The following is a 57,671-nucleotide window of genomic DNA, read 5'->3' as shown; positions in this document are numbered from 1 at the left end:
ACCTATGAGTACAGGCTTAACAAAATGATCAGCGACAAACATTACAAAAGTGCCCCATGCGATGACAATAATGGCGGCAATCATACTACCGCTCGCCAATAAAATGAGCGCCACGATTGCAAACACAATCGGCACCAAGAAAGGAATCATGGCGGCAAATGCGGTAATAAAACCTGTTAGGGTTGGTGCGGGAAACCCTACTAAAACATAACACGCACCCATTAAAATACCTACGCCAATACCAACCACAATGGTACCGTTTACCGTGGCGCGTAAGGCATTGGGCAATCTATCCGCATAGCGAAACCACCGCCCGCCTAAACAAGTTTCACCAATATGATTGATTTGTTGGAATATTTTGTCGCCGTCACGATAAAAGAAAAATAAAGTCAACAGCGTAAAACCTAGTTGAAACCCGCGATGCGCCAACCCTACTCCGATTTGCTTAATATAATAACTGGCTGGTGTTAACGACAGATGAAGATTGGATAAAAAATTACGTACATAGCCTGGACGACCAATATTTTCATTCCAATAAATTACCAAATCTTGGCCTATAAACGGAAAATCGCGTATAAATGCTGGAGCTTGCCCCCCTTCACGATTTATTAATTGCAAATAATTAATAAATAACTGCAATTCCTTAACCAATACGGTAACAAGCCAGCTTAAGGGAATGATTAACAACAAAGATAAAACCGATGTAAATAAAAAAGCGGCCAGATTATGCTTTAAGCCAAACAACCGGCGCCAGCGCTGATATAAAGGATAAGTAGCAATGGCAATGATGGCTGCCCATAAAATGGATGGTATGAAACGGTGAATAATAAACAAAGCCAGTAAAACAATACTGATGGTCAAACCAATGCTTATCAATTCTTTATGATTGTCGTTCACGCAAAACCCCAAGCCAATAATTGTAAAACGATAAAGGCAGGAATAGCCGCCAAAACATCATCGAGCATAATTCCCAAACCGCCACGTACGTGTTTATCAACAAACCGTATGGGCTCAGGTTTCCAAATATCGAAAATACGAAACAGGACAAAACCAATAATCGTCCAGGCGATGCCGGGTGGAGCAAGGAACATGGTCAACAAATACCCTACCACTTCATCCCAAACAATGCCGGCATAATCATGCACGCCTAAATCCCTGGAAACTTTATCGGCTACAAACACTCCTAATAAAAAAGCCGCAAGAGTCCAACATGCATAGATGCTCCAAGAATTTCCCGCGAGCAATAAATAGACAGGGATAGCGGCTATTGTGCCCCATGTCCCGGGCGCCACCGGCATCAAACCACTGCCAAACCCAAAGGCAATAAAATACACTGGATCCTGCCATACCCGCTGTCCGATTTTTAGCATATGCATTTCAACCCCTTCTAAGGTAAAAATAATACCTGCCTCGCCACGGGAGCCATCAAAAATGACTATAACCCTTTACCGGCAACCTCTCAATGCATGCACCCCGTCGCCCCCTTAATCCGCGCGCCTCTTCAATCATGCCAATCTTAACGCATCGCTTGCCGTGCTGCTTGAGTTGTTTTTTAAATTCTTGTTCATGCTCGCGGGGAATGGTAAAGCACAATTCGTAATCATCCCCACCCTGTAATGCCATCGCAAGCGCTTTATGCGGGCGGTGTTTCTTAAGCACAGGGTGAACAGGGATTTGCTCAAGATCCAGGCATGCGCCAACGCCACTGGCATCGCAAATATGATTTAAATCCGCATTTAAGCCATCTGAAATATCAATTGCAGCCGTTGCGTATTGTTGTAGATAAGGGATGAGATCGACACGGGGAATGGGATGCAATAATTTTTCCATGAGTAATTCCTTATCCTCTATATGTCCAGAAGATAAATAGTCAACTGCCAAAGCGGCAGCCCCTAATTCACCGCTGACAAAAATTGCATCGCCAGCCTTGGCGCCACTGCGCGTCACGGCTTTTCCAGCAGCAACAAGCCCATGAATTGTCACGGTAATTGTTAATGGACCTCGAGTCGTATCACCACCGATTAAAGCTATATTATAAGGAAGTAAAGCTGCAGTTAAGCCTTCGCTAAAACGCTTTAACCAAACTTCATTGCATTCCGGCAATGTCAACGCCAGAGATACCCAGGCAGGTTCCCCCCCCATGGCAGCTATGTCGCTAATATTGACCATGATTGCTTTATAAGCGATATCAAAGGCATCAAAATCAGCTAAAAAATGAATTCCAGAAACCAAAGTATCGGAACTAACCAGTAAGTGTTTCCCTAAAGGAATGCTAAGACAGGCCGCATCATCGCCAATTCCCAGCACAACGTCATCACGCGTATGCACAATGGATTTAAAAAAAACCTCAATCAATGCAAATTCATTCATGATTGCTGCTGATTTCCACCATTCTCACTTGCTGGGCAAGGTTGTTTAATACCCCATTCACATAGCGATAGCCATCTTGCGAACCGAACGTTTTGGTCAATAACACAGCCTCATCCAAAACTACACGATAAGGCAATTCCGGACAGTGCATCAATTCAAAAGCACTCAAACGCAACACGGTAAGTTCAATCGGGTTTAAACTTTGAATGGGCCGATCCAGAAAAGGGGTAAATGCAGCTTCAAGCTCTTTCACATGCTCAGGAACCCCATACAATACACGCCGGAAATAATTGCCATCCACTTTTGACATATCATTGCCAGCACGAAACTGTGCTTCAATTTCAGTCGGCTCACTGCCGGACATTAACCACTGGTACAAAGCTTGTAAGGCAAGCTTTCTTGCGCGCCGTTTACCTTTAATATCTTGATTATCCACGGTTACCTCATGAGGATTTATCGAATTTACTTATTTGTTAACTACGTCCTTGCCTTGCTTATAAAAATCCTTTTACTTTTTATCGCCATCCATCTGATCAATCGTTTGCCTGAATTCACTCACATCCTTGAAGCGTTTGTACACGGAGGCAAAACGCACGTAAGCAACATGATCAAGGCGATACAATTGCTCCATAACCCATTCCCCAATTTGACGGGAATCAATTTCCCGCTCACCTTTTTGTCTGATCTTTTGCATGATGGCGACAATTGCTTCTTCTAAAGCATCCACACTGACAGGTCTTTTTTCCAAGGCACGCAACATACCCGCCCGCAAATTTTCAATGTTGAATGCTTCTCTGCGCCCGTCGCGTTTAATTACTACTGGCATGATGAGTTCCGCAATTTCAAACGTAGTAAAACGCTCATGGCAGACAAGGCATTGCCTGCGGCGGCGGACTTGGGTGCCATCGGCGACCAAACGTGAATCCACTACCTTGGTTTCTTCAGCACGGCAAAAAGGACAAAACATAATTAATCACGATAAACGGGAAATTCAGCACACAAAGCTAAAACCTGCTCTCTTATTCTGGCGATTCCTTGTGTATTGTGAATATTTTCCAGGATATCAGCAATCCAGTCAGTGATAAGCTGAATCTCTTTTTCTTTAAAACCCCGAGTGGTTACAGCAGGTGTACCTAAGCGCAATCCACTGGTAACAAACGGGGAGCGCGGATCGTTGGGGACAGAGTTTTTATTCACGGTAATATTAGCCTGCTCCAAAGCAGCATCCGCTTCTTTACCAGTGATATCCTTGTCAATTAAATCCAGCAGTAGCAGATGGTTTTCCGTGCCTCCGGAAACAATGCGATGCCCGCGCGCGAGCAAGGCTTGCGCCATGGTTTTGGCATTACGAATTACCTGTTGTTGATAAGATTTAAATTCCGGTAATAAAGCTTCAGCAAACGCTACGGCTTTGGCTGCAATGACATGCATCAACGGCCCGCCCTGGATGCCAGGGAATACAGCTGAATTTAATTTTTTTTCAATTTCTTCATTTGCTCTGGCAAGAATAAGGCCGCCACGCGGACCTCTTAATGTTTTATGCGTTGTTGAAGTCACAACGTCTGCATAAGGAATTGGTGAAGGATACAAGCCTGCAGCAACCAACCCGGCAACATGTGCCATATCCACCAGCAAATAAGCACCAATTTCATCGGCAATGGCACGGAATCTAACCCAATCCACGACTTGTGAATAAGCAGAAAAACCCGCAATAATCATTTTGGGTTTATGCTGCAAAGCGAGTTTTTCCAAAGCCTCATAATCGATTAAACCAGTTTCAGTGTTTAGCCCATACTGCACGGCACGGTAAATTTTTCCAGAGAAATTGACTTGAGAACCATGTGTTAAATGTCCCCCGTGCGGTAATGCCATGCCTAAAACCAAATCACCAGGGTTCAATAATGCCATCATGGCAGCGGCATTTGCTTGCGATCCAGAGTGAGGCTGTACGTTTGCATACGCTGCAGCGAACAATTGCTTGGCGCGGGAAATGGCTAAAGTTTCCGCTACATCCACATATTCACAACCGCCATAATAACGCTTGCCGGGATAGCCTTCTGCATACTTGTTGGTGAGCAATGAACCTTGCGCCTGCAAAACGCGCGGACTGGCATAATTTTCTGAAGCGATGAGTTCGATGTGTTCTTCCTGCCGCTTCTTTTCAGCTTGCATGGCTTCCCAAAGCTCATCATCAAATCCTGCAATCGTATATTGTTTGTCAAACATAATTTTCCTTATTCACGTATTGCCATTATTTGACAATTAAATCATTACGAACGCTTTTAACGCCATCCACATCCGCAGCAATAGCCCCAGCTTGTTGCTTTAGCGTATCATTATCGACGAAACCGCTTAATTGTACCTCATCTTTATAAGTTTTAACTTTAATTTCAAAGCCTTTGGCACCTAACTTGTCTAACAATTCAGTTTTTACTTTGGCTGTAACTGCAGAACTATCCAAATATTCTCCTGTACTCTCCTGGGTGGGGGTGGCGGCACAAGCAATGATGATCAAAGCGAAAACGGGCAGCATTAAAAATTTAAACGTCCTTAGCATTATATCTCCTTTGCTGTTTTCGAGATTAATAATCCATTGTTTAGCAATTTAAGATTGTCTGGTAGCATCGCAAGCCACCAGACTTTATGGGATGTGAAATCAGGCTAAACCTAACAAGGGTAGCACACTGTTTTATCCTAGTCATGCCCATGCACGTTGGAATCAGCAATGTTGGCATGCTGATGAAGATTGTCCGCATGGCCGTGTACATTTTGCCGGCTTTGGTGCTCATGTTTGTGAACACTTTTATTTCTGGCAGCAACCGTAATTTCACCCTGCTCGCCATGACCATGATGGTTATGAGCCCGATGATGATGCTTGTGCACGGAATGACGGGCATGCTCATGGATATTGCCAGGCATAAGATTTACACCGTCTGTACGCTCAAGAGTGACTTCAGGCTTTGCGGGCGGAGCAACAATCGTTATCTCCGCTTTGTTTTGCGCTTGCTTCACAGCGGATTTCTTTACTTCTTTTTTGCCGGCGACAGCTTGAGATTTCTGTACACTCGCTTGCGGTTTAGGTGGAGCAGCAGGCTTATTGTCTCCGCTGCAAGCAGCCAGAAAAGCCATTAAAGTTAAAGCGATATATTTCATAATATTACCTATTGGTTAAAACCGGCGCGAGAAATCTCGCACCTTTTTCTTACTTGGCGCTTACTTCTGCTTTCAGCTGGTTATTGAGATAGGGCACAATGCGTATGGTCATGTTAGTTGGAGTATAAGCATTGTAAATCATATGACCATTGAAAGTACGTATCGTCAAATACATGCCGCTATGACAGTAATTATAATAGTAAAGGCTGATATAATGCGGTGCTTCAAAGCTATACACGCTGAAAGGAATTAACGGGGAGCCGTCATCGAATGTGCCAGTAACCTGTACATTATCGAAGCTATTGTTAATGATTGTAATATCACAATTCGAATATGCTGCAGAAACTTGTTGCCCTTTTTGATCATTAGCCTTGGGATGAATGTGCTGGTTTGTTCCTGCAAAAACGTTACTCAACAAACCGAAACAACAAAGAAAAATGAGCGACTTTATTTTCATAATTGAACCTCGCTTTAAACGGAGGTTAGATGGTAACAAAGTATTTAATTTAGTCAACAGGCTTTTATTATAAACACACAATCTATTTTTAGGGATTCTATTTTTACCAATTATTTATGTTAATATTACTGCTGCTTAATTCCTCCAATTCCATACACCTCTCTGGCTGACTATCATCACTGAGTAGGGAACGAATTTATAGCATAAAAAAATAACTGCATTACGTTGCGCGACAGATAAGGATACATTGGGTAGATGAAAACAATAATGAAGAAACGCATGACCATCATGCTCATCGGTTTGCTCGTAGTTTTTGGCGGAATCATTGGCTTTAACCTGTTCAAAGGTTTTATGATCAAGCGCTTTTTTGCCAGTTATGAGCCGCCTGCAGTTACCGTATCTTCTGTGAAAGCACAAAAAAGAGACTGGCAACCGCACATTGCCGCCGTGGGAAATTTTGTCGCCATTAATGGGGTTGAAGTAAACTCACAAGCATCAGGGAATGTAGTCGCCATTCACTTTGATTCAGGGCAATTTATTGAAAAAGATAAACCCTTGATTGATATTGATGACAGTGTGGATCAAGCGACCTTGAAGTTTAACCAATCTGAATTAGCCTTACAGGATATTAATTATAAAAGGCAAGCGGATTTATTTAAGCGTGGTGCTACCTCAACTTCAAGTCTTGATGAAGCCAAAGCCAAGATGCTGCAGGCACAGGCAAATGTTGAAAAAACAGAAGCGACGATTCGACAAAAGCACATCCGCGCTCCTTTTTCCGGGCAGCTGGGTATCCGCCAAGTCAATTTGGGCCAGTTTATTAGCCCGGGGCAAACTTCCATTGTGACCCTGCAATCCCTTGACCCCTTGTTTTTGGAATTCTATCTTCCCGAACAATTGCTTAAAAAATTGCATTTGAATCAGGCAGTAACTTTTTCAGTCGAACAAAACCCAGGCATCTTGTTTACAGGAAAAATTACCGCAATTAACGCAAAAGTTGATATCAATACGCATAATATTTTAGTGCAAGCGACCATTCCTAACTGCCCAGCCAAGGCTTTAAAGGATCCTTTGCATTCCACACTGATTAAAGCTAAAAAAGAAAAACAGGGAAACCGCATCATCGTGGCTTGCGACAGCGAATTAAATACCAAAAACAAAATCCATGAATTTAATTTTATCCCCGGCATGTTTGCCGACATCGAGGTGGAACAACCTTCCATTCCCAATGTGGTTGTCCTGCCAACAACCGCCATTTCCTTCAGCCTATATGGCAATTCCGTTTTCCTGATTGAAAAGGATGGGAAAAAAGATAAGGAGGGTAAGGATATTTTGGTGGTCAAACGCGCCTTTGTGAGTACAGGAGAACAGGAAGGAAACTTTACCATGATCAAAAAAGGGGTCAGTGCCGGACAAGAAGTCGTCAGCGTCGGTGAGATTAAACTCCAGGATGGCACTCGCGTAGTGATTAATAATGATATTCAGCTTAATGAAACGGTGGATCCCGATGATTTAGGGCAATAGTCTGCTAAACCACAGGAATTTAAATTGAACATCATTGCACCTTTTAAGGTGCACAGCGGAATTAATGCATGAAATTTACAGATTTATTTATCAGACGTCCAGTGTTGGCTACTGTGGTGAGCTTGCTTATCTTATTGTTTGGCTTGAATTCAATTACCAGCATGCAAGTCCGTCAGTATCCACGCATGGATAATACCGTCATTACCGTAACTACTGCTTATCCAGGTGCCGATGCCAATTTGATTGCAGGCTTCATTACCACACCTCTGGAAGCCGCGATCGCCAGTGCTGAAGGCATCGATTACATGACGTCGAGCAGTACCCAGGGCGTCAGCACCATTACCTTGAATATCAAACTTAATTTTGACCCGCAAGTTGCCTTCACTGACGTAATGAGTAAGGTGCAACAAACCTTAAACCAATTACCTCCTGAGTCACAGCAACCGGTCATCGTAAAAAGCTCGGATACTTCCACTGCTTTGTTGTATATGAGCTTTGACAGCACGGAGATGACACCGCAACAAATTACCGATTACGTAACACGGGTGATTCAACCGCAGTTGCAAACCGTCGATGGAGTCGCCAAAGCTGAAATTTTGGGCGGGCAAACTTATTCGATGCGTATCTTTTTAAATCCCAATAAAATGGCGGCACTGGGGATTGCTCCGGCGGACGTATTTACCGTACTTGCGAATAACAACTTTTTAACCGCGGCAGGAAATACAAAAGGCGAATACGTTGCCATCAGCATTCGCGCTAAAACCAATTTAAATAACGTTGATGAATTCAGCCAGCTCATTGTCCGCAGCGACGGCAATTCCATTATTCGCTTGCGTGATATTGCTAAAATCACTTTAGGCTCGCAATCCTACGACACATCCGTAATCTTTGATGATAAAAAAGCGGTATTTATCGGGATCACACCAACGCCTACAGCCAACCCCTTGACGGTCATCACCGATGTAAGAAAAATTTTCCCGGATATCCAAAAACAGTTACCCCCCTCCTTGACCGCAACCATTGTATACGATGCGACCGAATTCATCCGTGCCTCGATTCATGAAGTGATTGCAACAATCGTCGAAGCTGCCTTGATAGTCATCGTGGTGATTTTTTTATTTTTGGGATCATTCCGCTCTGTACTCATCCCCATTGTCACTATCCCACTTTCTTTGGTGGGGGTATGTACCTTAATGCTGTTTTTAGGATATTCCATTAATCTGCTTACCCTGCTTGCTTTCGTATTGGCAATTGGTCTTGTGGTGGATGACGCGATCGTGGTGGTTGAAAATATTCATCGCCATATTGAAGAAGGGAAAACTCCATTTGATGCAGCGCTTGTCGGTGCACGTGAAATCGCAACACCCGTCATAGCCATGACCATTACCTTGGCAGCCGTGTATGCTCCAATTGGATTTATGGAAGGTTTAACCGGCGCATTGTTCAAAGAATTTGCTTTTACCCTCGCCTGTGCGGTAATTATTTCCGGCGTCATCGCACTCACTTTATCTCCGATGATGTGCTCGAAAATTCTATCCAAGGAATTGAGTAGCGGCCGGTTCACCCGTTTTCTGGATAATTTGTTTGAACGCTTGCACGTCCGCTACAAACGCATGCTGCACAGTTTGCTGGAAACGCGAAGCATCATGCTGGTTTTTGCTGCTGTCGTACTGCTCGTTTTGCCTTATCTTTATATAACCACGGCAAAGGAAACCGCTCCTGAGGAAGATCAGGGATTCTTCTTTATTATTGGTACAGCACCGCAATATGCAACATTGAATTACGTTGAAACCTATACCAAAATGTTTGGAAAAATTTACCAGAGTTTTCCTGAAACTGAACATTATTTTGCCATTAATATGAAGCAACCCATGTCAGGAATGGTGCTTAAGCCCTGGGATCAACGTAAAAGCCAGTTTTCACTCAAAGAACCATTACAAAATAAATTAAATGAAGTCCCCGGTTTAATGTCTTTTGCTGTTATCCCGCCTCCTTTGCCAGGAGGCGGCAGAGGTACGCCTATCCAGTTTGTCATAAAAACCACTAATGATTTCCAAAGCTTGTTTGAGGTATCAAATAACTTGCTCAGCAAGGCTAAGCAAAGCGGTCTTTTTATCTTTTTGGATAATAGCTTAAAATTTAATCAGCCCGAAATTGAGCTTGATATCAACCGCTCGAAAGCCTCGGATTTAGGGCTTGATATGCGCACCATCGGCAGCAGCCTGGCCAGTGCATTATCCGGCGGGTATGTTAATTTTTTTGATTTAAAAGGACGCAGTTATCAAGTCATCCCGCAGTTGGACCGAAAGTTTCGCCTCAATCCAGCGCAATTAGGGGAAATTTATGTCCCTACTGCCGGCAAAATCATGGTGCCGCTGTCAACGGTAGTCACCCCGGTTGCCAAAACTCAGCCGAATGAATTGTCGCATTTCCAACAATTGAATTCTGCAATTATTCAGGGGGTCATGATGCCAGGAGTTACCTTGGGTCAAGGGATTGCCTATCTGCAGGAACAAGCTAAAGAAATATTACCAAAAGGATTCATGGAAGATTATAGCGGTCAATCCAGACAATTCATTCAAGAAGGCAGTGCCCTTATTTTTGCATTTTTCATGGCCATCATTGTGATTTTTCTCGTACTTTCTGCACAGTATGAAAGTTTCCGGGATCCTTTGATTATTTTAATCAGTGTACCGATGTCCATATGCGGTGCATTAATCCCCTTAAATCTTGGTGCGGCGAGTATTAACATTTACACGCAAGTCGGATTAATTACCTTGATCGGTTTGATTAGCAAACATGGAATTCTCATTGTAGATTTTGCCAACCATTTGCAACGTGAGAAAAACCTGGATCGCCGTGCCGCAGTAGAAGAAGCGGCTGCCATCCGCTTGCGACCCATATTGATGACTACCGCTGCCATGGTCTTTGGCGTCATTCCATTGTTAATTGCTTCAGGCGCAGGCGCGGTCAGCCGTTTTGACATTGGCTTGGTTATTTCCTCAGGCTTGTTAATCGGGACTTGCTTCACCTTGTTTGTGGTTCCTACCATGTATACCTTCCTGGCAGCCGATCACCGGCATGATCGCAAACCGGCAACTGCTGGCGAAAATGAAATAAAGCAAGCGGAATAAGAGTTAGCGCATGTAAATGGCGACAGATTACATGCGCTATATTCAGACTTTCTCGCATTTTACTGTCTGGAATGAACAAGCCTATTTTGCCATTTGCAAGCGAAGCATCATTTTATGTGCACGCGCAATGATAAGTGGGCTAAATTCGCTTGCGGGTATTTCATCCAGGATTTTATTGGTGATTTCAAGAGCCATTTTCCCCGTTAATGCGACCGAGATATCAGCTTCCCTAGCCATCTGCTCTATGTGGCGGAGAGATAAGGCGTTAAAATCGTATTTACTGCCAATTTTCATCGCCATTTTAGTTGTAAGTTCTGGGTAATATACGGTTGAAATCATATCGTAGAACGGAGCTAAACGCGTTTGTTGTTCCTGATAAATAAGAGAAAAATTTTTACCGTGCGCATCATTGTTGCCAATAATTAAATTAAACAAAATCCCTTTTAATAATTCTTTTATATCAAGAACTGGAAAACTGGATGCCTGTCTGACTAATTGAAAACAATCCCGAATGGCAGGGCCTCCCTCGCGCTGATATTTCCTTTCCGGGATAATGCCCATGGCCTGACAAAAATCCTCCTGGTGTAAACGTTGAATTCCTTCTTTTGTTTCAATCCGATCATAGCGCTTAACCAATAAATAAGGCGTAGCACCAGCATAATGTATCGATGCCTCCACTGCATTTAAACCAATTTTACGTGCCAGATACAAACAAAAACACTCATTTTTAATCAACGAAGGAAAATCGCGATTGATTGGTTTTAAAATATGGGTGCTTGGGGCGCCGTTCAGTGGTATGGCAATGTCCCCAGCAATGATAGCTACTGGAAGTTTATCCTGTGCCCCAGCCAAAGATAAACGTATTCCTTCCTCACCCGCTATCATCGGTCTTTGCCACATGGTTTGCAGAATTTCCCCTACAGCTTGTTTCTTGATGAGTTTATATTCCGGGTTTAGCTGGGTTAAAGGAACTGTTTCTGGTAACATGCTTACTGCCCCTGCACATTCGCCGCCAATGGCGTGCAAGAGCGCAAAATCATTGTTTTCACTAATGCCCAATTGGCGAGCAATTGATGCGCGTAAATGTGCCTCTGGTAAAAGTCCACTAAAAAATGGGCGGCATTGTTTTTCCGCAAAAGGTGTAGTTTGTAAAGGAAGTGAGCGAGATAAAGGAGAATTTTTCTTATTCTCCAAATAATGTTTATCGTAACTAAAGGCCATATTGCCATGCGCGTCGATATTTAATTTTCCTGCGAGCGTTTGCTTTAAATAAACATTCAATTTAGGCATCTTCTACCTCGGAATGGGAGAGATGGAGCTGGATGCCAAGCACTTGCAGTACTTGTAATACCTTTCCAATCTGGCAAGTGGGTTTACCATTTTCCAATTCAATGATAAAACGCAAGCCTGTGCCAGCAGCTAAAGCTAAGTCTTTTTGCGTCACGCCAAGTTTTTTACGGACTCTGCGAATAAAATGCCCTATGTTGTCAGTCGATAACATCATGGTGGTTTCTATGTTCCCGTACGGGAATTTTAACTCTCTTTTTTGAAAAAATCCAGCTAAAATTCCCGATCGGGAATAAAATAAGTTTTTTGTCTGTTGAATGGAAAAATATTACCGATCGGCAATATTTTCCTGTTACCTAACCTGCTTCCCAAGTATTTCTGTCCTCACCTCATCTGAATATGTTAAAATTTGCGATTTTAATTCGTACGTACAGGTTTAAATTATGGATAAGACGTATTCCCCGCAAGCAATCGAACAAAAATGGTATAAAAAGTGGGAAAGCCATCATTATTTTGAGCCACGTGGAGACGGTAAAAATTTCTGTATCATGCTGCCCCCCCCCAATGTAACAGGCAGTTTACACATGGGACATGGTTTCCAGAATACTTTAATCGATGCGCTTATCCGTTATCAACGTATGATGGGATCTCGTACGCTGTGGCAGCCGGGTACTGACCATGCGGGAATTTCCACGCAGTTAATTGTAGAAGGACAGCTCGAGAAAGAAGGCTTATACCGTAAAGATATGACACGCGAGGAGTTCCTGGCGCGCGTTTGGCAATGGAAAGAAGAGTCAGGTGATACCATTACACGTCAAATGCGCCGAATTGGTTCTTCTGTGGATTGGACGCGTGAGCGCTTCACCATGGACGAAGGTTTATCCGCAGCGGTGCAAAAAGTTTTCGTACAATTATACGATGAAGGTTTGATCTATCGCGGTACGCGTCTTGTTAACTGGGATCCTAAACTGGGTACGGCTATTTCCGACTTGGAAGTAATTTCTGAGGAAGAAGACGGCTTTCTTTGGCATATTCGTTACCATCTCGTAGGTTGCGATGAATCCCTGGTAATTGCCACCACCCGCCCGGAAACCTTGCTCGGTGACACGGCAATCGCGGTTCATCCAGAAGATGAGCGCTATCAACATTTGATTGGTAAATATGCTCATTTACCCTTGTGTGACCGCACGATTCCAATTATTGCTGATGAATATGTAGAAAAAGACTTTGGCAGCGGTTGCGTCAAAATTACCCCAGCCCATGATTTCAACGATCATGAAATCGGCAAACGGCATGATTTACCTTCAATCAATATCTTGACCAAAAAAGCTACGATTAATAGCCACGCGCCCGCCAAATACCAGGGATTAGACCGGTTTGTCGCCCGTGAGCAAATCATCAAGGATCTTGAGGAAGCGGGATTATTAGTTAAGGTGGAACCGCATAAATTAAAAGTACCCCGCGGTGAAAAATCGAATGTCATCATCGAGCCATTACTCACTGAACAATGGTATGTAAAAACCAAACCTCTGGCAGAGCCGGCAATCGAAGCCGTAAAAAAAGGGGAAATTCGCTTCATTCCCGATAATTGGAGTAAAACTTATTTCCAATGGATGGAAAATATCGAAGACTGGTGCATCAGCCGCCAGCTGTGGTGGGGGCATCGAATTCCTGCCTGGTATGATGAGCAAAATAATGTATATGTTGGCTACAGTGAAAATGATGTTCGCTTTAAATATAAGCTGGATGAAGCGGTTTTCCTAAGACAAGATGACGATGTACTGGATACTTGGTTTTCATCCGCACTATGGCCTTTTTCAACTTTAGGCTGGCCGGAACGCACCCAGGATTTAGAACAATTTTATCCAACCTCCGTGTTATTTACCGGATTTGACATCATCTTTTTCTGGGTAGCCCGCATGATTATGCTGGGTCTTAAATTTACCGGAAAAATACCTTTTCGCGACATCGTGATTACCGGATTGGTTTGCGACAGTGAAGGCAAAAAGATGTCCAAATCCAAAGGAAACGTGCTCGATCCCATCGACATCATCGATGGCATTGATTTAAACCACCTCATTGAAAAACGCACGGCCAATTTAATGCTGAATTCAGTGCGCGATAAAGTAACCAAGCAAACCCGTAAGCAATTCCCGGACGGTATTCCCGCATTTGGTACAGATGCTTTGCGTTTTACTTTCTGTTCCATCGCTTCTACTTCAAGGATTGTACGCTTTGATTTGGCACGGGTGGAGGGTTATCGTAATTTTTGCAATAAATTGTGGAATGCTTCGCGCTATGTGCTGCTTAATACGGATGAAGAGCAAGTTGATTTTGGTGATGGAGCGTTTCAATACAGTCCGGCTGATCAATGGATTTTATCCCGTTTACAGCGCGTCAAAGACCTTTGCCATCATTATTTTGCCACGTATCGATTTGACTTGCTGGCAAATACCCTGTATGAATTTGTCTGGCATGAATATTGCGACTGGTACTTAGAATTATCAAAACCCGTGCTTTATGATGAAGAAGCTCTGGCTCCCATGAAACGCGGTACCAGGCGGACTTTAATCCATGTTTTGGATCAAATCCTCAAGCTTTTGCACCCCATTATGCCGTTCATAACAGAACAAGTTTGGCAGCAAATCACTAAATTAACCAGCGAAAATGGCGAAACCATCATGTTGGCGCGCTACCCGCAGGTTGAACAGGATTTAATCAATCAAACCATTGAAGAAGAAATTGAATGGCTACAAAAAGTTATTCAATCCATCCGCACAATTCGCAGCGAAATGGCGATTAGTCCGGCAAAACTGATTCCCCTGTATGTGCGCAATGCATCAACGCAAATTAGAGAAAGAATACAAAAATATTCTTCCATGTTGCATTCATTAAGCAAGTTAAGTGAAATCCATTGCCTGCACGCAGAAGAAAAAATGCCTGCGTCTGCAACTGCTGTGGCAGGTGAAATCGAATTGCTCATCCCGATGGCAGGCCTTATTGATAAACAAGCGGAGTTACAGCGGCTTGAAAAAGAAATCGCTAAATTAGACAAGGATATTTCATTAGCGGAAGGCAAATTAAATAATCCTAACTTTGCTGATAAAGCACCAGCGGATATCATTGCAAAAGAACAGGAAAAATTGGCACAAGCTAAACAAGCCAAAGAAAAATTGTTACAAAACAAGGAAAAAGTCGAAAACCTGTAATTTATTTGCCGGGAAGATTTTTGGGGGTTTGGGGTGTTCAGCTATCAGCCGCTGAACCCCTTTAAATCAAGTTAATCAAGATAGCCTAATGTACGTTTTTTAATCCATGCCGCCAGCAAAATAATAGAAATAACGCTTAATAAAACGCCATAATTATCCCACCATAAAGGAGCAAGGCGCAGTGCATCAGGGCTATGCCCAATAGAAAAAGGAACAGCCAGCAGTACATCCATCAATGCCGCACCAGCCACCAGGCCACACGCAATCAAAGTGCCCACTTGCTTACGCTCATTCATCCTGCCCGGATTTAAATTTTTCTGGCGCAGCCGCCAGTTAATAAACATGCTTATCAATCCGCCCAAAAATAGAGGAAACGAAGAAGCAATGGGTAAATACATCCCAATTGCAATGCCTAAAATTGATAATTGCACAAATCGCATCAGCTTGAAAAAACGGTTACAAAAAATAATTAATAAAATGATGCCAGCTCCAACCAGCATCATGGCCCAGGGCAATGTGTTGCGGAATACCGCCTCGGTTACAGCAGAAAGAAGTGCGGCAGTTGGTGCTGGCAGAGATTGGCTCACATCCATGCCTGGGTGCGGCATGACCCCAGCAATCCCGTATACGTTAAATAAAATCTGCATGACGGGAGGAATAACCAGTGCGGAAATAATAACCCCCAATAACAGCATTAATTGCTGCTTCCACGGCGTTGCACCCACTAACTGCCCTACTTTTAAATCCTGGGTATTATCATTGGCAATAGCCGCAATACCTGTGACGACGGAACCAATTATGATGGTAATTGCCTCAGCTGCCATGATTTGCTCATTGCTGAGCGGCAAAGGCATGGCAATTTGAATTACGCCTAATAACAACCAAGCCGCAAACAATATGCCAGCAATCACTACGGAACTGCCCGGGCTGGCAGTAACTCCAACCATGCCGGAGAAATAAGCAGTAATAACCGAAAACAAAAAACCTACTATTAACACATATAAAACCATGAAAAAAATCAAACTGGGAGAAAAATCCCCCTCAAGTCCCGCTTGAGCCAGTGGAAAATTAAATTGAAAAAACAGGAACAGCAATGCCGCAAGAATCAATATCCCGCTTAAGATAAAAGGCATTGGAATGTCTTTATCGGTACGCGGCAATTCTATTTTTTCATTGCTGCGGGCCATAAAAGCACGCAATGAAATACGGATGCTTTTTATCAGCGGTTTTATTAACTTGATAAACGTCCATATCCCCGCAAACAGCATCGCACCGATGCCAAGATAGCGCATTTCACTGTTCCACAAAAAATGAGCTGCTTGCTCGGTAGGGTATTTACTTAAAAACTCCGGATAAAATTGGCTGGCAATAGGTAATGCGATGAGCCAAGAGATCACTGCGCCTAAAAAAATACTCAAAGCCATATCTTGCCCAACCAGGTAACCAGCACCAATCATGGTGGCGGAAAACCCTGCGCCAAAACCAAATATGGAGCGCTGTGCTACAAACCAATAACTCCAGCTATTGGCAAGAACTTTAAACCCCACTTGTAATAATTCCAATGCAGCACCGACTAACCCGCCTAGTGCGATATTGCGTATGCCAATTTTTTCAGCCGATGTTTTAAGCACTTCCGCAATAGCCCTGCCTTCTGGAAATTTTAATGACTCTTCATTAACCAAAACTCTTCTTAGCGGAATAGAAAAAAGCACACCCAGGATCCCGCCGGCAGCTGCAATAAAAAAATTGGTGAAATAATCAAAATGTGACCAAAATCCAATGATCACCAAAGCCGGAATAGTGTACACAATTCCGCCTGCTACAGCTTCACCAGCCGAAGCCGCTGTTTGTACAGCATTATTTTCTAAAATGGTTGAGTTTTTAAACAAGCGCAATATTCCCATGGAAATGATGGCGGCTGGAATGGATGCAGAAGTTAAAATCCCTAATTTTAACGCCAGATAAGCGTTGGACATGGCCAGTATGACGGTTAATAAAACGGCCAGAATGATGCTGCGCAATGTTAATTCAGGGATTTTTTTTTCTGCAGAAATGAAAGGCTGCGTACTGCTCATTAACTACCCCATATGCTTACCGAGATTTCGGGTTTTAGTATGTTTTTAAAATTTTGCCGTGGAATTTCAATTGTTTGCGGCCCCAATGCATAGGGGGCAACTTGATAGGTATCAAATACAATCGCTATGCCATTCGCGGTAAAATACCAAATTTTATAAAGTTTTTTTACAGGTTTTGTTCCTGCCAAGACCCAATTTTTTTCTAAGTCCTTATTGTTTAATAATTGCGAACGGCAATATTGGGATAGTATCTTTAGATAGTCATGACCCGGAATAAATAAATTCTCTAAAGAAACGGGTTTTCCATTGATAAAGTTAAATGCTTCTTTATTGTTAGCAGGATGCGCAGCCCCACGCATAAAAGTGGACAAGTCAAACAGGATGCTCAAGGCTTTCGCTTGTTGATACATAATTTGGTAATTGATGGATAAGCCATTATTACCCGGTACAGAAGCCGGCAAGTCATTATTTTTTGCCACTTCAGAAAGGAATTGGCGTTGTTTTTTTTGCACCCATTGTTCCAGCATTTCATTAATCGAATGTTCGGGAAAACCATGAGGATATTTAAGATCCAAAATATAGGAGGGTTTTTCTTGTTGGATCTGTACCGTTTCAAGTGTTTTTGCGCATGCGCCATGGAGCAAAAATCCAAAGACAGCTGCATAAACTAACTTTTTAATCATAGTGCGTCCTAATTAGAATGATTTCCACTTTCCAGCCAACATGGTTTCATGAGCAAAGGTAAAACCAAATTGATAACAAAGTTCTGCTGCATCAGAAATAGACCAACGGATTAAATCCGCAGTTTTACCAGCTTCCAAACTCCCTACATTGCGCTCAATGCCCAAAGCCCTGGCCGCCTGATAGGTTACGGCACTCAATGTTTCCGGCACAGTAAGCGAAAACAGTTGGCAAGCCATATTCAGCATCAATAAAAGGGAAGTCGTTGGCGATGAACCGGGATTGCAATCCGTAGCGATTGCGATGCCCACCCCAGCTGCACGTAATACCTCCACAGGCGGCTTGTTTTTTTCCCGTAGGAAATAATAAGCCCCTGGCAATAAAACGGCTACAGTTTTCGCTTCCGCCAGTGCCATAGCCCCTTTTTCATCCAAATACTCAAGATGATCGCAGGATAAAGCGGCATACTTTGCAGCAAGAAAGCTGGCGCCGATATTAGATAATTGCTCCGCATGACATTTAACCGGCAAGCCAAGTTCCTGAGCGCGACTGAAAATTTGCTCGGTTTGCGTGAGTGTAAACCCTATCGATTCACAAAAAACATCCACTGCATCAACCAACCCTGACTCAACAATCTGGGGCAGCATTTCACTGCATAAATAATCGACATAAGCTTGATTCCGGCCAGCATATTCAGGGGGGATGGCATGCGCCCCCAGAAAAGTAGTTTTTACGCGGACCTCAGCTTTTTTGCCAAGCTCGCGTGCCACTCGCAACATTTTAAATTCAGTTTGCAAATCAAGGCCATAACCGGATTTTATTTCAACCGTCAACACGCCTTGAGCACGTAAAGCGAGTAGTCTTGGCAAGGATTGCAGGAATAATTCCTCCTCCGACACGGCCCGCGTTTGCCGCACTGTCGATAAGATGCCGCCGCCATTCCTTGCTATTTCCGCATAAGACATACCTTCCAGGCGTTTTTTAAATTCATCCGCCCTGTTGCCTGCATAAACAAGATGCGTATGACAATCAATAAACGCAGGCGTAATTAATTTATTATGGCAATCTTCCACAACATCGGCTTGCAGGTATTCAGGCGGCAGGTCGCCGCTATCCCCAACCCACATGATCGTGCCGCCTTGGATAGCAATGCTATGATTTGCATGCTGTAAGCCATATTTATCAAGTAGGGTTGCATTCAGCAATAATTGATCGCAAGGCATGTTGATCACCATACAGGTACCTGGTGAGGCGGCACCAGCCAATGAGTATGGTGATCCGTAGTGTAAATATCCCATTCTTTAGAAACGACTTCTTCTTTCGTTACATCGAGTAATAGCCAAGATAAAAAAAGGGCGACAGTATGGGGTGTTAGCAATTGTTCGTTTTGCTTTAAACTTTTGAAGAATTGTATTTTTTCAGGCTGCATATATTGGGCGTGGCGAATGAGGGCTTGCATGTCCGTATCAATGATTCCCGGCATTACGCTGCTGCAAGCAATTTCCTGCGATTCCAGTTGCCAGCAACGCGTCAGCATCGATAATGCCGCCTTGGAAGTGCAATAAGCCGCCCAACCGGCCACTGGGAAATAGGCAGCCCCGGAGCCAATATTCAGCACGCGGCCGCCGCTTAATTTATTTTGTAAGGCTTGCGTTAAAAACAAGGGAGCCTCTACATTCGTAGCCATAACGTGCCGCCAGGAAGCTTCATCAATTGCATTGATGGGCATAATCGGCTCAACAACACCTGCATTATTAACCAATCCTTCCAACTTATCCGTACTTTCTAAATGGCTTAAAACCTTTTCCCGACCCGCTTTGGTAGAAACATCAGCCGTGCAATAATGGATCAGTGAAGAAGCAGAACTCATTTCCAGTAAAGGCTCTGTACGCCGGCCTATAATTAGCACCGATTTGCCGCGTGCAGTCAAAGCCTGCGCCAAAGCTTTTCCTATCCCGGTTCCTCCCCCAGTGATTACGAACACGCCAAGCTCCTGTATTAAAATCAGAAATAATAGCAGACCTGTTTTTACATAGCATCTGCTTCAACACAGGTATTTGCAAATGCTGCCTTTCAATTCAGTTTGAACTTGAATTTAAGATTACGCAAACCCTCATTTTTGTTATAATAAAAACATTATGTTTTTTACATTTATATTTTGTTTAAAATAAACCCATGTCATTCATCAGCTGGCTTAAAAAAATAGTCTCAAAGCAGACATCCGATGCTGCAAAACATCAACCGGACCATCAATCTTTACAAGAAATTGAACATCCTTCTGTTAAATTGATTTATGAACAACTTAATCCGTCGAATAAAAAAGAATTTCCATTATTGAAACCGAGCCATTTAAATCGGTATGAACCTCAACGGATTAATTTAGGTTATACCAATCTGCATCATTCTTCCCAAAAAATAAATTTAATAAAAGATGTGAACTATCTATGGGTATATAATGCTAAAAAAGAATTGATCCTAGGGATTGAAGAACCATGGAAATACCCACAGGCGTTTATAGACAGGCAAAATACCGAGCAGCTTAACTTCTTTAATTCCAAAATCTTACCGCAATTAAAAAAGGCTGGAATATTAGGCCACCCCACCTTGGCTTGCCATTTTTCTGCACAGGGTAGCGCACTGCCGAAAGAGGGCCAGGCTTTTATTGCCGGCGAATTGGGATATCGAGAGGGTAAATGGGTGCTTAACAATAATTCAGGACGCTATAGTCAATACAGCAAAGAAGATCCAAAACAGATTAAATTCTACATGGATGAAGTGGCAAAACAATTCATTAGGCACAGCACAGAAAAAGAAATCAAAATTGAGCTTACCTATTCCGGAAGTTACGCTGCCTATGCCAAGCAATGGCATGCAGATAGAAGCCCTGTTGAAAATGCGCTTGTTCTCTTGAAAGATTACGCAAAATCAAATTGGCTTGAATTATTTTTTACAGCTCACTGGAATAGACACCATGTCCATCTCGTGCGCGATGCTTTAACTTATTTTTCTAAGAACCCACCACAAAATATCGATGAAATAATTCATCACCTGGTTAACCAACTTGCATCAATAGGCCATGATAAAATCAATTTGCACGGTTCATTAATGCGCCGTCTCAAGTTTCTCTCAACTCAAGTGGAGAATGATTTAATTAGGGAAGAGCCCAATGCAAGCTTGCTTATTTGAACTGCATTCACCTCATCTATAGCTCATCTGCTTTCACGTTGAATATCAGGTGGAATACACTTAAACGCTAGTGCTTCCTATTCCTGATTTTAGATTGAGATTAGTAACACCTGGTTTAAGTTACCCGGAAGAAAATTTCATCATGATTAATCCAATGGTTATGAACACTGCAGCCATAATTCGCAAAAAACTGACTGGTTCTCCAAGAAATATAATCCCTGCTAAAAATGCTCCAACTGCACCGATACCTGTCCAAACCGTATACGCTGTTCCAAGAGGAAGCGTTTTCATCGAGATGGATAAGAGGATAAAACTGGCCACCATGGTTGTAACAGTCAATAAAGAAGGTATAAGCCTTGTAAAACCATGAGATTGTTTCATCAGCAATGACCAAACTATTTCCAAAAGACCCGCCAGAAAAAGATAAATCCAAGCCATATTGCATCTCACTTAATATATCGGGTCGTCCCGTATTACATAACCCACAATGGGCGAGGTCGTCCTCGAATTCAGGAATGACGAGCGCATTTTGCTGATGTATCATAAAAATTCCGTTTGATAAAGCACTCATCATTGCCCCTGCAATGACTTGTCCTTTCACCCCTGTGGCAACGATCTGGATATGCTTCTTGCTGCAATCATCAATTTCCAATAGCAATTTTTCAGTTTAGTATATGCTCTTGCTAAAAGGAGATGATGATGCTGCATGACTTAGACTATTACCAACCGCCTGATAGTTCTCTTTGGCAAGGGCGTAAGGACAGCTTGCCGGGCGAGCGTTTTTTTCAGCGCGTTCAATGCCTTGATCTACGCAGCGAGCCTTTGGCCAATACCAAAAAACAAAATGTCATCGTCGGCTTTTGCTCGGACGAAGGCATACGGCGTAACGAAGGGCGTACAGGCGCGCGTTCTGGCCCGGAAAAACTGCGTACCCAACTTGCGAGGCTTGCATGTCACACCAAAAAGCATTTTTTCGACCTAGGCGATGTAATGTGTGCGGATGAAAAATTGGAAGCAGCTCAAGCCAATTTTGCAAAATTAATTGATTACAGCCACACGCAAGGATGCAAAACCATTGCTTTTGGCGGAGGCCATGAAATCGCCTGGGGGCACTTCCGCGGGTTGGCAGCCCACTATCCCAAACTTGGCATTATTAACATAGATGCGCATTTTGATATACGCCCTGTATCGAATGCTCAAGGCACATCCGGCACTCCTTTCTGGCAAATCAATGAATACTGCCAGCAAAACGGCCTCCCATTTAACTATTGCTGTCTTGGCATCCAGCCAACTGCCAATACGAAAAGCTTGTTCGAACGCGCCCATGATTGGGATATTGCTTATTTGACGGCAGAGGAAATTAATGAAGAGCGTTTTTCAGCACAAACTGCTTTTTTGGATGAGTTCATGTCACAACATAAACATCTTTACTTATCCATTTGTCTTGACGCATTCGCAGAATGCTTCGCACCAGGTGTAAGTGCGCCACAGCCGTTAGGATTAACTCCCTGGAAGGCATTACCCCTGTTGAAATACATCGTACAAACTGGCAAAGTGGTAAGTCTTGACATAGCGGAGCTTTCCCCCCCTTTGGATCTTGGAGATAGAACAGCACGGTTAGCAGCGATTATGCTTGCTGAATTATTGTGAGTTTATTAATCTGCCCTGCTGTAGCTTGCAAGTATGTGCAAGGATGCAGCAGGCAAAGCGTAATGAAGGAACGAGCATCATGAAGAAATCTATTATTTGTACCGCATTGTTAGCAATCATCAATGCAGGCGTCTGTGCAGCCGCTGATACAGTAAATCCAGTGCCTGCGCAAGCTCCAGCAACTTCTGCCCAAAGCCCGCAACCGATAACGCCTCCCCCGGCAAACACCGTGCCGCCTGAAAATACCATTAATTGCCAATACCGTATTCCGGCTGAAAATACTAACATTAATGAAGCACTGCTCACTACCTGGGCGGAAAAAGCCGTAGTTCAGTCATTTGACTTGGATGCAGCTACCCTGGAGAGTCAGCTTAATGAACTGCAACCCTGCTTCACCGAGCAAGGATGGCAGAGTTTTAACGAGGCCTTAAAAGAATCCGGCAATATCAATGCAATTAAATCACAGAATTTAACGGTAAGCAGTCATATTAACGGCACCACCACGATTAGCGCTGTTAAGGAAAATCAATGGAAAGCTACAGTCCCAGTGCAAGTAGTTTATCAAAATACGAAGGAAAAATTGACGCAACAACTTTCTGTAGAATTATTAATTGGCCGTAAAACTTCCGGTGATTTAGGCATCATGCAAATGATTGCAACACCACGCGTTACTGGAGCTTCTCCAGCACCTACTGTCACTTCAGAGCAACCCGTAACGGTACAAACACCGCCACAGACGGTGACACCAACGCCTGAACCTTAAGCAAGCAGGCATAAAAGTTAATTCAAATAAAAATTTTGGATTGCCCCAAGGCTTTATTCAATCAGGATGAACATGCGCTACTTCATTATTCCAGCCTTAGGTTTAATTTCCCTGAACACATATGCCAATGTGATTCAGTATTTTACCGGGATTAGTTATGCTAATCCCGCGGAATTATTTAAAATCAAGCAAACGGAATTAATCATTGGCGGCACAGGTTTTCATACTGTAGGTAAATTTGAAGGCAGCGTCCTTAACTTTAACACCGGTCAATATGGAGAAGGTAGCGCATACACTCGCACCACAAGCCTCCTTCCTTATGGCCGTATTGCCAAACGCTTTAATGAGAAGACTGTGTTTGCCGTTGATGTGACACAACCTTTCCATTCCAACTTGAACTGGGACGAACAAGCATTTACGCGTTATGCGGCCACGCAAACGTATCTAACAGACATTGATATCAGTCCGCGCTTATCTTATAGCCTGTCAAAACAATGGTATGTGGGCGCCGGAATAAATTTAAATTTCCTGCAAAATAATGAAACAAATTGGGCTTTGCCAATCAGTCCCACTGCTTCAGCCAATATGGTTAACCGCACCACAGGATTTGGAACGGGTTACGATTTAGGGATATACCATGTGTTTAACCAAAGCAATTTTTTAGGGCTCGTTTATTATTCAGCGATCCGGCAAAATACAAGTGGCACCAGCATGCTCGCCAACCGGATAAACCCAAATTTGCAATTTAATTTCAGCCTGCCGGCAACAACTGTGCTGAGTTATGTGCATTTATTCAATGAGAAATGGTTAACCAATTTGCAGGTATTTGTCAGCGAATGGGATGTTAACCAATACGTGAGATTCATAAATACCAGCGCCCCCCACCTCTAAACCCTGACTTCACGTTCACTATGCGCTTTCGTAAATCAGCCGCCTTTGTAGCTGCTATCCGTCATCAATACACGCAAAAAACCGGACTCACGCTCATCGGGGTTATCGATCATGGGCCGGAAAAAGATGAATTTCGCCCGTTAAATTTTCCATCAGATACCCAATATTTCCTTGCTTTAGCCGGCGACTATCGCGTTAATGAGAATACCACCATTGAGTTATTGTATGGTTATGGATACGAAAAAACTTTTATGAACAACCACGTGCAAGTCAATGGCCAGAATCTGCCCTTCACGACGGGAAAAGTACATTTATCAGCCAATGTGGTGGATTTAAGGCTTAAAATACAAGCATAATGTTTTAACTCTATACATGAAGGCGTGAAATTATTTGCAAACATGAATGCCTAATCTTTCATAAGTCCGCATCAGACATATGAAAGATGCCATCCCATTCCCCAGGTGAGGTCTTTAATAAAGCTTCACAGCGGCTGATGTAGACTTCGCTCAGCTTATCTCCAGGATATGCAGGAGTCAGTTGCCTGAAAAGTTGCAGGCTCTTTTTCCAATTGCCTTTTTGATAATTTGCAAAAGCTTCTGCAAATTCCTGCTTATGCTTGTCAAGGTTGGTGGTATCTTCTGCTGTAACCAATTCGTAAATGATGGTGCTTTCTTCTTTGCCGCGCACAGCGACTTCATCAAGGATCCGAAATGGAAAATATTCTTCTATTTGACTTACTGTGGCGTGAGTCACAATGATTTGCGTATGATATTTCTTATTGGCTGCTTCAAGACGACTTGCCAGGTTGATGGTATCTCCTATCGCCGTATAGCTAAGCCTATCTTCCGACCCTACATTACCCACAACTGCTTCACCGGTATTGATACCAATTCTTATTGAAATGGCAGGATAATCGGTATTTTGATTTTTTTGATTCAATTTTTTAACGCGGGCGATCATAGCCATCGCGGTTTGACACGCATGCATGGCATGCAAGGGATCGGCTAATGGCGCATTCCAAAATGCCATAACCGCATCGCCAATATATTTATCCAATGTGCCATGTTTTGCAATTACTGCTTCGGTCATGGATTGAAAATAATCAGATAGATAAGTCATCAAACGTTCTGGTGTGGTTTTTTCAGAAATCTTGGTAAAATCCTTGATGTCAGAAAACATAATGGTAATCGTTTGTTTTTCTCCACCCACTTGCGCTATTTTCCCCCGGTAAATGAGTTGCCTTACTAAAGAACCCGGCACATACCGTTGAAAAGACAGTAAACTGCTGCGCATTCTCATTAATGTCCTATCCATGTAGGAAATTTCTTTAATGATGGTATCCAACGGCTCGCGTGGCTCTAAATTCAGGCGCGTGATTTCATTTGCTTCTTCAGCGAGTTGGATAATGGGCTGGGAAATTTTTTGGGAAATGTAGCGGACAATGATGATCCCGATCAATAAAACCACCAACGTTAAAATTAAGGCGCGCCAACTCGTGCGTTTCAAAGGAGCCAGTATGTCTTCTGCCGGCACAATGATCATGACATGCCAATGCTCTTGAATATTTTTATATTCAATGGGCTGATACGCTAAAAAATACTGCACCCCATCCTTAACATAAGATTTTATGGAAGCTTGCAAATGTTTTTTTCCCTTCGCGGGAAACATAGACTGGAATAAATCAGTTAATTGCGAGGAAAGTTTCTCGCCACGTATATCTTTAAGCACATCCGGATCTTGATAAGCAATGACGTTCATCTTATCGTCCGTGATATAAATTACTGAATTAGGGGTTATCAGCAATTGTTTAATGAAATGCTGCAAATTATCCAAAGTCATATCCAGGGCAATTACCCCCTGCAATTTCCCCTGCTTGTCATAGATGGGAGCCGCCGAAGTAATGCCTGGGATAAGTATGTCTCCTTTGCCGAATACAAAAAATTTATAAACCGTCCATATAGGACGGCCGGCTTCAATTGCAGCTTTGTACCAAGGCCTGACCCGCGGATCGTAGGGCTTGGTAAATGGAGCGCTTTTAGTCGGTACACCAATCGCATCCAGTTCATAACGGGTTTTCAGCGTAGGCGTTTTGGAATTAAAAATTTTATTTAAAGAAATTGTTCTTGGATTTTCCCGATCGACGCCAATAAAATCTCCTTTTTCCGTTCCATAATACACCATAAAAATATCAGGGTTATGATTGATCGATTCAAAAAGATACTGGGAAAATTGCCCCTCATCATTCAAATCAATGATCCCGCGGTGGATCATGTTGCGTATTTCAAGCAAATCCTGGCTTAAAGGTAAAAAATAAAAATTTAAACGTTGTTGCAGCAGCATGGAAGTCTGCTCAATATAGTGTTTGGCGCTTTTACTTAAAATATTGGTCAGTGTCCAATAATTGATATTTATAATGGTCAGACCGACAAAACTTAATAATAAAATAAATAAGGTAATGATGCTTAGCCGGATGCTGATTTTAATGTTCTTTAGGCTAAATCTGGAATCCTCTGGTTTTTTGCTCACTGTTTTCAAACATGTTAGCGCTTATACGATAATATTCGCCCCTTAAATGCGGAAGTTCAAGAAAATAGCAGGAATTTGTAGGAATAAGGGGTTGGACTGGTAAAAGAGAGCCATACCCCTTTATGCAAGCAATTTTAATGCAAGAATACTTCTAGTCGAGATTAATGAGGATGTATCGATCCTTTCGTGCCAGAGAAAAATTATGACTCCAAAAAAACGACATGGCGCGCTTAAAATAAGCTACTTTGTTCTTGGGGTCTAATTCGATCGCAGACGTATAACAAATAATGGCTTGCTGATAATTCATGGCATTGTAGGCTAAATCACCTTCTTTAATATATTCTTTAACCCATTCTGCATTTTGAATATCTTGAGATTTCATTTGGTCCCCTGCATGTCATCGCCATTGGTGCAGAGATCATATTACAGACATATTGGTTAAATGTCAATCAATTTGCTTGTGAATTGAGAAAAACAGGATAGGTGTTTGCGTGCTTTACACAAACACCTTGAATTTATGCTAAACGGGATCCTTGTCACCATCTTCATCTTCATAAGATAAAACGGTCACTTGTGTACCGATGTCGATAAATTCTTCATTTAACCATTTTGCGGCACTCGGCAAAACGCGAATGCAGCCATGGCTTGAATTGTTCGGCGGAACTTCATACGCAGCATGGATGGTGAAACCACGATAAAAATACATGCAGTAAGGCATTTTTGCCCCGCCTTCCGTGTCAACAGGATATTCGCCGGATTTGCAATCGACACCGCGCTTGTTGTAAACACGGAATGTACCGGTCACCGTACGACAAGATTTCCCAACGTCTTCACAGAAATCTTTACCTCCTGATGCACTTCCTGTTAACACTCTATTCCCGTCAACGTCATAGGCAGCCCAAGCTGAAGCTTTAGGATCAAAGATAAACTGTTTTTTGCCACTAGGCGTTATTTTTTCCGGGAAATAATTTTTACCACGATAATCCCGTGAATAATGTTTGGTATGGTGCACTACACCATTGTCATCTGTAATGTAGGTTGATTCGTCGAATTCAACGCAAGCGGTAAGGCTTAAAGACAACAAACCCCACAACATCGTTTTTTTCATGAAAGAGAATCCTCTTAAATTTAATAAACTTATTCCCCCCTGTCCCTTAAATCCCTTCTCCTGAAGAGAAGAGATTATATGGACTTTCATTGGCGATCTCTACCAATTTAAAGAAGGAAAAGAATAGAAAACATCAAGTATTTAATCTTCGATACTTGATCCGTGAAGGACGATTGGCTTTATCACCGAGGCGACGTTTCCTGTCTTCTTCATAATCGCTGTAATTTCCTTCTATAAAGACCACTTGCGATTCACCTTCAAAAGCCATGAAATGCGTACAAATGCGATCCAGGAACCAGCGATCATGCGAAATGACGATCGCACAACCCGGGAAGCTTAAAATAGCATCTTCAAGTGCACGCAAGGTTTCAACGTCCAAATCATTACTGGGTTCGTCGAGTAATAAAACGTTACCCCCGCGTTTGAGCAATTTAGCAAGGTGCACGCGGTTACGCTCCCCTCCAGATAATTGCACCATCTTCTTCTGCTGATCCGTACCTTTAAAATTGAAGCGGCCGACATAAGCGCGTGAAGGCATCTGGAAGGAACCCACTTGAATGACATCATGGCCATCCGTAATTTCTTCCCAAACCGTTTTATGATCATCCAAATGATCACGCAATTGATCCACATAAGCCAAATTGACGGTTTCGCCGATACGAAGCTCACCTGCATCAGGAGAAATTTGTCCGGTGATCATTTTCAGGAAAGTGGATTTCCCAGCACCGTTCGGTCCTATAATGCCAAGCACTCCGCCTTTGGGTAAGGCGAAATTCAAATCATCGAAAAGCAAACGATCGCCATAGCTTTTTCGTAAATGATTTCCTTCGAGCACCAAATCCCCCAAGCGTTCACCAGGTGGAATATATAATTCATTGGTTTCATTGCGTTTTTGGAATTCTTTGGAATTTAATTCTTCAAAACGGGCCAGACGCGCTTTATTCTTCGCATGCCGGCCTTTAGGAGACGTTCTTACCCACTCAAGCTCGGCTTTGATGGCGCGCTCGTGGGATGCCTGTTGTTTTTGTTCTGCTTCAAGACGAGCGTTTTTTTGCTCAAGCCAAGCCGTATAATTTCCTTTGTAAGGAATGCCTTCACCTCTATCAAGCTCGAGAATCCATTCCGCTGCATTATCCAGGAAATATCTATCATGGGTTACGGCAACCACTGTACCAGGGAATTCTTCCAAAAACCGTTCGAGCCACGCGACACTTTCGGCATCCAGATGGTTTGTCGGCTCATCCAGCAGTAACATGTCAGGGTTGGACAATAGCAAGCGGCATAAAGCCACCCGTCTTCGCTCGCCTCCTGAAAGCACGTCCACCTTGGTATCCCAATCGGGTAAACGCAAGGCATCGGCAGCGACATCCAATGTACGCTGCAATTCCCAACCACCGCCAGCTTCAATGGCTTGTTGCAGCTCGCCTTGCTCAGCGAGGAGTTTAGTCATTTCTTCATCGCTCATCGGCTCAGCAAATAACATGCTGATTTCATCAAAGCGCTGCAATTTATTTTTCATATCGGTAACAGCTTCTTCCACCACTTCCCGTACCGTTTTACTGGGATCGACTTCCGGCTCTTGCGCCAAATAGCCGATTTTGATTCCGGGTTGAGGGCGAGCTTCGCCTTGAAATTGCTGGTCCACACCTGCCATGATTCGCAGCAAAGTGGACTTTCCAGATCCATTTAATCCCAAAACGCCGATTTTAGCGCCTGGGAAAAAACTTAATGAAATATCTTTTAAAATGAACCGCTGATTTTCAACGATCTTGCTGACGCGGTTCATGGTAAAAATGTATTGCGACATATAAATCTACCTGTTCAATACTGGGTTAATTAGGACCAATCCAAAATCACTTTACCCGATTGTCCGGATGCCATAATTTGAAAAGCATTTTGATAATCGCTAACTGGAAAATGATGCGTGATAACGGGCGATATGTCCAAACCACTTTGCAGCATGGCAATCATTTTATACCAAGTTTCATACATTTCGCGCCCGTAAATACCTTTGATGACTAACCCTTTAAAAATGACTTCATTCCAGTTAACAGGGGTTTCTTGTGGAGGAATTCCAAGCAGTGCAATTCGCCCGCCATGATTCATGGTGCGCACCATATCGTTTAAAGCCATGGGATTCCCTGACATTTCCAAACCTACATCAAAGCCTTCCGTCATCCCAAGTTCAGCCATCACCTCGTTAAGATTTTGATATTTGATATTGACTGCACGGGTTACGCCCATTTCACGCGCAAGCCCCAAGCGATAATCGTTAATGTCCGTGATAACGACATGCCGGGCGCCAATATGACGCACAATTGCCGCAGCCATGATGCCGATGGGACCGGCACCGGTGATCAACACATCTTCGCCGACTACATCAAATGCCAAAGCACAATGAGTAGCATTGCCCAATGGGTCTAAAACAGCCGCTTGTTCATCCGTAATATTGTCTGGCAAGGGTAAAACATTACTGGCCGGCAACGCTAAATACTCCGCAAAACTGCCTGGACGATTCACTCCCACGCCTATTGTATTGCGGCATAAATGTCTTTTTCCGGCCCGGCAATTGCGGCAAAGTCCGCAAGTGATGTGTCCTTCTCCCGAAACGCGTTGGCCTGGAACCAACCCTTGTACTTCGCGCCCTACCGCCACAATTTCACCACAAAACTCGTGACCCACGCTCATTGGGACGGGTATGGTGGCTTTAGCCCAATCATCCCATGAGTAAATGTGGATGTCCGTACCACAAATCGCAGTTTTCTTAATCTTGATTAATACATCATTGACGCCATATTCTGGAACTGCAACCTCTTGCATCCAAATACCCGGTTCACGTTTTGCCTTGACTAATGATTTCATATTGCCTCTAATCTTAACGGTACATACTCAAATTACGCTTAATTCTTGCCCTACTTTCTCGAAAGCTGCCAATGCTTTGTCTAAATGATGCAATTCCAATGCGGCCGACATTTGCGTACGGATGCGAGCCATGCCTTTCGGCACGACCGGGAAAGAAAAACCGACTACATAAATCCCTTCGACTAACAAACGTTGTGCCATGCGTGCCGCCAAAGCCGCATCGCCCAACATGACCGGGATAATGGGATGCTCACCAGGGATTAATTTAAAGCCCAGTTTACTCAACCCGGCGCGGAAATAGTCGCTGTTGCGCTGCAGTTTTTTGAGCAAATCCTGGTTACGTTCTAAAAGATCCAGTACGGCAATGGATGTTTGCGCAATCACTGGTGCCAATGTATTGGAGAAGAGATAAGGGCGCGAGCGCTGCCGCAGCCAATCCACAATTACAGCATTCCCAGCAGTGTAGCCGCCAGAAGCTCCACCAAGTGCCTTACCCAAAGTGCCTGTAACGATATCAACTTGCTGCGATACATCAAAGTATTCTGGAGTGCCGCGGCCGGTTGCACCGATAAATCCTACTGCATGCGAATCATCTACCATGACCAGTGCACGGTATTTCTCTGCCAATTCACAAATTGCAGGAAGATTGGCAAGAATGCCATCCATCGAAAATACGCCATCAGTCGCGATTAAACGGAAACGTGCATCTTTTGCAGCCTGCAGTTGCGTTTCCAAATCTTTCATATCATTATTTGCATAGCGATAGCGCTGTGCCTTGCACAAACGCACGCCATCAATGATGCTGGCATGATTTAAGGCGTCACTGATGATGGCATCTTCAGGACCTAATAAAGTCTCAAAAAGTCCTGTGTTTGCATCAAAGCAAGATGAATATAAAATGGTATCTTCCTTGCCTAAAAACGTGCTGATCTTTTTCTCTAATTGCTTATGGGGAGTTTGCGTACCGCAAATGAAGCGAACTGACGCCATGCCATAACCATATTGGGCAAGCGCACGTTGCCCTTCTGCAATCAATTCCGCATGATTGGCAAGACCGAGATAATTATTGGCGCACAAATTAATGACTTCTTCATGATTGACTTCAACTTCGGCTTGTTGCTGGCTGCTGATTACTCGTTCTGGCTTGTATAAACCTTCCTCTTTTAGGGTATGCAACTCATTTTGTAAAAATTCAATAAAACGACCATCCACAAGAATCTCCTTTTGCGTCGCATAAAAATTACCGATGATAACAAATTTTACACAGCTGCACTATGACCGTTCGTCATTTGCTATGTATTGAAGCAAACTGCAAACAAATGTTGTTTCTCACAAGTCTATAGATAATTGCAATGAGCTATTGCTTTTTTTCACTAATGCATGCATAGATAGGACAAATTTAAGGGAATAAAAAAATATGAATAAAATTAAAACGATAGTGAGCAGCCTTCTCATACTGGGGATGCATCAGGGGCTGGCGGGAAACATGGGAAATTCCTGCACGCCGGGAATCGCCTCGGTTCCTTGCCCAGCAAACCAGTGGTCTTTTGGCATTCAAGCCCTTTATTTAAAACCAACTTATGATAATGCATTGGGGTGGGTAGAAACTTCCGAACAACCCACGGCAACGGGTACCTCTGAATTTTTTGTGCCCAATAATCCTAATTGGAGCTTGAGTTTTAAACTGGAAGGAGCTTATCAATTCAACACGGGCAATGATCTCAATCTTAATTGGTATCATCTTGGCCATAAAGACACCCAATTTGCCGTATCTTCAGTTTTTACCGGCTTCATAGGCGGCAATTTAACCGAGAATGACTATTATACCATCGAGCCTGCATGGGATGCCGTGAATTTGGAGTTAGGCCAAACCGTCAACTTTGGCACTGCTACAAAAATTCGTTTTCACGGTGGTGCGCAATATGCCGCAATGAATATACCGCTTACCTTTCAGGCCGAAGTTTTGTCCCCCACTTTCGGTCTTTATGCCGTCAGCAATGCAGGGTTTAATGCAAAATATCGAGGATTTGGTCCACGGTTTGGAGCAGAGTTAAATTATGACTTAGGCCATGGCATCGAAGTTTATGGCCAAGGCGCTGCTGCACTGCTTGCAGGCGCAAGCAAGATGAACTTCGCCAACGCAAGCACATTTATTTTTTCACCCACTAATTTTTCCTCCGTCACCTCAAGCCGCACAGCGCTCGTTCCTGAAATGGAAGCAAGACTGGGTGTGAATTATCACTACCTCGGCGCTTATGGTGATTTAATATTTAACTTCGGGTATTTATGGTTTGATTATTTATCACCATTTTTGTCTAATCCGCAAGCAAGTGCCGGGGAATCCGACTTTGGAGCGCAGGGCATACAAGCAGGTTTAAAATGGACTGGTAATTTAGCCTGACAACTCGTTGCTTTGACCCTGAATTTTTAAGGATAAAAAATGAAGAACAACCTGATTAAACCATTGCTTATCGCTACCCCCTTAATGATTCTGGCAAACACGCCAGCGCATTGTGAAACCGTGGACATTGCGTTTAAACCGCTTACGCCCGGCAAACTTTCTATGCCGGCAAACACAGTATCGGTTTTAAAATATAAAATCACTAATGCTTCAGCCACGGAAAAAGTGCTAAAACTAACCCCCTTAACCGGGATTACGCAAACGTTTGAAAAAAACAGTTGCAAACAAATCATGCTGCTTGCACCAAAACAGTCTTGTAATTTAATCTTAACCATTAATGGCGAAAAATTGCTGGCAGATATAAACAACGGGCCGGTATTATGCGAACCAGGGAAAAACACTTGTTATGAACCAAGCGACCAATCCATGCGTTTGCGCATCAACATCACTCCCCCGCTACAAAACGCCAAACTCAGCATAGATGGGACGTTAACCCTTACAAATGGTGTAGGCAAATTAACAATCCATAATGACTCCACCGACATCACAGCAACCAACATCCAATCCCAGCTACCCCAAAACATCCGTAACGAGAAACTGCTCGCTGAAACAAAAAATACATGCACAAGTGTTGCGCCAGGCAAAAGTTGCACGCTTGAATTTGCAGCAGACAAAGAACAAAAAATTTCCAATGCCATTTTGGATATTGCCGGCGATAATACAACACACCTTAAAACCAAATTGAGTGCATTGGAAATCGGCAATAAAGCATTCGGAGGAGAAATAGGGTGCTTGGAAAAGCCAAAAAAATTGAAATTGATTGTAGCCGTGTCTGACTTGCCCAATGAGCCTTGGACGCCCAGCCCAGAAAGCCCTGAAGGCGTAATTGCATCCAGTTTTTTGGATGGAGCCGCCAACACCCGAAATATTTTGGCTGCATACGGCAATGGTTCGATGTTTTCATACGCAGCCTGGGCTTGCAGCCAATTTAGTATCGACAGCAATGGCCGCAAACCTTGTAGAGCGGGAGCGCAAGTCTGTTATAACGATTGGTTCCTCCCCGCCGTAGAGCAGCTTTCTTGCATCATGCAAAATAATAGCAAACTTGAAGATGCTCATTTGCACGGTGATTATTGGAGTTCTACCGATGGCACTTCCCAAGAGGGGGCTAATATTGCCTATGTGGTCTCTACCCCTCCCTATGGACGCGATGCAGGCTGGGATGAACAAACAAAAACCATTCCGGCCAAGGTGCGTTGCGTGCGCCTGATGTCTCCTGCACAAGATTAATAATAAAGCCTAGCATCCAGGCACTCCAGGCTGCTAGGCCACATCCCATAGTTATTTAATTCCGCAGTCGTTCATCGCTTTGTTTTGCCCTGTGCTGAATTTGGCAAGGCATAAAAAAATGCCTTCTTTTCTATTCATTTTCCCAGAAATAATGCGTCTTTTTATAATTCTTGCTAAAATCGCGCCAACGTTTTAACCTAATCAATTGTCCAGTGGTGAGCTTCATGAGTAGTCAGATTGCATGCAATAATATGATCGCGCAACAATTGCGTACCGGGGATGTTCTTGATGAGAAAATACTTGATCTCTTTAAGTTACTTCCACGCGAGAACTTTGTTCCCAATGAGTTCAAGTCATTTGCCTACAGCGATATGCAAATCAAGTTGGATCATCAGCAACGAATGATGACACCTTTGGAAGAAGCCAGCTTATTGCAAACACTGGCCTTAAAAGGCAATGAAACCGTGCTTGAAGTGGGCACAGGCACCGGCTTTTTAACCGCTTTATTAAGCCGCTTGTGTAAAAAAGTAATTAGCATCGATTATTTTGCCGATTTTACGGCGAATGCAAAACGAAAACTAACTGCCCATGATTGCAGCAACGTGGAATTACTGACAGGCGATGCCTCGTCCGGCTGGCTTGATAAAGCCCCTTATGATGTAGTAGTGTTCACCGGAGCGCTTGAGGCGTTGACTGATACGCATCGCTTACAAGTTTTACCGGGCGGCAGGCTATTCGCAATCATTGGCCGCGAACCGGTTATGCAGGCCCAGCTGCATGAATTGAGCCATAACGGAACCTGGCAAGCAAAACTCCTTTTTGAGACCAATCTTCCGCCATTGATAGATAAATTAAAACGTAAAGAATTTGTTTTCTAGGATTAGCTTAGATGAAAGAAATGCTCTCGAAGCTTGTTAACAAATTCTCCACTCCAACATTGGATAGATTGTTAACCAAGTCGATCGTGCAAAACCACGCTAAAACTAAGGGTTGGTTTTTTTTGCTGCTTGCTTTTACCGGCCCGGTTAAAGCTACCGATTTAATGGATGTTTATCGGCATGCCCTGGAAAATGATCCCACCTTTAAGTCTGCCTACAGCACATTTATGGCAAACAGTGAGGTTTTGCCACAAGCTCAAGCCGCTTTGCTGCCTCAGCTTGGAGCCAACGCACAATCCAGCCGTAATGTAATTCGAGTCAGAGCCGGCGGCTTTTCCACCGAACAAACATACAACAGCAACCAATGGCAGCTTACTGCTTCCCAAGCTATTTTTAACTATCAATCCTGGGCGCTGGTGCAGCAAGCCAAAGCTTCGGTCAAAGCCGCGCATGCTACCTTTAACGATGCGGCTCAGGATTTAATTTTGCGCACAGCAAGAGCCTATTTTGAAGTATTGTTCGCCAGAGATACTTTAAATTTTGCTGAAGCCAAATTAAGAGCCAATAAAAGACAGCTTGAACAGGCGCAGCAGCGTTTTAATGTGGGGCTTGATGCCATAACTTCCGTTTATGAAGCCCAAGCTGCCTATGATCAATCCGTGGCAGAAGTGATTGCTGCCCGCAATAATCAAATCAACCAAAATGAAAATTTAAGCAAACTCACTAATCATGTCTACGAGTATCTAGTCCCGTTGCGTAACAGTGAAATCCCCCTAATTAAACCCGAACCGAATGATGCCAATGAATGGGTATCGGCTGGCTTGAAACAAAATTACAAACTTCTGGCAGCAAAGTTTAGCATGCAGGCTTCCCGCGAAAACATTAAAGCGCAAACCGCAGGAAACTGGCCTACGTTTGCGCTGCAGGGAAATACCGGTAAAACGCATAACAGTGGCGGTGCAAGCAACTTTTTCGTGCCATCCTCCCAAGCGAGCTCGAATGTGGCTATTGCCATGAATTTTCCATTTTACCAGGGAGGCTTGGTGGAATCGCAAACCAGGCAAGCACAATATAATTTCCAAGCATCCAGTGAACGCATGGAAATGGCTTACCGGGACGTGGTGACCAATAGCCAGATTGCTTTCAACACCATAAATGAGGGAATCAGTAAAGTAAAAGCAGACCGGCAAACCGTCATCTCGCAACAAAATTCATTGGAAAGTACAGAAGCACAATTTCAAGTAGGCACGCGTACCATGGTGGATGTGGTCAATGCACAACAACGTTTGTTTGAAGCCCAAGAACAATTGGCATCCGATCAATATCGCTTGATCAACGCCATCTTAAATTTAAAATATTTGGCAGGCTCTCTTAATGTCAGTGATTTGGAGGAAGTGAACTCCTGGCTGGCAACCACGCGCATCGATGCGCTAGCCCCTGCAAAGAAATCCTGTGCAACAAAATGCCGGAAGAAGCAATCTTAAGCTTCTTCCGCAGTGCGCAATCTGAATATTTTTTTCTCATCTATTTTGCTCACCAGGCATTTTTTATATAAAATGCAGCGTTTTGTTAAGCAGCCCTGACTTATTAAGTCTCAACCAGCAACTAACCGGAATGAATATGGCATCGGCACCCTCCCCTACAGAAAAAAAATTATTGCACTACACTGGCAAAGCAATTGCTGATTTTAATATGATTCAACGCGGTGATCGCGTGATGCTTTGTCTGTCCGGAGGAAAGGATTCATTTACGCTGCTAACCTTGCTGCACACTTTACGCATTCGCTCCAACAAAAAATTCGAATTGTTTGCCTTCACGCTGGATCAAGCACAGCCCGGCTGGGATGACAGCAGGCTGCGCGCCTGGCTGCAAGAACGCAGCATTCCGCATGAAATTCTAAGCCGCGATACGTACAGCATTGTTAAGGAAAAAATACCCGAGGGCAAAACTTATTGCTCGCTTTGCTCAAGGCTTAGACGTGGAATTATTTATCGTTATGCAGAAGAACATGGGTATAATAAAATTGCCCTGGGCCATCACCGCGATGATTTAGTGCGGACTTTGCTGATGTCAATTCTATACAATGGTGATATTCGCTCCATGCCGCCTAAGTTGCTTAGCGATAACAAAAAACACATTGTGATCCGCCCCATGTGTTACGTGCAAGAACGCGACATCATCACCTTTGCCGAAGAACAAAACTTTCCTATCATTCCATGTAATTTATGTGGCTCACAGGAAAACCTTGCCAGGAAACGCATCGGCCGCTTGATTGATCAATTAGCTGAAGAAAACCCCAAAGTGCCAAGCAACATACTGCATGCCCTGCAGAGCATCAAACCGAGCCAACTCATGGATCAAGCTTTATGGAATTTCAAAGATTTAGAAAAAAGTATAAACCAGGTTGAAGAACCAGCGGCTGAAGCTCTATACTCACCAGCAGACTTTGCAGCAGAAACTGAATAACGCAAAAAAAGAGCATTTTTCACTGAAAAACAACAAAAAAAGATTTAACAATTTGATTTTCTTGCGATAACATGTCGCTACAATAACCAGCAGACCCATGAAAACAATGACCGAATCTTTGCTCAAGAATTTTCGTAAACTGCGTGTTTATAAAAGACGAAATTTCAAATTCGACTTTATTGCAGCCATAGTAGTTTTCCTGGTAGCCATTCCGCTTTGTTTGGGAATTGCCCTCGCTTCAGGGGCCCCGCTCTTTTCAGGTATTTTAAGTGGTATCGTAGGGGGCATCGTCGTTGGCAGCTTGAGCGGCTCGCAAGTGAGCGTGAGCGGGCCGGCGGCTGGTATGGCTGCTGTTGTCCTGGCTACCTTGGCGCAGCTAGGCGATTTCAATACGTTCTTGCTGGCTCTGGTTCTAGCCGGTGTTTTGCAAATCATTTTAGGCAGTTTGCGTGCAGGCTTTATTGGTGATTATGTCCCTTCCAATGTGATTCAAGGCTTGCTTTGTGCCATTGGTATTTTGTTAATAATCAAGCAATTGCCTCTTGCTTTCACGCTTTCCTCCACCATCAATGAATTAAAAGCCAATTTGCTGGACATGATGGCGGAAGGATTTACGCTCAAACCATTATATGAACTATCCTTCCACATCAACAGCGGTGCAATTCTTATTTCACTGACCGGGCTCATGATTTTAGTTTATTTCGATAAAACCAAAATCAAATGGTTAAAGCAAGTTCCTGGCGCCATCGTCGTCGTTATTGCAGGCATTATTTTAAATGAACTATTTGTATTGACCGATTCTTATCTTGCCCAAAATACACCAGAACTGGTTAATCTTCCTCAACATAACGGGGTAATCGATTTATGGGAGGAAATAAAAACTCCCAACTGGTCTGCCTGGACCAATCCCAATGTTTATTTATGCGCATTGATATTGGCCGTGGTAGCCTCGCTGGAAAGCCTTCTTAATGTAAAAGCAGGCGAAAAATTAGATAGAATGCGCAGATATTGCTCAAAAGATCAAGAGTTGGTAGCGCAAGGCTTTGGTAACTTAGTCGCAGGTTTAATCGGCGGGATTCCGGTTACCTCGGTGATTGTACGCACCTCAGTCAATGTTCAGGCAGGTGCAAAAACCAAATTTTCTACTATTCTGCATGGCATTTTTATACTGCTTGCTGTGCTATTTATCCCATATGCACTGAATAGAATTCCTTTATCTTCCCTTGCTGCTATTTTGATTTATACCGGATACAAGCTCACCAAGCCATCGATTTACGTCAATATATATCGCCAAGGTTTAAACCGCTTTATCCCGTTTATAACCACCCTGGTGGCTATTGTCGCTTTAAACCTTTTGGCTGGAATTTTAATTGGGTTGCTGGTCAGCCTTTTTTACATTTTAAAATCCAACAGCCAGGCACGCCTGGACATTATTAAAGAAATTTATCCCAACGGAGTTACTAATCGTCTGGTGTTGCCGCAGCAAACAACTTTTTTAAATAAAGCCTCACTGATTGCCGAACTTGATTCTATTCCAAGAAATTCCCAATTGATCATTGATGCCCGTTACTCCGATTATATTGATAAGGAAATTGTGGAATTTTTGAAGGAATTTAAAGAAGAACAAGCTCCTCTGAAACAAATTTCTTTAAATTTGATTGGTTTTAAAGATCATTATGATATTCATAACTATGTGGATTTTATTAATGTGACAACCTATGATGTACAATCCATGCTCGCTCCGCATCAAGTTCTTAACATCCTCAAAGAGGGCAACTCGCGCTTTTTGCAAGATACACGCATTCATCGCAGCTTAAAAATAGATATTAAACACACTGCTGCCACACAATACCCAATTGCCGTAGTGCTTGGCTGCATTGATTCACGTGTTCCGGTTGAGACCATTTTTGATATGAGCTTTGGCGACTTATTTTGCGTTCGCGTTGCCGGCAATGTGGTCAACGACGATGTATTAGCCAGCATTGAATATGCTTGCAACGTGGTAGGGGCAAAACTAATTGTAGTGCTAGGCCATACTCGTTGTGGCGCTATCCAGGCAGCGTGTGATGGGGTAGAGAAAGGACATATCACCCAGTTACTGGCTAAAATAAAACCCGCCATCACAGCAGAAGCGGAAACTTCGCAAAACCGCACGGGTCAAAACAGTCATTTTGTCAATAACGTTACCAAATTAAACATTGCCAATACCATGCAACATATTTACGAAGAGAGTAAAATTCTGCAGCAAATGATTAAGGATGAAGAAATTGGCATTGTGGGCGCTATTTATGATGTAAATTCAGGTGAAGTTCGTTTTAAAGACTTTTCCAAAGCCGTTGTGCAACTGGATCCAGAACACGATGGAGCGCTCGCAGATAAAGTTCACAAATTGGTGCACGCGGCTGAAACAAGCAGCAATAAAAAATTGCTTTCAGAATCCGCTTAAGCTTAAGTAGGATTTATTCCTGCGTCTTAAAGCCATTAACCATCTCGCATTTTCATGCTTGATGAGTATAATGGTCCTCTGCAAGCCCCATTCTGCAAAGCAGGATGGGATCGCACTTTGTAATCCACAGCAAAGTGCTGGTACAAACTTCAACTTCATTTGCTTTTAACAGGAGCCGGTATGCGTGCCTCACAATGGTTATATGCAACATTAAAAGAAACCCCCAATGATGCAGAAATTACGTCCCACAAATTGATGTTGCGCGCCGGAATGATCCGCAAATTGGGTTCAGGCCTTTACACATGGCTTCCCATGGGGTTGAAAGTGTTACGTAAAGTTGAGCAAATTGTTCGTGAGGAAATGAACCGCTCCCAGGCTTTGGAAATTTTAATGCCTGCTGTGCAGCCTGCTGAACTGTGGCAGGAAACAGGGCGCTGGGAAACATTCGGCGGCCTGTTATTAACCATGCAAGACAGCAATGGGCGCGATTATTGTTTTGGCCCTACCCATGAAGAAGTAGTTACCGATTTAATGCGCAATGAATTGCAATCATACAAGCAATTGCCCATCAATTTATATCAAATCCAAACTAAATTCCGTGATGAAATCCGCCCGCGTTTTGGCGTCATGCGTGCACGGGAATTCATCATGAAAGATGCCTATTCTTTTCATTTAAGCCAGGAATGCTTACAAAGCACCTATGAAACCATGTATCAAACTTACTGCAGGATATTCGACCGCCTGGGCCTTAAATATCGTGCTGTGGAAGCAGATACAGGCGCAATTGGCGGCTCCGCTTCGCATGAATTTCAGGTACTGGCTGATTCCGGCGAAGACATCATTTTTTATTCTGATGCCAGTAATTATGCTGCAAATGTTGAGCAGGCAACGAGCCTTATTCCTGAAAAAGCATCGGCTCTACCGCAGGAAAACATGAAAAAAATAGCCACCCCTGGACAGAAAACCATTGCCGAAGTTACCCAGTATCTAAAAATTACCCCTGCACACACCGTGAAAACCTTAATCGTTGAGGGGACTGAGCATCCTTTTATTGCCTTGATATTGCGTGGAGATGATGAATTAAACGAGGTAAAAGCTGCCAAGCACCCGTGGGTAAAATCGCCGCTACGTTTGGTCAATGAAGAATTAATTGCCAAAAATTTAGGCGCACCGGTCGGTTCTTTGGGACCAGTCAACCTGGATATCCCCGTAATTGCGGATCATCATGCACTCGCAATAAACGAGTTTGTATGCGGTGCAAATGAAGCAGACATGCATTATATCCACGCAGCCTGGGGGCGCGACGCAAGCTATCAGGATACGTATGATTTGCGCAATGTAAAAGAAGGCGATGCAAGCCCGGATGGGAAAGGCATGCTGCACGCATGCCGCGGCATAGAAGTAGGCCATGTATTTCAATTGGGAGAAAAATACGCCCATGCCATGCAAGCTGCTGTCGTTAACGAGGAAGGACAACTACAAACCATGTTAATGGGTTGTTACGGTTTAGGTATAAGTCGGGTTGTTGCAGCCGCAATTGAACAACATCATGACGAGCGCGGCATCATTTGGCCCAAAGCGCTTGCACCTTTTCAATTAGTCATTATACCGATTAACAGTCACCGTTCACCGGAAGTTAAAGAAAAAGCAGAAGCCTTGTACCAGCAATTTTTAAATCATGGCGTAGATGTGTTACTAGACGATCGCAATGAGCGTCCTGGCGTTTTATTTGCTGACAATGACTTAATCGGTATTCCTCATCGTTTGGTTATCAGTGACAGAAATCTTGCACAAGATCTTATCGAGTACAAAACACGGGATAAGGATGAAATCCAGCAAATTCCTGTTACGGAAATCGCGAATTTCATCATGAATTTAGTGAAATAAAATTACAGTCTTCCCGCATGGTGTGATGCAAAAGAGCACTATCCCTGCGCTTAAGTATTGGCTCGGAATGAGATATTGCAGGGTAAACTCATCTAATTTTGAGCAAAAAATGCTTCATCTTTGCCTACTTACCGTGCTTTATGCACGGAATCCATACGATCTTCTTTTACGATCGAGGCTGGATTCCGTGCATAAAGCACGGAACGTAGACGATTTGGTATTTTAATGTGCATTTAGATGCGTTTACCCTGTGAGATATTGCCTTTGCCGCGAACCCAAACAAAAATTAGGATAGAATAAGGTAGCCACACCCTTTGCCAAGGCAATACTTATGGTTTGGGTCCAATGATTTGCAATGCCGGAGAAGCCCAATACATCACCTGCTTATCATTTAGCATTTTGTATGGAATGTAGAGAACTTTTTTTCTGTCCAAACGCCAGAATTTGCCGCAAAACCGCTCACCCTCACGAACAGAAACGGTGGTGAGGGGTTGTCCATGCTGATCCATGAAGCGGTTGCAATAACTATTATTTTCTTGAGCGGGAATCCTCAACGGCGAGGCAGGCAGTGCAACCTCACCCTCTTTTTGCAAAGAAAACAATGAACGCGCCAGAAAAGCGTGCAAATCATAACCGAATTGAAAAAGCAAAGAAGAAAAAAGAAGAACGACAATCGTCGCTTTTAACTTGGGAATTCTGGAGCGTTTGCTTATAAAAATTCGATATAAAACAATCCAAAAAAGTAGCAACATACCAAGAATTATCATTTTCTCAATCATCGCTTCTTCCCCTGATTGGTTGATTGAGTGTTATCTTAATCCTAGTTGCCTTATCATTTTACCGCAAATCACTTTTTTCAGTTTATAATGGCAGCAATACCAGCAAGGATGGGAATAAAATGAATGATTTTTTGCAAGGAATAGTTTATTTATTATCAGGTGTCAGGCATCTGCTTAGCAAAGGATTGAAACGCTATATCTTGCTGCCGGTATTTTTTAATTTTTTGCTGTTTGCCGGTCTTTTTTATCTTATTTATCACTACCTTTTTCCCTACTCCTATTATTACATAGAGCAATTGCCGGCATGGCTTAGTTTTTTAAGTACCGTGTTTTTAATTGTTTTTATAATCAGCTTTTTTCTGCTTTTCCTCTCCATGTTTACGGTGATGTTTAACTTGCTTGCTGCACCGTTTAATGGTTTATTAGCCGAAAAAGCACAAAAGATATTATATCAAAGCGCGATCCCCTCCATATCTTTGGCTGAAATCACAATTCGCACCATCAAACGCCAGGGGCAATTTGTAGCTTATTTTTTGCCGCGCTTTATTATTGTCTGTCTTTTATTTTTTGTGCCATTGATTCAACCCATCTATCCTTTCATCTGGTTTTTATTTAACGCCTGGATGCTGAGTTTCCAGTATCAGGATTTTGTTATGGATAATAATTTAGTTACTTTTAATGCCATGCGCGAAAAAATAAATGATAATCGGTTGATGACTCTTGGATTCGGTGCTTTTATAAACTTCCTGAGTTTTATCCCCTTCCTAAACTTGATTACCATGCCCGCGGCGGTCATTGGCGGCGTGATCCTATATTGCGAAGAAAATAAACGTTTTTTAAAACCCTTGCCAGTAAACTAACTTGAAGTTCTTAATAATTCGTTAATGTGGAAAATTTATAATCAATATTATTGATGTTAATTTTAATTAATTTATGCCTAAATTTTCAACTGCCTCTTATCAAGAAGTATATAGAAAAAATTTTCTGACATCTGCCATGCATGAAGCAGAAGTATTGGATGCCATTGAGGCAAGGCATACAAAAAAACCAAGCTCGCTGCAACAGGTTTTCCTTGCCCAATTTAATGCAGATGGGAATCTTAAATATCCTTATGTTGCTGGCTTTATAGAATCCAGCGATATACAAAGATTCAAGCGTTTTTTTGGTGGTGGTGATCTAAGCAGCGACTCTGTAGACGATCCTCGCGATAAACAGCTTAGCGATTGGGAACGCTTTCTTCTCGATGCCATAAATTTTCGCATTCAAAAGGAAGTTGAGAGTGAAATCTTACGTTCATTTTTTGATAACACAAGCAAGTTGCCAACCGAATTTCCCGATTTTATCAAATTTTGGCAAACACATCGTAAGGATATGCTGACAGAACAAGGGGAATGTAACTTCGATTTGTTCGCTATTGTTGCAGGGGATTATGCAAAGCATATAACCCAATCAAACTTGGCAAATATAACTTTGGCCAACAAAACACAACCCATTTTTATACTAGAAGAAGAAAAATTCTTATTTAATCCGGAAATGTTTTCCGCCTGGATGCCTTCACAATCAATTTTTAAAAAACCAAGAACTTACATAGAGGGCAGCATGCCGTTGCTATTTGCAAGCATGGGGGCAGCCATAGGCGGTATTGTCGGCATTTTCCTTGGTCCGCTGGGTGCCGCAATCGGTGCAGGATTTGGTGCCGCAGCAGGCATAACTGCTGTCGGATTAAGCCGTTTATTTATAGGAAAGGGAGAAGTTGCACATTTCTTCGGCACCGTGTTGACAACCCTGGGTAGTAGTGCGACAGGAGCTGGCATTGGTGCTTTATTAGGAACCTTGGTTTTTCCAGGATTAGGCAGTGGCATAGGCGCCCTGATTGGGGCAGGGATAGGTTGCGCTGCCGGGATTGTCATTTCAGGATTTGCCCAAATCATTAAAAGCTCTTCTTTCCCTGCACGTATTGCAGGAGCATCATTAATGGCTGTAGGAACCACGGCAAGCGGTGCATTAATTGGTGCTATCCTGGGCTCTATCATTCCAGGCTGGGGTACCCTTGCAGGTCTTGGCATAGGCGCGGCCGTGGGATTTGCAACTACTGCTGCCCCAACTCTTATAGGCAGTATCATTACTGGCTTAAATCATGCCGTCTCCCGGCTTAAGCAAGGTTTCGGCAGCCAAGTCTTGGAAGAAGAGGGTAGAAACCCCATACAGCATATTGCCAATTTGCTGCCAGAAATCAAAAGCCATGTCGAAAACAATGCTGCCAACACTTCCGCAGTAGACGTTTCTGGAACTTACCAGCCTTTATTTCCACAACCTCCTCAACAAGCTGTAGTGGAAAAAGAAAATGAAGAGGAAAAAAAGCAGGATACTCTTGCCAATTCACTCTAAGACACTGGCTAACAATTGTCGTGTATAGGCTTCCTTAGGCTTAGCGAATATCTCCTCACTAAGCCCCTGTTCTACCATTTTTCCGGCTTGCATCACTAAAACTTCATCCGCAATGTAAGATACGACAGCCATATTGTGAGTGATGAATAAATAAGTCAGCGCATATTCTTGTTGTAAGGATTTTAATAAGTTTAATATTTGTGCCTGCACAGAAATATCCAGCGCACTAGTAGGCTCATCGCAAATCAGTAATTCCGGTTCGGTAGCCAAAGCACGTGCAATGCAAATGCGTTGTCTTTGCCCTCCAGAAAATTGATGTGGGTAGCGGTGTAAACTGCTTTGTGGCAGATTGACTTGTTCCAGAAGCTCTTGTTGTCTTTTGCGGATGTATGCAGTAGGAAAATTTTGTGCACGCATGCCTTCTGCGAGTATTTCCCCTACTGTCATCCGCGGGTTCATCGAGGAAAATGGATCCTGGAAAATAATTTGTACTTTTTTACGAAAATATCGTAAATGGCGACCTTTCAATGCTGCAATATTTTTTCCCTGATAAATTATTGCGCCAGACGTAATGGCTTGCAAGCCAAGTATCGCGCGGGCTGTGGTTGTTTTGCCGCAGCCTGATTCCCCGACCAAAGCCAAAGTTTTTCCTTTATAAAGATTAAAAGATAAATCATCGACTGCTTTTATGCTTGCAGAACTTCGTTTAAACCAAAGAGAGCGTTTGTAATTAAAGTAAACACTTAAATTGCGTACGCTTAACACCAATTCATGCTCTGTAGAAGGCCGCGTCCAGAAATTCAATTGCTCGGATAAAGGAGGGGGTGACTTATGTTCGGGATACAAATGGCAACGCACCAGGCGGTTATTCTCCATGGCGAGCAGAGAGGGCTCATTGGTGGCACAGGGAGCAAAACGGTGCGCGCAGCGCGGATGGAATCGACAACCTGCTGGCATATTATCCAAAGAAGGCACCTGGCCTGCAATAGTTTGCAAATGCTGACCCCGCTTGGCAAGCGAAGGCACTGAAACCAGCAATTGTTGTGCATAAGGATGCAGCGGCTGGGCGAAAAACTGCGGTACCGCTGCAACTTCAACTATTTGCCCTGCGTACATAACACATACGCGATCGGCCATAGCACGTACCACGCCCAGATCATGCGTGATCAATAACAAACTCATTTGGTGCTGTTGTTGCAGTTTTTTCAGCAAAGCCAGTATTTGTGCTTGGATTGTGACATCCAGAGCCGTGGTGGGTTCATCAGCAATGAGAATTTCAGGATTCCTGGCCAAAGCCATTGCAATCACGATGCGCTGTTTTTGCCCGCCTGACAATTGATGCGGATATTGCTTTAAACGTAATTCAGGTTGCGGCATTTCAACTTCTGCAAGCAAAGCAAGTAATTTTTTTTGCAATTGCTTTTTGTCAAGTTGCTGGGACTTTAATGCTTCGGCCAATTGCTCCCCGATGCTCATCACCGGATTAAGGGCAGTCATCGGCTCCTGAAAAATCATCGCCATCCTGCGCCCGCGCACTGAACGCATGAGTTGTTCAGGCAAATTTAAAAGATCCAGTTTGTCCATTTTAACGGCACTGGTACTGCCGTACACACCCTGTGGGGGTAAAAGCCGCATTAAAGCAAGTGAGGTTAGTGATTTTCCGCAGCCCGATTCCCCCAGCAAAGCGACGGTTTCACCGGAATTCAGATAAAAATTTATATGATCTACTGCAAGGAGCGTGCGCTCCCTGGTTCGGAAAGCAACGCTAAGCTCCTGCACATCAAGGGTTTTACTCATAGAAAGAAAGGGTTACTTAAAAACTACACTGTAACAAAGCGTAAGGACGGCGGCAATGTGCCGGGTTGCAGCGGCGCGCAACCGGGCTGGTGATTTTAGCTATGGCACGTAAGGCAGAGAAACATTAAACATTAAAACGAAAGTGCATGACATCACCATCGCAAACGATATAATCCTTACCTTCCAAGCGCAATTTCCCGGCTTCTTTTGCGCCTTGCTCACCACGATGAGCGATAAAATCAGCGTATGCAATCACTTCAGCACGGATAAAACCGCGTTCAAAATCCGTATGAATCACGCCGGCAGCTTGCGGAGCTGTCGCACCGCGTTTAACGGTCCATGCACGTACTTCTTTAACCCCGGCGGTAAAATAAGTCTGTAAGCCTAATAAATCATAACCGGCACGAATGACGCGGTGCAATCCCGGTTCAGAAAGTCCCAAATCTTTCATAAATTCCTGGCGATCTGCATCATCAAGTTCCACCAATTCTGCTTCGGTAGCAGCACATAAAGCAACGACGCTAGCCCCTTCCTGGGTTGCCAACGTACGGACTTTTTCCAAAAGGGGATTATTTTCATAGCCATTGTCATCCACATTGGCAATATAAAGCACCGGCTTTGCAGTCAGTAAAAACAATCTGCGACAAATCGGCAATTCATCCGTTGCAAGCGCAAGCGTACGCACTGGGTTTCCAGCATCCAAATGCTGTTTTATCTTTTCCAGAGTCTGTTTTTCCAAGAGTGCTTCTTTATTACCACTCTTGCTTTGCTTCCCGGCTTTGTTTAGGGCTTTTTCCACGGTATCCATATCGGCCAGCGCCAATTCTGTATTAATGACTTCAATGTCATTAATCGGGTCTACTCGGCCCTCGACATGAACCACATCGCTACCTTCAAAACAGCGCACGACATGGGCAATCGCATCGGTTTCACGAATGTTTGCCAGAAACTGGTTCCCCAAGCCTTCACCACTGGCAGCCCCTTTCACCAATCCTGCAATGTCTACAAATTGCATGACTGCTGGTACAACCTGCTGCGGTTTTACAATCTCGCTTAGCGCTTGCAAACGCGGATCAGGTACAGTGACCACCCCGACGTTCGGTTCGATGGTGCAGAAAGGGTAATTTGCAGCTTCAATTCCTGCTTTGGTCAAAGCATTAAACAAGGTTGATTTGCCGACATTAGGCAAGCCTACAATTCCACATTTAAACCCCATGCGAGTACCTCAATTAAGTGTGATGGGCAATGAATGCTACCCATTTAATAAATTCATGGCCATAGCCATGTTGCCTGATAAAACGTGGGGCACAGCCGTAACTGCACGCTCTATGGCGTCCATGATCAACTGGCGATCATGCTGCGAAGGCTTGCCCAAAACATAATTTAAAACCAAATCCTTATGGCCAGGATGGCCAATACCAATCCTTAGGCGATGAAAATTGCTGCTGCCTAACTGGTTGATAATATCCCGTAAGCCATTGTGCCCTCCATGCCCGCCGCCAGTTTTTAATTTAAGCCTGCCCGGGGGCAAATCCAACTCATCATGGGCCACTAAAATTTCTTGAGGCTCAATACGATAAAACTGGCACAAAGCTCGCACACATAAGCCGCTGTGATTCATATACGTTAGCGGCAGGGCGATTTTACAAAATCCATGATTGCCACTGAGATGAACCACGTCGCTTTGTAATTTTTTTTCTGTTTTAAATGCCGACTGATGCGCTTCTGCCAATAATTGCGCGAACCAACCGCCCGCATTATGTCTGGTGTGGGCGTATGTTGCGCCGGGGTTGCGTAACCCTATTATTAATTTAATAGACATTGTGAGACCCGGTTTTATAAAAGCTTGGGCTTAACAACTGTTAAATGGACCGGTAAGTGAGACAAGAAGCATTGCCTGGCCAAAGAGCCAGGCATGACAAAAATGCTTATTCTTCGTTTTCTGCAGAGGCAGCAGCACCGGAATCTGGTGTTTCGCTAACGCTTTCCCCAGCAGTTTCTTCAGTAGCACCTGCTTTCTGCGCATGAATGCTCACGACTGGGTGATCATGTTCTGCATCAATTTCATGAGCCAGTTCGACACCTTTTGGCAATTTCAAATCAGACAGATGCAATACATCATTCAAGCCCAGGTTTTTAACATCTACTTCAATAAATTCTGGCAAGTCTTTTGCCTGGCACTTAACTTCAACCTGCATCATGCTGTGGTTAATCATGCCACCTGCTTTTACGCCTTTTGCGTCTTGCTCATTGATAAAGTGTAAAGGAATCATTTTTATCAATATGTCTTTATCACTCACGCGTTGTAAATCCATGTGCATGACAATTGGCTTATAAGGGTGGCGTTGCAAATCTTTTAAAATAACGCGTTGTACCTTGCCATCCAATTTCAAATCGAAAACGCTTGAATAAATACTTTCAGTTTCCAGCGCTTTCACTACCTTATTATGCAACAAATGAATGGCTTCAGGTTCTTTATCGCCACCATATAAAACAGCAGGTACTTTATTTTCAAGACGACGCAGGCGGCGGCTCGCACCTTTCCCCTTGTCTGCTCTTGTTTCAGCTTCTAAAATCATAGTAGACATTTGTATAATTCTCCAAATTAAAAACACCCCATGCTTAACCTTGCGACCAAGTTACTAGGGGATACGGACGCGAAGTATACAATAGTTTAAAATCAACTTGAAGTCATAACTGATATTTTATAGAATGTGGCACTTTATTGAACCAGTGACAGCCGGTTAGGCATGGTGGAGAATTAATATGTATGCGGTAATCAAAACAGGCGGCAAACAATATCGCGTTAAAGAAGGCGATGTTCTCAAGATTGAAAAATTGACCACTGAAGTCGGCGACAAAGTCGATTTTTCTGAAGTATTGATGTTATGCGATGGTGATGCGACCACTTGCGGCAAACCTTTCGTCGCTAATGCAGTAGTAAGTGCAGAAGTCATGGAACATGCCCGCCACAAGAAAATAAAAATCATCAAATTCCGTCGTCGTAAACATCACATGAAACAAATGGGACACCGACAACATTATACCCAAGTGAAAATTACTGCGATCAGTAAATAAGAGGATATTGAAATGGCACATAAAAAAGCAGGCGGTAGTACACGTAACGGTCGCGACTCGAATCCTAAGTATTTGGGCGTGAAGCGTTACGGCGGTCAACTTGTCAATGCAGGTGAAATTCTTGTGCGTCAACGCGGCACGCGTTTTCACGCAGGAGAAGGTGTTGGCCTGGGTCGTGATCATACCTTGTTTGCCTTGGTAAGCGGGTATGTGCAATTTAAGACCAAAGGCACAAAAAATCGTAAGTTTGTAATGATTGATCCTGTGGCAGCAGAACAGCAAGGTTAAACCTTCACCGACGCAGTGCGTCATTCTTCAGGTTTGAGAACGCTGGTTAGTCGTCAGGCAGCCAGTGTTCTATAATATCTCACTATAATATTTATCCCATAAGTAGATAATCATGCGATTCGTTGATGAAGCCGTCATTAGAGTTGAAGCTGGCCGTGGCGGAAATGGCTGCTTGAGTTTCAGACGCGAGAAATATGTTCCTCGCGGTGGCCCTGATGGTGGTGATGGTGGCGATGGTGGCAGCGTATATCTGCAAGCCAACCATGACTTGAATACGCTGGTTGATTTTCGTTACCAGAGAATTTATAAGGCCCAATCCGGGCAAGGTGGCATGGGCAGTAATTGTACGGGTAAAAAAGGTGAAGATTTAATCATCCAAGTCCCTGTGGGTACCATGATATTTGATGCCGATACGGAAGAATTAATCGGCGATATTCGTCATCATGGTGAGCGTTTACTGGTCGCGCAAGGCGGTTTTCATGGATTGGGAAATACGCGCTTTAAAAGCAGTATTAACCGCGCTCCCCGTCAAACGACGCCAGGCTCTCCCGGCGAGGTCCGGCAGCTCCGCCTGGAATTACGCGTGCTTGCGGATGTTGGTTTGCTAGGCTTGCCCAATGCCGGCAAATCGACATTAATACGTGCAGTTTCCAGTGCCAAACCTAAAGTTGCCGATTATCCTTTCACTACGCTACACCCCGAATTAGGTGTAGTACGGGTGGGGCCGCATAAAAGCTTTGTGATGGCCGATATTCCAGGTTTAATTGAAGGGGCAGCCGAAGGCGCAGGTTTAGGACATCAATTCTTACGTCATCTGTCACGAACTTGTGTTTTATTGCATGTGATTGATATTTTCCCGTTGGATGAAAGCGACCCAGTAGAAGCTGCACAAATTGTCCTGGAGGAATTGGCTGCCTATGATCCCGACCTTCTTGGTAAACCCCGCTGGCTTGTTCTTAACAAAATTGACATGATTCCGGATGAACATCTGCGCAAAAAAGCCATCGAAAACATTATTGCCGACCTTAAATGGCAAGGGAAAGTATTTGCTGTCTCTGCCATTCGCAAAGAAGGTACGGAAGAATTATCTCAAGCGTTGATGCAATTGATTGATGAGATGCAGCAAGCGGAAACTTAACCATTCCGCCGCATAGAGAAGAACCAGCGGACTGAAATACGGAATTTTGTGCGTTTCGCTGCCCTGTTCTTTATCCGTATTGTACTTAATGGTCAACTCCGTCGTTGCACCCGGTTGCTGCAGCCAGTATTCAGCCAATCCGCTGATGTGGAATTGCAGGCGTGCCGTTTTACTTTTATGAAACTGAACTTGCTGGTAAGTTTTGGGACTATGGATTAAATTTTGCAATTTGCCCCCAGTCGCCTCATCAATGATGGCAATGGGCGCCGGTAATGCTGCCAATGCTTCTGCCAATAATTCAGACGCTTTAAATTCAGGCGGGGAAATGATATGCGCCGTGATCAGAGGCTCGATGGTGTCTTTTACTTTTGCCATGATTTCTTCCCGGCAGCGTACCTTAAACTCAACATAAGGTGCCTCCCAACGGTACCCTGTTTCGCAAGCCAAATCGGCTAAGGCTTCGTCCAGAATGGGCGCAATCTCTCCCTCTGCCACCCCAAACAAGCGCCATTTTAATACTTTTTTATGACTATGCTTCGTCGTTTGTAAAACAGGCAATACGTATTGATGGAACATGGGTAAGCACTCACGCGGCGGACCTGGGAGCAAGAAAAACATTTTATTTTCTTGCGGGTAATAGCACCCCATCGCGCTGCCATAAGGATTGGCTAATAATACCGCCTCACGGGGGAAAAGCGCTTGCTGCTGGTGGCCTGCATTCATCGGCAAATTTATGCGTTTAAGTAAGGTTTTTATATGCGCCAAAGCTTCGGGAAATTCCTTTAACTCTGAATTCACATAAGATGCTAAAGCATAGCGAGTTCTATCATCAGAAGTGGGTCCAAGCCCACCGGTTAAAATAATGATATCGTGATGAAGCCCTAGAAATTGGAGACTGGCTAAAATTTCCTGTTCACGATCCCCGCACATTACATGCGTCCCCAGAGACAATCCTTCAGAGCATAACGCATGGGCAAGCGCATGCGTGTTGGTGTTTAAAATATCACCATGAATCAATTCATCACCAGTAGCAAGAATAGCAATCGTCATGACCTAGCACCCCTTTAGTGGGATTGAATGGCGCATTTCTGCATGGGTTCGATTAGGACGAAGTTGAATGCCCCATAAAGAATATACCGGATTTCCAGTTATATACCGCGCATCCGCGACGGTGAACGGTTGCCGGCACGCTACAATTAAATATCCATCAGTAAACCAGTTAAATACTCTTAAGTCACGTGATAATTTCCCTGTTTCAGACAAATAAACAGGCATGTCCTTCGCAGCGAAAGCAGGGAACAAACCTAACGCATAAACTTTACTGCTCGAAAAAGGCGAAGTATGCACCGCCGCAAGAAATATTTGCTGATTATGGTGCGCCGCTGCATACCAATGGGTTGAACTGGCTATCTCAGGAAATGCACGTATGCGAGTTAGATGCCAATGTTGTTGCCTGCCATAAGCTTCCACTGCAGTTATAGCCCGGTGATGTTGCCATCCATTAAACATGAGGAGTAACCCCATGAAACCCAAGGCTAACAATACTCCTTTTAGGTCAGCAAACAATTGCGTCCAAAGCACTCCGCAAACCAGCGGCACGGTTACAAACGGGTCAATGATGGGAAGCAAATCCCAGGCAATTCGGCAATTTGAAAAAGGCCAAAATAAAACGGTCCCATAACTGGTCATTGCATCTAAAATCCCATGAGTTGCATAACCTATCAGCGCTGCTGAAAGAGTCAGCAACCAGCGCGTACGAAATCGTTTAAAAGGCAACAATGCCAAAGCCACCAATAACCCTCCTATGGGAATAAAAGCCAAGGAGTGGGTGAAATGACGATGGTAGATAAAAATCAACATGGGATCTGAAGAAGAGCGAATCAAGATATCCAAATCGGCCGCCATGCCTGCCAGTGCCCCAATCAGCCAGGCATTTTTTTTATCTTGCCTGAATAAAAAAACTTGCGAACAGGCGGCTCCCAGAGCCGCTTGGGAAACAGGATCCATGTTTTTACCTCAATAGCAAGGGGGCTTGCTGAAACGCAATGTCTTCTTTGTCAAAGCGCTGTGTAATCAATTCGTATAATTCAGCCTTAACGGCTGCAGTATCCTTGGTATGCGTCCACAGGGATAATTTTAATTCCAAAGCCGCATCGTTAAAATTGCTCACCACTACTTGCGGGGCAGGAGTTTTTAAAACGCTCTTATTTGCGTGCACCAATTGCAAAAGAATTCCTTTTGCCCGTTCCAAATTATTGTGCTGCCTTATACGTAGCAGAATTTCAGTTTTTCGTGTCTTGAAGTAACTCATGTTGATGATTTCCGATTTCATCAACGTTTCATTGGGTATACGAATTCTTACATTGTCAGCAGTTTTTATTTTTGTTGATAAAAAATCAATGGAATCGACTGCGCCAACCATGTCTTTTACCTGAATGGTATCGCCAATTTTAAAAGGACGTTCAAACAATAAAAAAATGCCACTGATTAAATTGGATGCTGCAGTTTGGGATGCAAAACTGAGTGCTACAGTAAAAACACCGGCGGCGCCAAGCAAAACAGACATTTGCACGCCTAATTGCTGTAACGCTGAAATAACAAATATGAGTAATAACCCATAAAATACCAAACGGCGTGCCAAGACGGTTTGATGGACAGAAAAATGCTTGCTAAAGGCACGAGTCACCATGGCGCTCAAGCGCTTAGCAAGAAAAAATCCCAAAATGAGTAAAAGCACAGCATAACCGAGTTTAACCCAACCGATAGCGGTTAAAGCTTGCATTGCCCCTCCCTGCCTTGATGAAAATTACAAAATAAAAACCCCGTCAAAACGGGGTCTTTTTGCATAAACCGCAATTATTCTTGGGTTTGATTGTCAGTGGTTGTTGTTTCAGTGGTTTGGGTGGTCGTAGCGCCAGCACCTTGATCATTGGTTTGAGCTGGTTTTGTAGTGGTTGTTTCGGTTTTAACTTCAGGCTGTTTTGGTCTGTCTTCACATGCAGTCAACAATAAAGCCATTAAACCAGCGGTTAATATCATCACCAACTTTTTCATACTTATCTCCCATTTGTTAATTTTTTTATTTAGTGAGCTTCCCTTCACAAGTCTAGCAAAAATTTACATATTGTGAAGAAGTTAAGGCGGTTAATTCTATTAAAGATTCCCTAAAACTTCTACTTTGTTATTTTTTTAAAATAAATTTAGCTCGAATTTATGCATTTTAATCCCATTTTAACATTACTGACTTGCTGGAAGCCTTTTGTTAAGATCCAGGCACTTTTACTCTGGTGTAAATTCAATGTCCAGTGCTCCTCATACCCCTATGATGCAACAATACTTGCAGATTAAAGCAGCTTATCCAGACATGTTATTGTTCTACCGCATGGGGGATTTCTATGAATTATTTTTTGATGATGCCAAACGCGCGGCCAAGCTTCTGGATTTAACTTTAACCCACCGTGGGCAATCAGCAGGCAAACCTATCCCTATGGCAGGCGTTCCCTACCATGCTGCAGAAAATTATTTGGCACGCCTTATTAAAAAAGGAGAATCGGTTGCCATTTGTGAGCAAATCGGCGACCCGGCGCTCAGTAAGGGGCCAGTGGCTAGGGAAGTCACAAGAATCATTACGCCGGGAACAGTCACCGACGAAGCTTTATTGGAAGCAAAACACAATAATTTTCTTCTGGCCATTCATCAGCAAAAACATATAGGTCTTGCCTGGGTGGATTTAAGTGCAGCCCGTTTTCATATATTGCAGCTTAATGATATCAATGAACTTCAGGCTGAAATTAACCGCCTGCAACCTGCTGAAATTTTATTGCAAAATCAATCCTTGCTGGAATCCATATCCGTACATTCGACCCTTAAAATAAGACCTGCCTGGGATTTCGATGAGAAACATGCAAAAGAAAAATTACAAGCTCAATTTGGCAGCTCGTTTATTTCCCCGGCTGCTGAAGAACAATACAAAGCCGCTCTTGCAGCTGCCGGTTGTTTGTTAACCTACCTCCACCTCACACAACGACAAGCACTGCCCCATTTAACCACAATTACTTATGAAAAAAGCCAGGATTATTTACAATTGGATGCGGCAACGCAGCGCCATCTGGAATTATTTGAAAACCAAAATAGTAAACGCGATAACAGTTTACTGGCAGTTATCGACAACACAGCTGGCGCCATGGGCAGTCGCTTGTTGAAAAGTTGGTTGAATCGACCCCTGCGTAACCATCAAGCCATTCAAAAAAGACAAAGCGCTGTGCAAGAACTCATGCAAGGCCAACAAAATAACCAATTGCATTCATTGCTCAGACAAATTTGTGATGTGCAGCGCATTGCAGCGCGGATAGCCTTAAAATCTGCAAGACCGCGTGATTTGGAAGCGTTGAAAAATACCTTAGGCATCATACCAAACCTGCGCAATCTACTTTGCAGCTCTACAAGTGAATTGCTTGTCGAGTTGATCGCCCGCTTACACCCGCTGCCTGCATTATTGGATTTGTTACAGTCTGCTATTATCGAAAATCCGCCTGTCTTGATTCGCGACGGTGGTGTCATTGCCGCAGGCTTTGATGAAGAGTTAGACGAATTGCGCTTATTAAGCGAACGGGCTACGGATAAACTCATCGAAATGGAAATGGCGGAAAAACAAAAATCTGGTTTATCTTCGTTGAAGTTTGGCTACAACCGCGTCCAAGGTTATTACATTGAATTATCACGCGCCCAAGCTGAAAAAGTTCCCGCGCATTTTCAACGCAAACAGACTCTTAAAAACGTAGAGCGCTACATCACACCTGAGTTAAAAGTTTTTGAGGAAAAAGTTTTAACTGCACAAGTTAAGGCCTTGGCTCGAGAAAAATGGCTTTACGACAATTTATTGGAAGAAATGCAACAATCCCTGCTGGAACTGACGCAGCTTGCCCAGGCACTGGCTGAACTTGATGTACTCAATTGCCTGGCTGAACGTGCGCAGACTTTAAACTGGGCTTGCCCGCAACTCGTTGAGCATAACCTTATCGAGATAAAAGGCGGCAGGCATCCGGTGCTTGAACAAATATTGCAAGAGCGGTTTATAGCCAATGATTTGCATCTTAAACCCCAGCAAAATATCTTGCTTATCACAGGTCCCAATATGGGCGGCAAATCCACCTATATGCGGCAAAATGCATTAATTATTTTATTGGCACACACCGGCAGCTTTGTGCCAGCAGATTCCGTACGCCTTGGACCTATTGATCAAATTTTTACCCGCATTGGTGCAAATGACGACCTAGCTTCAGGACGCTCGACGTTTATGGTGGAAATGACTGAAACTGCGCACATTTTAAAACAAGCTACGGCGCAAAGTTTAGTGTTGATTGATGAAATTGGCCGCGGTACCAGCACATTTGACGGCATGGCATTAGCCTATGCTTGTTGTGCTCATTTAGCGCAAAAAGTTTGTGCATATACATTATTTTCCACACATTATTTTGAATTGACCAAATTGCCTGAAGAATTTTCTTGTATTCAAAACGTGCACGTGCAAGCGGCTTTAAGCCAAGATAAAATCGTGTTTTTGTATAAAATGAACGAAGGCCCGGCAAATCGCAGTTATGGACTTGAAGTGGCGGCATTAGCGGGCATACCGAAAGATGTATTGGTTCTGGCAAATCAATATTTGCATACAGCCCAAGAATCTTACCGTGAAGCCCCAGCTACCCTACCCGTACAATCTCCGATTTTGCATGAGTTGGCAAAGGTGAATGCGGACAGTTTAACACCCCGGGCCGCGCTGGAATTAATCTATCAATTAAAAGCAATGGAGCTTTTGGAAACGACAATCTAATTATCTTAAATAGGCAACGTCCCTAAAGTTTTTTAGACAAGATTTCATCTTAAATTGAGCACAAATTTTTCTATTTCACTTCGATCTACCCCCTCTCCCGCGATAGGAGCTTTGATAGTATGATGATGC

The 57,671-nt window shown here is 43.5% G+C and carries 52 protein-coding genes (1 of these 52 running past the window's edge); 21 read left to right on the top strand and 31 right to left on the bottom strand.

Annotated features, from left to right (window positions below; all coding sequences use genetic code 11):
* The 9 genes from ELY11_RS05725 to ELY11_RS05685 form a co-directional block, all read right to left on the bottom strand.
* Positions 1 to 897: the 5' portion of an AI-2E family transporter gene (locus tag ELY11_RS05725; protein WP_127032677.1), read on the bottom strand. It extends 159 nt beyond the left edge of the window; only the first 897 of its 1,056 coding nucleotides appear in the window; it begins with the start codon at positions 895 to 897; its stop codon lies beyond the left edge, outside the window.
* Positions 894 to 1,376 carry a phosphatidylglycerophosphatase A family protein gene (locus ELY11_RS05720; RefSeq protein WP_127032676.1) on the bottom strand — a complete coding sequence of 161 codons (483 nt, stop codon included), beginning with the start codon at positions 1,374 to 1,376 and terminating at the stop codon, positions 894 to 896. The genes ELY11_RS05725 and ELY11_RS05720 overlap by 4 nt, the downstream gene beginning before the upstream one ends.
* Before the next feature lie 49 nt (positions 1,377 to 1,425).
* Entirely contained in the window at positions 1,426 to 2,370 is a 945-nt protein-coding gene (gene thiL / locus ELY11_RS05715) for a thiamine-phosphate kinase (protein ID WP_126953617.1), read from the bottom strand.
* Positions 2,363 to 2,806 carry a transcription antitermination factor NusB gene (gene nusB / locus ELY11_RS05710; RefSeq protein ID WP_126953616.1) on the bottom strand — a complete coding sequence of 148 codons (444 nt, stop codon included), beginning with the start codon at positions 2,804 to 2,806 and terminating at the stop codon, positions 2,363 to 2,365. The genes thiL and nusB overlap by 8 nt, the downstream gene beginning before the upstream one ends.
* A 72-nt stretch (positions 2,807 to 2,878) precedes the next feature.
* Positions 2,879 to 3,337 carry a transcriptional regulator NrdR gene (gene nrdR, locus ELY11_RS05705; protein WP_126953615.1) on the bottom strand — a complete coding sequence of 153 codons (459 nt, stop codon included), beginning with the start codon at positions 3,335 to 3,337 and terminating at the stop codon, positions 2,879 to 2,881.
* Between the two features lie 2 nt (positions 3,338 to 3,339).
* Positions 3,340 to 4,596, bottom strand: coding sequence for a serine hydroxymethyltransferase (gene glyA / locus ELY11_RS05700; protein ID WP_126953614.1), 1,257 nt, complete (start codon positions 4,594 to 4,596; stop codon positions 3,340 to 3,342).
* Between the two features lie 25 nt (positions 4,597 to 4,621).
* The gene (locus tag ELY11_RS05695; protein WP_126953613.1) at positions 4,622 to 4,927 is read right to left on the bottom strand and encodes a BON domain-containing protein; all 306 of its coding nucleotides are present in this window, start codon (positions 4,925 to 4,927) and stop codon (positions 4,622 to 4,624) included.
* Positions 4,928 to 5,064: 137 nt separating this feature from the next.
* On the bottom strand, positions 5,065 to 5,523 hold the full coding sequence (locus ELY11_RS05690; RefSeq protein WP_126953612.1) for a hypothetical protein: 459 nt from the start codon (positions 5,521 to 5,523) through the stop codon (positions 5,065 to 5,067).
* A gap of 49 nt (positions 5,524 to 5,572) precedes the next feature.
* Positions 5,573 to 5,980: a hypothetical protein gene (locus ELY11_RS05685; RefSeq protein ID WP_126953611.1), complete on the bottom strand. Its 408-nt coding sequence runs from the start codon at positions 5,978 to 5,980 to the stop codon at positions 5,573 to 5,575.
* 267 nt (positions 5,981 to 6,247) lie between these two features.
* Between ELY11_RS05685 and ELY11_RS05680 the strand changes: the two genes are divergently transcribed.
* On the top strand, positions 6,248 to 7,504 hold the full coding sequence (locus ELY11_RS05680) for an efflux RND transporter periplasmic adaptor subunit (protein WP_126953674.1): 1,257 nt from the start codon (positions 6,248 to 6,250) through the stop codon (positions 7,502 to 7,504).
* Positions 7,505 to 7,572: 68 nt separating this feature from the next.
* Positions 7,573 to 10,638 (top strand): efflux RND transporter permease subunit, encoded by a 3,066-nt coding sequence (locus tag ELY11_RS05675; RefSeq protein WP_126953610.1) that lies wholly within the window; start codon positions 7,573 to 7,575, stop codon positions 10,636 to 10,638.
* An 81-nt stretch (positions 10,639 to 10,719) separates the two neighbouring features.
* On the opposite strand, the gene ELY11_RS05670 is transcribed toward ELY11_RS05675, so the two are convergent.
* Complete coding sequence (locus ELY11_RS05670; protein WP_233579708.1) at positions 10,720 to 11,928, bottom strand: type II toxin-antitoxin system HipA family toxin; 1,209 nt, start codon at positions 11,926 to 11,928, stop codon at positions 10,720 to 10,722.
* Complete coding sequence (locus tag ELY11_RS05665) at positions 11,921 to 12,142, bottom strand: helix-turn-helix transcriptional regulator (protein ID WP_126953608.1); 222 nt, start codon at positions 12,140 to 12,142, stop codon at positions 11,921 to 11,923. The genes ELY11_RS05670 and ELY11_RS05665 overlap by 8 nt, the downstream gene beginning before the upstream one ends.
* 226 nt (positions 12,143 to 12,368) lie before the next feature.
* Between ELY11_RS05665 and ELY11_RS05660 the strand changes: the two genes are divergently transcribed.
* A complete protein-coding gene (locus ELY11_RS05660; RefSeq protein ID WP_127032675.1) occupies positions 12,369 to 15,134 on the top strand; it encodes a valine--tRNA ligase in 2,766 nt (921 codons plus the stop codon).
* A 71-nt stretch (positions 15,135 to 15,205) separates the two neighbouring features.
* On the opposite strand, the gene ELY11_RS05655 is transcribed toward ELY11_RS05660, so the two are convergent.
* The 4 genes from ELY11_RS05655 to ELY11_RS05640 are packed head-to-tail and all read right to left on the bottom strand — an operon-like array spanning position 15,206 to position 19,874.
* Entirely contained in the window at positions 15,206 to 17,209 is a 2,004-nt protein-coding gene (locus ELY11_RS05655; RefSeq protein WP_127032674.1) for an OPT family oligopeptide transporter, read from the bottom strand.
* Positions 17,209 to 17,892 (bottom strand): DUF3298 and DUF4163 domain-containing protein, encoded by a 684-nt coding sequence (locus ELY11_RS05650; RefSeq protein WP_126953605.1) that lies wholly within the window; start codon positions 17,890 to 17,892, stop codon positions 17,209 to 17,211. Before ELY11_RS05650 ends, ELY11_RS05655 begins: the two co-directional genes overlap by 1 nt.
* A gap of 12 nt (positions 17,893 to 17,904) precedes the next feature.
* Positions 17,905 to 19,125 (bottom strand): imidazolonepropionase, encoded by a 1,221-nt coding sequence (gene hutI / locus ELY11_RS05645; protein ID WP_233579706.1) that lies wholly within the window; start codon positions 19,123 to 19,125, stop codon positions 17,905 to 17,907.
* Complete coding sequence (locus tag ELY11_RS05640) at positions 19,119 to 19,874, bottom strand: SDR family NAD(P)-dependent oxidoreductase (protein WP_127032673.1); 756 nt, start codon at positions 19,872 to 19,874, stop codon at positions 19,119 to 19,121. The genes hutI and ELY11_RS05640 overlap by 7 nt, the downstream gene beginning before the upstream one ends.
* A gap of 191 nt (positions 19,875 to 20,065) precedes the next feature.
* On the opposite strand from ELY11_RS05640, the gene ELY11_RS05635 reads away from it, so the two are divergent.
* On the top strand, positions 20,066 to 21,076 hold the full coding sequence (locus ELY11_RS05635; RefSeq protein WP_127032672.1) for a DUF5617 domain-containing protein: 1,011 nt from the start codon (positions 20,066 to 20,068) through the stop codon (positions 21,074 to 21,076).
* 120 nt (positions 21,077 to 21,196) lie between these two features.
* Here the strand turns inward: ELY11_RS05635 and ELY11_RS05630 are convergent, their stop codons facing one another.
* Positions 21,197 to 21,514, bottom strand: coding sequence for a DMT family transporter (locus ELY11_RS05630; RefSeq protein WP_127032671.1), 318 nt, complete (start codon positions 21,512 to 21,514; stop codon positions 21,197 to 21,199).
* A 261-nt stretch (positions 21,515 to 21,775) separates the two neighbouring features.
* On the opposite strand from ELY11_RS05630, the gene hutG reads away from it, so the two are divergent.
* The 4 genes from hutG (at position 21,776) to ELY11_RS12580 (ending at position 24,736) form a co-directional block, all read left to right on the top strand.
* Positions 21,776 to 22,726, top strand: coding sequence for a formimidoylglutamase (gene hutG / locus ELY11_RS05625; protein ID WP_126953601.1), 951 nt, complete (start codon positions 21,776 to 21,778; stop codon positions 22,724 to 22,726).
* Positions 22,727 to 22,805: 79 nt separating this feature from the next.
* Complete coding sequence (locus tag ELY11_RS05620) at positions 22,806 to 23,489, top strand: DotI/IcmL family type IV secretion protein (protein WP_127032670.1); 684 nt, start codon at positions 22,806 to 22,808, stop codon at positions 23,487 to 23,489.
* 72 nt (positions 23,490 to 23,561) lie between these two features.
* Positions 23,562 to 24,380 (top strand): OmpP1/FadL family transporter, encoded by an 819-nt coding sequence (locus ELY11_RS05615; RefSeq protein WP_233579699.1) that lies wholly within the window; start codon positions 23,562 to 23,564, stop codon positions 24,378 to 24,380.
* Positions 24,381 to 24,400: 20 nt separating this feature from the next.
* Complete coding sequence (locus ELY11_RS12580) at positions 24,401 to 24,736, top strand: hypothetical protein (protein ID WP_233579691.1); 336 nt, start codon at positions 24,401 to 24,403, stop codon at positions 24,734 to 24,736.
* Between the two features lie 58 nt (positions 24,737 to 24,794).
* On the opposite strand, the gene ELY11_RS05610 is transcribed toward ELY11_RS12580, so the two are convergent.
* From ELY11_RS05610 to ELY11_RS05585, 6 genes are all read right to left on the bottom strand, one after another.
* Positions 24,795 to 26,906 (bottom strand): adenylate/guanylate cyclase domain-containing protein, encoded by a 2,112-nt coding sequence (locus ELY11_RS05610; protein ID WP_233579689.1) that lies wholly within the window; start codon positions 26,904 to 26,906, stop codon positions 24,795 to 24,797.
* A 151-nt stretch (positions 26,907 to 27,057) separates the two neighbouring features.
* Positions 27,058 to 27,288, bottom strand: coding sequence for a tetratricopeptide repeat protein (locus tag ELY11_RS05605; protein ID WP_126953598.1), 231 nt, complete (start codon positions 27,286 to 27,288; stop codon positions 27,058 to 27,060).
* A gap of 138 nt (positions 27,289 to 27,426) precedes the next feature.
* On the bottom strand, positions 27,427 to 28,014 hold the full coding sequence (locus ELY11_RS05600) for a L,D-transpeptidase (RefSeq protein WP_126953597.1): 588 nt from the start codon (positions 28,012 to 28,014) through the stop codon (positions 27,427 to 27,429).
* Positions 28,015 to 28,147: 133 nt separating this feature from the next.
* Positions 28,148 to 29,821, bottom strand: a complete 1,674-nt coding sequence (ettA, locus tag ELY11_RS05595) for an energy-dependent translational throttle protein EttA (protein ID WP_126953596.1) — start codon at positions 29,819 to 29,821, stop codon at positions 28,148 to 28,150.
* A gap of 29 nt (positions 29,822 to 29,850) precedes the next feature.
* Complete coding sequence (gene tdh / locus ELY11_RS05590) at positions 29,851 to 30,876, bottom strand: L-threonine 3-dehydrogenase (RefSeq protein WP_126953595.1); 1,026 nt, start codon at positions 30,874 to 30,876, stop codon at positions 29,851 to 29,853.
* A 27-nt stretch (positions 30,877 to 30,903) separates the two neighbouring features.
* Positions 30,904 to 32,088, bottom strand: coding sequence for a glycine C-acetyltransferase (locus ELY11_RS05585; RefSeq protein WP_126953594.1), 1,185 nt, complete (start codon positions 32,086 to 32,088; stop codon positions 30,904 to 30,906).
* A gap of 205 nt (positions 32,089 to 32,293) precedes the next feature.
* Here ELY11_RS05585 and ELY11_RS05580 point away from each other — a divergent pair, with 205 nt between their 5' ends.
* The 7 genes from ELY11_RS05580 to ELY11_RS05550 all read left to right on the top strand — a co-directional run bounded on the left by ELY11_RS05580 (position 32,294) and on the right by ELY11_RS05550 (position 42,244).
* Entirely contained in the window at positions 32,294 to 33,277 is a 984-nt protein-coding gene (locus ELY11_RS05580; RefSeq protein WP_126953593.1) for an Lpg1974 family pore-forming outer membrane protein, read from the top strand.
* A 39-nt stretch (positions 33,278 to 33,316) separates the two neighbouring features.
* The gene (locus ELY11_RS05575; RefSeq protein ID WP_126953592.1) at positions 33,317 to 34,567 is read left to right on the top strand and encodes a hypothetical protein; all 1,251 of its coding nucleotides are present in this window, start codon (positions 33,317 to 33,319) and stop codon (positions 34,565 to 34,567) included.
* A gap of 224 nt (positions 34,568 to 34,791) precedes the next feature.
* Entirely contained in the window at positions 34,792 to 35,445 is a 654-nt protein-coding gene (locus ELY11_RS05570; RefSeq protein ID WP_126953591.1) for a protein-L-isoaspartate O-methyltransferase family protein, read from the top strand.
* 11 nt (positions 35,446 to 35,456) lie between these two features.
* Complete coding sequence (locus ELY11_RS05565) at positions 35,457 to 36,929, top strand: TolC family outer membrane protein (RefSeq protein WP_233579682.1); 1,473 nt, start codon at positions 35,457 to 35,459, stop codon at positions 36,927 to 36,929.
* A 136-nt stretch (positions 36,930 to 37,065) separates the two neighbouring features.
* Positions 37,066 to 37,911 (top strand): tRNA 2-thiocytidine(32) synthetase TtcA, encoded by an 846-nt coding sequence (ttcA, locus tag ELY11_RS05560; RefSeq protein WP_126953670.1) that lies wholly within the window; start codon positions 37,066 to 37,068, stop codon positions 37,909 to 37,911.
* A gap of 106 nt (positions 37,912 to 38,017) precedes the next feature.
* Positions 38,018 to 40,357, top strand: coding sequence for a bifunctional SulP family inorganic anion transporter/carbonic anhydrase (locus ELY11_RS05555; RefSeq protein ID WP_126953669.1), 2,340 nt, complete (start codon positions 38,018 to 38,020; stop codon positions 40,355 to 40,357).
* A gap of 180 nt (positions 40,358 to 40,537) precedes the next feature.
* Positions 40,538 to 42,244, top strand: a complete 1,707-nt coding sequence (locus ELY11_RS05550) for a proline--tRNA ligase (protein WP_126953590.1) — start codon at positions 40,538 to 40,540, stop codon at positions 42,242 to 42,244.
* 329 nt (positions 42,245 to 42,573) lie between these two features.
* Here the strand turns inward: ELY11_RS05550 and ELY11_RS05545 are convergent, their stop codons facing one another.
* Entirely contained in the window at positions 42,574 to 43,023 is a 450-nt protein-coding gene (locus ELY11_RS05545; protein WP_127032669.1) for a hypothetical protein, read from the bottom strand.
* A 119-nt stretch (positions 43,024 to 43,142) separates the two neighbouring features.
* On the opposite strand from ELY11_RS05545, the gene cysZ reads away from it, so the two are divergent.
* Complete coding sequence (cysZ, locus tag ELY11_RS05540) at positions 43,143 to 43,883, top strand: sulfate transporter CysZ (protein WP_127032668.1); 741 nt, start codon at positions 43,143 to 43,145, stop codon at positions 43,881 to 43,883.
* Between the two features lie 73 nt (positions 43,884 to 43,956).
* A complete protein-coding gene (locus tag ELY11_RS05535; protein WP_126953587.1) occupies positions 43,957 to 45,411 on the top strand; it encodes a YeiH family protein in 1,455 nt (484 codons plus the stop codon).
* Here the strand turns inward: ELY11_RS05535 and ELY11_RS05530 are convergent.
* From ELY11_RS05530 to ELY11_RS05515, 4 genes are all read right to left on the bottom strand, one after another.
* Positions 45,403 to 47,208, bottom strand: coding sequence for an ABC transporter ATP-binding protein (locus ELY11_RS05530; protein WP_126953586.1), 1,806 nt, complete (start codon positions 47,206 to 47,208; stop codon positions 45,403 to 45,405). The two genes, ELY11_RS05535 and ELY11_RS05530, sit on opposite strands and share 9 nt — an antisense overlap.
* Positions 47,209 to 47,332: 124 nt before the next feature.
* Positions 47,333 to 48,424, bottom strand: a complete 1,092-nt coding sequence (gene ychF / locus ELY11_RS05525) for a redox-regulated ATPase YchF (RefSeq protein WP_126953585.1) — start codon at positions 48,422 to 48,424, stop codon at positions 47,333 to 47,335.
* A 36-nt stretch (positions 48,425 to 48,460) separates the two neighbouring features.
* Positions 48,461 to 49,030 (bottom strand): aminoacyl-tRNA hydrolase, encoded by a 570-nt coding sequence (gene pth / locus ELY11_RS05520; protein ID WP_127032667.1) that lies wholly within the window; start codon positions 49,028 to 49,030, stop codon positions 48,461 to 48,463.
* 106 nt (positions 49,031 to 49,136) lie between these two features.
* Complete coding sequence (locus ELY11_RS05515; protein WP_126953583.1) at positions 49,137 to 49,796, bottom strand: 50S ribosomal protein L25/general stress protein Ctc; 660 nt, start codon at positions 49,794 to 49,796, stop codon at positions 49,137 to 49,139.
* 178 nt (positions 49,797 to 49,974) lie between these two features.
* Between ELY11_RS05515 and rplU the strand changes: the two genes are divergently transcribed.
* The 3 genes from rplU to cgtA all read left to right on the top strand — a co-directional run bounded on the left by rplU (position 49,975) and on the right by cgtA (position 51,712).
* Entirely contained in the window at positions 49,975 to 50,286 is a 312-nt protein-coding gene (gene rplU, locus ELY11_RS05510) for a 50S ribosomal protein L21 (RefSeq protein ID WP_127032666.1), read from the top strand.
* 12 nt (positions 50,287 to 50,298) lie between these two features.
* Positions 50,299 to 50,574 carry a 50S ribosomal protein L27 gene (gene rpmA / locus ELY11_RS05505; RefSeq protein WP_126953581.1) on the top strand — a complete coding sequence of 92 codons (276 nt, stop codon included), beginning with the start codon at positions 50,299 to 50,301 and terminating at the stop codon, positions 50,572 to 50,574.
* Positions 50,575 to 50,686: 112 nt separating this feature from the next.
* On the top strand, positions 50,687 to 51,712 hold the full coding sequence (cgtA, locus tag ELY11_RS05500; protein WP_126953580.1) for an Obg family GTPase CgtA: 1,026 nt from the start codon (positions 50,687 to 50,689) through the stop codon (positions 51,710 to 51,712).
* On the opposite strand, the gene ELY11_RS05495 is transcribed toward cgtA, so the two are convergent.
* From ELY11_RS05495 to ELY11_RS05480, 4 genes are all read right to left on the bottom strand, one after another.
* Positions 51,659 to 52,762, bottom strand: coding sequence for a competence/damage-inducible protein A (locus tag ELY11_RS05495; RefSeq protein ID WP_126953579.1), 1,104 nt, complete (start codon positions 52,760 to 52,762; stop codon positions 51,659 to 51,661). The two genes, cgtA and ELY11_RS05495, sit on opposite strands and share 54 nt — an antisense overlap.
* A gap of 3 nt (positions 52,763 to 52,765) precedes the next feature.
* Complete coding sequence (locus ELY11_RS05490; RefSeq protein ID WP_127032665.1) at positions 52,766 to 53,719, bottom strand: metal-dependent hydrolase; 954 nt, start codon at positions 53,717 to 53,719, stop codon at positions 52,766 to 52,768.
* A gap of 4 nt (positions 53,720 to 53,723) precedes the next feature.
* Positions 53,724 to 54,494 carry a mechanosensitive ion channel family protein gene (locus tag ELY11_RS05485; protein ID WP_126953577.1) on the bottom strand — a complete coding sequence of 257 codons (771 nt, stop codon included), beginning with the start codon at positions 54,492 to 54,494 and terminating at the stop codon, positions 53,724 to 53,726.
* A 74-nt stretch (positions 54,495 to 54,568) separates the two neighbouring features.
* Positions 54,569 to 54,766, bottom strand: a complete 198-nt coding sequence (locus tag ELY11_RS05480; RefSeq protein ID WP_126953576.1) for a hypothetical protein — start codon at positions 54,764 to 54,766, stop codon at positions 54,569 to 54,571.
* A gap of 244 nt (positions 54,767 to 55,010) precedes the next feature.
* Here ELY11_RS05480 and mutS point away from each other — a divergent pair, with 244 nt between their 5' ends.
* Entirely contained in the window at positions 55,011 to 57,542 is a 2,532-nt protein-coding gene (gene mutS / locus ELY11_RS05475; RefSeq protein ID WP_233579676.1) for a DNA mismatch repair protein MutS, read from the top strand.
* Positions 57,543 to 57,671 lie beyond the last annotated feature (129 nt).

It is taken from the genome of Legionella septentrionalis (assembly GCF_003989745.1).
Classification (GTDB): Bacteria; Pseudomonadota; Gammaproteobacteria; order Legionellales; family Legionellaceae; genus Legionella_A; species Legionella_A septentrionalis.
This window is presented reverse-complemented; position numbering and strand designations above follow the sequence as displayed.

Bases quoted from the DNA above. Each gene is read 5' to 3' on its own strand.
- ELY11_RS05615 (WP_233579699.1), top strand. From the start codon at position 23,562: ATGCGCTACTTCATTATTCCAGCCTTAGGTTTAATTTCCCTGAACACA.
- rplU (WP_127032666.1), top strand. From the start codon at position 49,975: ATGTATGCGGTAATCAAAACAGGCGGCAAACAATATCGCGTTAAAGAA.
- ELY11_RS05480 (WP_126953576.1), bottom strand. From the start codon at position 54,766: ATGAAAAAGTTGGTGATGATATTAACCGCTGGTTTAATGGCTTTATTG.
- ELY11_RS05630 (WP_127032671.1), bottom strand. From the start codon at position 21,514: ATGGCTTGGATTTATCTTTTTCTGGCGGGTCTTTTGGAAATAGTTTGG.
- ELY11_RS05635 (WP_127032672.1), top strand. From the start codon at position 20,066: ATGTCATTCATCAGCTGGCTTAAAAAAATAGTCTCAAAGCAGACATCC.
- nrdR (WP_126953615.1), bottom strand. From the start codon at position 3,337: ATGTTTTGTCCTTTTTGCCGTGCTGAAGAAACCAAGGTAGTGGATTCA.
- hutG (WP_126953601.1), top strand. From the start codon at position 21,776: ATGCTGCATGACTTAGACTATTACCAACCGCCTGATAGTTCTCTTTGG.
- ELY11_RS05565 (WP_233579682.1), top strand. From the start codon at position 35,457: ATGAAAGAAATGCTCTCGAAGCTTGTTAACAAATTCTCCACTCCAACA.
- ELY11_RS05660 (WP_127032675.1), top strand. From the start codon at position 12,369: ATGGATAAGACGTATTCCCCGCAAGCAATCGAACAAAAATGGTATAAA.
- ELY11_RS05680 (WP_126953674.1), top strand. From the start codon at position 6,248: ATGAAGAAACGCATGACCATCATGCTCATCGGTTTGCTCGTAGTTTTT.
- ELY11_RS05675 (WP_126953610.1), top strand. From the start codon at position 7,573: ATGAAATTTACAGATTTATTTATCAGACGTCCAGTGTTGGCTACTGTG.
- ELY11_RS05530 (WP_126953586.1), bottom strand. From the start codon at position 47,208: ATGAGTAAAACCCTTGATGTGCAGGAGCTTAGCGTTGCTTTCCGAACC.
- glyA (WP_126953614.1), bottom strand. From the start codon at position 4,596: ATGTTTGACAAACAATATACGATTGCAGGATTTGATGATGAGCTTTGG.
- mutS (WP_233579676.1), top strand. From the start codon at position 55,011: ATGTCCAGTGCTCCTCATACCCCTATGATGCAACAATACTTGCAGATT.
- ELY11_RS05650 (WP_126953605.1), bottom strand. From the start codon at position 17,892: ATGATTAAAAAGTTAGTTTATGCAGCTGTCTTTGGATTTTTGCTCCAT.
- hutI (WP_233579706.1), bottom strand. From the start codon at position 19,125: ATGGTGATCAACATGCCTTGCGATCAATTATTGCTGAATGCAACCCTA.
- ELY11_RS05720 (WP_127032676.1), bottom strand. From the start codon at position 1,376: ATGCATATGCTAAAAATCGGACAGCGGGTATGGCAGGATCCAGTGTAT.
- ELY11_RS05655 (WP_127032674.1), bottom strand. From the start codon at position 17,209: ATGAGCAGTACGCAGCCTTTCATTTCTGCAGAAAAAAAAATCCCTGAA.
- ELY11_RS05555 (WP_126953669.1), top strand. From the start codon at position 38,018: ATGACCGAATCTTTGCTCAAGAATTTTCGTAAACTGCGTGTTTATAAA.
- cgtA (WP_126953580.1), top strand. From the start codon at position 50,687: ATGCGATTCGTTGATGAAGCCGTCATTAGAGTTGAAGCTGGCCGTGGC.
- ELY11_RS05685 (WP_126953611.1), bottom strand. From the start codon at position 5,980: ATGAAAATAAAGTCGCTCATTTTTCTTTGTTGTTTCGGTTTGTTGAGT.
- rpmA (WP_126953581.1), top strand. From the start codon at position 50,299: ATGGCACATAAAAAAGCAGGCGGTAGTACACGTAACGGTCGCGACTCG.
- ELY11_RS05670 (WP_233579708.1), bottom strand. From the start codon at position 11,928: ATGCCTAAATTGAATGTTTATTTAAAGCAAACGCTCGCAGGAAAATTA.
- ELY11_RS05605 (WP_126953598.1), bottom strand. From the start codon at position 27,288: ATGAAATCTCAAGATATTCAAAATGCAGAATGGGTTAAAGAATATATT.
- ELY11_RS05495 (WP_126953579.1), bottom strand. From the start codon at position 52,762: ATGACGATTGCTATTCTTGCTACTGGTGATGAATTGATTCATGGTGAT.
- ttcA (WP_126953670.1), top strand. From the start codon at position 37,066: ATGGCATCGGCACCCTCCCCTACAGAAAAAAAATTATTGCACTACACT.
- ELY11_RS05550 (WP_126953590.1), top strand. From the start codon at position 40,538: ATGCGTGCCTCACAATGGTTATATGCAACATTAAAAGAAACCCCCAAT.
- thiL (WP_126953617.1), bottom strand. From the start codon at position 2,370: ATGAATGAATTTGCATTGATTGAGGTTTTTTTTAAATCCATTGTGCAT.
- ELY11_RS05490 (WP_127032665.1), bottom strand. From the start codon at position 53,719: ATGGATCCTGTTTCCCAAGCGGCTCTGGGAGCCGCCTGTTCGCAAGTT.
- ELY11_RS05570 (WP_126953591.1), top strand. From the start codon at position 34,792: ATGAGTAGTCAGATTGCATGCAATAATATGATCGCGCAACAATTGCGT.
- ELY11_RS05515 (WP_126953583.1), bottom strand. From the start codon at position 49,796: ATGTCTACTATGATTTTAGAAGCTGAAACAAGAGCAGACAAGGGGAAA.
- ELY11_RS05695 (WP_126953613.1), bottom strand. From the start codon at position 4,927: ATGCTAAGGACGTTTAAATTTTTAATGCTGCCCGTTTTCGCTTTGATC.
- cysZ (WP_127032668.1), top strand. From the start codon at position 43,143: ATGAATGATTTTTTGCAAGGAATAGTTTATTTATTATCAGGTGTCAGG.
- ELY11_RS05600 (WP_126953597.1), bottom strand. From the start codon at position 28,014: ATGAAAAAAACGATGTTGTGGGGTTTGTTGTCTTTAAGCCTTACCGCT.
- ELY11_RS05690 (WP_126953612.1), bottom strand. From the start codon at position 5,523: ATGAAATATATCGCTTTAACTTTAATGGCTTTTCTGGCTGCTTGCAGC.
- ychF (WP_126953585.1), bottom strand. From the start codon at position 48,424: ATGGGGTTTAAATGTGGAATTGTAGGCTTGCCTAATGTCGGCAAATCA.
- ELY11_RS05575 (WP_126953592.1), top strand. From the start codon at position 33,317: ATGAAGAACAACCTGATTAAACCATTGCTTATCGCTACCCCCTTAATG.
- ELY11_RS05580 (WP_126953593.1), top strand. From the start codon at position 32,294: ATGAATAAAATTAAAACGATAGTGAGCAGCCTTCTCATACTGGGGATG.
- ELY11_RS05485 (WP_126953577.1), bottom strand. From the start codon at position 54,494: ATGCAAGCTTTAACCGCTATCGGTTGGGTTAAACTCGGTTATGCTGTG.
- ettA (WP_126953596.1), bottom strand. From the start codon at position 29,821: ATGTCGCAATACATTTTTACCATGAACCGCGTCAGCAAGATCGTTGAA.
- tdh (WP_126953595.1), bottom strand. From the start codon at position 30,876: ATGAAATCATTAGTCAAGGCAAAACGTGAACCGGGTATTTGGATGCAA.
- ELY11_RS05535 (WP_126953587.1), top strand. From the start codon at position 43,957: ATGCCTAAATTTTCAACTGCCTCTTATCAAGAAGTATATAGAAAAAAT.
- pth (WP_127032667.1), bottom strand. From the start codon at position 49,030: ATGTCTATTAAATTAATAATAGGGTTACGCAACCCCGGCGCAACATAC.
- ELY11_RS05545 (WP_127032669.1), bottom strand. From the start codon at position 43,023: ATGATTGAGAAAATGATAATTCTTGGTATGTTGCTACTTTTTTGGATT.
- ELY11_RS05665 (WP_126953608.1), bottom strand. From the start codon at position 12,142: ATGATGTTATCGACTGACAACATAGGGCATTTTATTCGCAGAGTCCGT.
- ELY11_RS12580 (WP_233579691.1), top strand. From the start codon at position 24,401: ATGCGCTTTCGTAAATCAGCCGCCTTTGTAGCTGCTATCCGTCATCAA.
- ELY11_RS05620 (WP_127032670.1), top strand. From the start codon at position 22,806: ATGAAGAAATCTATTATTTGTACCGCATTGTTAGCAATCATCAATGCA.